The organism is Streptomyces sp. KL109B, from assembly GCF_030766935.1.
In the GTDB taxonomy this organism is placed as follows: Bacteria; Actinomycetota; Actinomycetes; order Streptomycetales; family Streptomycetaceae; genus Streptomyces.
Window position 1 is genome coordinate 115344 of the sequence record NZ_JASERL010000007.1, and the last position, 57671, is coordinate 173014.

Below are 57671 nucleotides of genomic sequence, written 5' to 3' on the forward strand. Positions count from 1 at the left end.
TGACCCGGACTTCGTCCTCGGCATCCACACCTGCGCCGCCCTGCCGAGCAAGCCGAAGGAGGTCGCGCAGACCGACAACGGCATCTGCGACAAGACGTACGACAAGCTCTACAACCAGCAGCTCGCCGATTACGACCCGGCCTCGCGCGCGGACACCGTCAAGAAGATGGAGTCCTGGCTCTACGACTCCGGCTACATGAATGTCATGGCGTACCCGAACGCCGTCGAGGCGTACCGCACGGACCAGATCAAGTCGATCCAGACGATGCCCACCGCGGCCGGCAACATCTATGGCCAGGACGGGTATTGGAGCTGGTGGTCGGCCGAGCCCGCCTCCGCGTCCGACAGCGAGGACAGTGGCTCGTCCAGCTCCACCGGCATCGTGATCGGCATCGTGGTCGCGGCACTCGTCGTCATCGGCGGCGGACTGTTCGTGGCCAGGCGGCGCCGCACGACGGCGGACGAGCGCGAGTAACACCTCCTCGCGGCACACCGCGTACGAGGCACGCCTCGTACGCGGCACACCTGACCTCGCACGGATTGCAGCAACCATGGCAGCTGACAGCACTCCGGCGCTCGTGCGGGACGCGGATGCGCAAGCCGACGGCGACCCGGCTTCGGCCGGGCCGCCGTCGGCCGCCCGCGGCCCACGGGCCCGAAACACCAAGGCGTACGTCCAGTACGCGCTCGCGAAGATCGGCGGCGCGGTCGTCTCCCTCTTCGCCGTCCTCGTCACCAGCTTCTTCCTCTTCCGTCTCATCCCGGCCGACCCGGTCAAGCAGATGACCGGCGGCCGCAAGGTGTCGTCCGAGCAACTGGCGAACCTGCGCCACCAGTACGGCCTCGACCAGCCGATGTGGAAGCAGTTCACGTCGTACATCGGGGACGCGCTCTCCGGTGACTTCGGGAACTCGTTCCAGTTCCACACCCCGGTCATGGGCAAGATCCTCGACGCGCTCCCGGCGACGCTGCTGCTGACCGGCACGGCGTACGTCCTGTACTCGGCGCTCGGCCTCTGGCTCGGCACGCGCACGGCGTGGCGCAACGGCTCGCGCAGCGACCGCTTCAACACGGCCTTCGCGCTGACCCTGTACTCGGTCCCGTCGTTCTGGCTGGGCCTGCTCCTCATCATCATCTTCGCCGTCGGCATCGGGCCGATCCCCGGCATGTTCCCGACGGGCGGGCTCGAATCCGGCGGCGAGACCGGGTTCGCGTACATCATCGATGTCGCGCACCATCTGATCCTGCCCGTCATCACGCTCGTCGCGGTCGGCTACGCGCAGACGCTGCTCGTCATGCGCTCCTCGCTGCTCGACGAGATGGGCAGCGACTATCTGACGACCGCGCGGGCCAAGGGACTTCGGGACGACACCGTGCGCCGCAAGCACGCGGTGCCGAACGCGATGCTGCCGACGTTCACGCTGATGTTCGTGAACCTCGGGCAGGTGGTCGCCGGGCAGATCCTCGTTGAGACGGTCTTCTCGTGGCCGGGGCTCGGCGGGCTCTTCTACCAGGCCCTGTCCGTTCCCGATCTCCCGCTCGTCCAGGGCCTGTTCTTCGTCTTCGCCACCGCGGTGATCCTCGCGAACACCCTCGCCGACATCCTGTATCCGCTGCTCGACCCGAGGGTGGGCCGATGACGACGACCGACACCACCGCGCCCGCGAAGGCGCCCACCGCGCGCTCCCTCGCGCGCGCCCGCAAGCGGCAGTCCCTGGCCCGCTTCTGGAAGTCCTACCGCGCGCACCGCAGCGGCCTGTGGGGGCTCGGGCTGCTGATCCTGATCGCGCTCATCGCGCTGTTCGCGCCGGTTCTGGTCGGCGAGGACTCGCAGAGCGTGACCGACGCGCCCGGCGGCCCGCTCGAAGGGCCCAGCGGCGAATTCCCGCTGGGCACCGACCAGTTCGGCCGCAGCGTCCTCGCCCTCGTGGTGTACGGGGCGCGGGTCTCGCTCACCGTGGGCCTGCTGGCCGCGTTCCTGTGCGTGGCGATCGGCACGGTCATCGGGATCGTCGCCGGCCACTTCCGCGGCTGGTACTCGACCGTGCTGATGCGGATCACCGACTGGTTCCTCGTCATGCCGACGCTGGTCCTCGCCATCGCGCTCGCGACGGTCATGGACCGCTCGATGTGGACGGTCATCATCGCGATCGGCGTCACGACCTGGCCGACCACGGCCCGCCTGGTGCGCGCCCAGACCCTCTCGGTCGAGGCCCGCCCGTACATCGAGCGGGCGCGGGCCCTCGGCGGCAGCCACAGCCACGTCATGACGCGGCACGTGCTGCCGAACGTGATGCCGCTGGTCCTCGCCCAGACCACCATGATCATCTCGTCCGCGATCCTGACCGAGGCGACGCTGGCCTTCCTCGGCCTGTCCGACCCGACGGTCACCTCCTGGGGCGGCATGCTCCAGGACGCGCGCGAGGCGGGCGCGGTCAGCGCGGGCGACTGGTGGTACCTGGCACCGCCCGGCATCGCCATCGCGATCGTCGCGCTCTCCTTCACGCTGTGCGGCCGCGCGGTGGAGTCCGTCCTCAACCCGAAGCTGGGGGCCCGCTCATGACTCAGCCTCAGACATTGCTCGACGTACGGGACCTCACCGTGACGTACGCCGGTGGGGCCGAGGCCGTCCGCGGCGTGAACCTGTCCCTCGAAGCGGGCCAGAAGCTCGGCATCGCGGGCGAGTCCGGCTGCGGAAAGTCGACACTCGCGCTCGCCCTCCTGCGCCTCCTCCCCAAGGACGCCAAGGTCACCGGCGAGATCCTGCTGAACGGCGAGGACGTCCTCGCCATGAAGTGGGGCCGGGTGCGGGCCGTCCGCTGGGCGGGCGCCTCGATCGTCTTCCAGGGCGCGATGCACTCGCTGAACGCGGTGCACCGCGTCGGCGACCAGATCGCCGAGCCGATCCTCCTGCACAAGAAGGCGACGCAGGAGGGCGCGAAGAAGAAGGTCGGCGAGCTCCTCGAACACGTAGGGCTCCCGGCCGCCCGCGCCAACGCCTACCCGCACGAGCTCTCCGGCGGCCAGCGCCAGCGCGTGATGATCGCGATGGCGCTCGCCTGCGAGCCGGACCTGATCATCGCCGACGAGCCGACGACGGCCCTCGACGTGATGATCCAGGCCCAGATCCTGCGCCTGATCGAGCAGTTGGTGGCCGAGGACAACCTCGGCCTCGTCATGATCAGCCACGACCTGGCGGTCCTCTCCGACACCTGCGACCGGCTCGCGGTGATGTACGCGGGCCGCGTCGTCGAGGAGGGCCCGGCCCTCAAGGTGTACGAGGACGCCGAGCACCCCTACGCGAAGGCGCTGTCCGCCGCCTTCCCCACCATCGGCGACCCGGCCTCCCGGTTCGCGCCGCGCGGACTGCCCGGCGACCCGCCGGACCCGTCGGCGCTGCCGTCCGGCTGCACGTTCCACCCGCGCTGCCCGGTGGCGCTCGACGCGTGTGCGAGCGAGGACCAGGTGCTGCGGGTGGCGGGCCCGGAGCGGCGGGCGGCGTGCGTGCACGTGGGCTCAAGTGACGCCTTGGGCAAGGAAGTCGAAGCAAGGAGCACCACGGCATGACGACGGAAACGCTGCACGAGCCCGAGGCACCCCGGACGGCTCGTCCCCTGCTCAGCGCCGACCAACTGCACGTCACGTTCCCCGGCAGGCGCGGCGCGGCGGACGCGCGGGCCGTGGACGGCGTCGACCTGGACATCGCGCCGGGCGAGATCGTGGCGCTCGTCGGCGAGTCCGGCTGCGGCAAGACGAGCCTGGCGCGCACCCTGCTCGGCCTGGAGAAGCCGACGTCGGGGGCGGTCACCTTCGCCGGGAAGCCGCTCGACTACGCCTCCCGCGCCCTCAAGTCGTACCGCAAACGCGTCCAGTTGGTCCTCCAGGACCCGAGCGGCTCCCTCAACCCCCGGCACACCGTGTACGACGCGGTGGCCGAGGGCCTGCGCATCCACGGCTACGCGGGCGACGAACGCGAGGCCGTCACGAACGCCCTCTCCCGCGCGGGACTGCGACCCCCCGAGCGCTTCTTCCTGCGCTACCCGCACGAGCTGTCGGGCGGCCAGCGCCAGCGCGTCGTGATCGCGGGCGCGCTCGTCCTCGACCCCGAACTCATCGTCGCGGACGAGCCGGTGGCGTCCCTGGACGCGTCCGTACGCGGCGAGATCCTCGCCCTGCTGCTGCGCCTGCGCGACGAGTTGGGCCTGTCCGCGCTCGTCGTCACCCACGACCTCGGCCTCGCCTGGAACATCGCGGACCGGGTCGCGGTGATGTACCTGGGCCGGATCGTGGAGACGGGGCGGGTGGAGGACGTCCTGACCGCGCCCCAACACCCGTACACGCAGGCCCTGTTGTCGGTCCTCCCGGAGGCGGAGGGCGATCCGGTGGTCCTCACGGGCGAGCCCCCGGACCCGTCCCGTATCCCGGGCGGCTGCCGCTTCCACGCCCGCTGCCAGGTCCTGGCGGACGGCCGGGCGGAGGAGGCGGGGGTCGCCGACAAGTGCCGGACGGTGGACCTGCCGGTGCTGTCGGGGGCGGCGACGTCACAGGTGGCGTGCCATTGGGCGACGGCCGGGGCGGCGAACTCCGGCCGCGCCCGCTGAGCGATGTGCCAGCTCGGAATCATGTCGCAGTTGTACGTATAACTGCGACACTATTCCGAGCCGGGTCCACGCCTCGACCGCTCAGCCGTACATGCCCGGCACGTAGTCACCGGCGGGCTGCTGGGTCATGACGTTGAACCGGTTGAAGGTGTTGATCATCGCGATGCAGCCGACCAGCGCTCCGAGCTGCGTCTCGTCGTAGTGCTTGGCGGCCTTCTCCCACACCTCGTCGGAGACACCGGCGCTGTCGGCGATCCGGGTGCCGGCCTCGGTCAGCTCCAGGGCGGCCTTCTCGGCCTCCGTGAAGACCTTGGCCTCGCGCCAGGCGGCGACCAGGGCGAGCCGGACGGCCGTCTCACCGGCCGCGGCGGCGTCCTTGACGTGCATGTCGAGGCAGCCCGAGCAGCCGTTGATCTGGCTGGCCCGGATCTTGACCAGCTCCAGGGTCGCGGCCGGCACACCGATGTCCTCCGCGGCCTTCCCCGCGGCGATGACGTGCTTGAGGACCTTGCCGAGGGCCGGGTTGGTGAAGAGGTCGAGTCGCGGTTCCATGAGGGGCTCCTTCGCGCTCCGCGGTAAGTGGTTACACCCCCATGACGGAGCGGCCCGCCCGCGTGTGACAGACCCAGAAGTGACCTGCGTCACCTCTGTGTGGCTCAGGCCCCGGTCGTCTCGACGAGCTCCCGCGCCCGCTTCACGTCGTCCGCGATCGCGGCGACCAGCTCGTCCAGCGACTCGAACTTCGCCATCCCGCGCACGAACGCGAGGAAGTCCACGGCCACGTGCAGCCCGTACAGATCGAGCCCGACGCGGTCGATGGCGTACGCCTCGACGGTCCGCTCGGTCCCGTCGAACTGGGGGTTCGTGCCGACGGAGATCGCGGCGGGCATCGACTCGCCGTTCGCGTGCAGCCACCCGGCGTAGACGCCGTCGGCGGGGACGGCGGTGTGCGGCAGCACCTCCACGTTCGCCGTGGGGAAGCCGAGCTCGCGGCCGCGCTGCGCGCCGCGCACGACGACGCCCTCGACGCGGTGCGGGCGGCCGAGGATCTCGGAGGCGCCCTCGACATCGCCCTCGGCGACGAGATTGCGGGTCAGCGTCGACGAGAACGGGGCGCCGCCACCGGCCTTCCCGCTCACCTTGAGGTCGATGACCTCGACCTCGAAGTCGTACGTGCCGCCCTGCTCGACGAGGAAGTCGACAGTGCCCGCGGCCTTGTGCCCGAAGCGGAAGTTGGGGCCCTCGACGACCACGCGCGCGTGCAGCTTGTCGACGAGCACCTTCGCCACGAACTCGGCGGGCGACAGCTTCGAGAACTCGGTGGTGAACGGCAGGATCAGCACCGCGTCCACGCCGAGCTCGGCCATCAGTTCGGCACGGCGGTGGTGCGGGGCGAGCAGCGGCGGGTGCGAGCCGGGCCGCACGACCTCGCTGGGGTGCGGGTCGAAGGTGACCACGACGGCCGGGATGCCGAGCTCACGCGCCCGCTCCACGGCCCGCCCGATGATCAACTGGTGTCCGCGATGCACCCCGTCGTAGGAGCCGATGGTGACGACGCTGCGCCCCCAGTCCTGGGGGATGTCCTCCAAGCCACGCCAGCGCTGCACGGTGATTGCCCCTCGCAAACCTGTGTACGACCGTTACGTCTCGCTATCGAATACGCAGGTCTAAGAGTGCCATGCCGACCGCCCGCGCTTCGCATCGGGCGGCCCCGTCAGGACGGGACAGGGCCTACGCCGACACCCGCGCCCCGGCCAGGCTCTCGATCATCCGCCGGGAGCTGGGTCCGACCAGCGCGGCCCACTCCCGGGGCGCCGCCGCGAGCCACCGCGCGAGGAGTCCGGCGAACCCCGGCACGGTCCGCGAGAGCTCGACCAGGCCCCGGTCGAAGCGGGCCGCGCCCTCCGGCGTCCGCACGAGCAGCGTGCCCGTGCGGTGCACCAGGTCCCGCGTCCCGGCCTGCCCGCGCCGCACCGCGTCCCGCGCGGCGGCGCACAGCAGCGCGTCCAGCACGCCGGGGTCCCGCTCCTCCTCCAGGAGTACGTCGAGCAGCTCGGCCCGCAGCGCCCGTGAGGCCGCCGTGCCGGGGGCGGCGAGCACCGGCGCGAGCGCGCACCGGACGACCGGTGGCCGCTCCGCCAGCAGCCCCACGACCAGCGGAAACAGCACGGCCCGCGCCCCGTCCCCACGTTCGAGGCCCCGCTCGACGAATTCGGCCACGTGCCCAGCGGCCGCATCCGGCCACTCCTCCGCGAGCCCCCGCACCAGCTCGGCGGCGCGCCTGGCGAGCGGCGGATCGCCCAGCCCGGCGAGGGTCCGCAGGATGTCGCCGAGGCCGGGCCCCGGCTCCCGCAGCCGCGCCTGGAACGCCGCGAACACGGGTTCCGGGTGGGTGGCGAAGGCCGGCGCGAGCGCGCCCGCGGTCACCTGGGCATCGCCCGCCGCGAACCGTTCCAGGGCCCGCACCAGATACCCGGGCCGCGACTCCGGATCCCGTACGAGGAGAGTGAGCGCGGCGCCGTGCACCGCACGGTCCGAGGGCCGCTCCAGCAACGCGAGCGCGGCATACCGCAACAGCTCCCGGTCCGCCGCGCCGCCGACCCGCGGCGCGACCCGCACCCCGTACACGGCGGCGGCCACCCTGCGCCCCGGCCGCTCGTCGTGGGCCCACCGGTCGACGGCCCGGCACAGGGCGCCCGGCTCCTCATCGGCCAACGTGGCGAGCAGTTCGTCGGCGAGCGGGTGCGCACAGTCGACGAGCGCCTCGGTCAGCCCGTCCAGATCCCGGTGCCGATGCGTGTACAGCAAGGCCTGCGCGGCATCGGCGACGGTGGCGTCGGGCAGCGCGGGCAACGCCCGCTCGTCGTCGAACCACCGGGTGAGCCGCCCCTGCACCCGCCGCGGCTCGGCGACCAGCGCCTCGGCGACAACATCCAGACACCGCCCACCCACCTCACCCCCGTCATGCACCACGGCCCGCCGCAACCACTCGAACCGCATGTCGTCATCCACGGCGATCCGCATCCAAAACGCCCCACCAAACCCACCCCACCCCGCCACCCCATCAACCACCCCCGCATACACCCCCACATCCCCCACCCTCACCAACACCCCCCACACCAACTCCCGCGCCCACCACACCGCCTCCGCCACCGGGTGACCACGCCCCTTCAACCCCCTGCCCTCCCCCAGCGGGTAACTGGGGCCTTTCAAGCCCCTGCGGCGATTGAGCAGCGGGGTTTGGGGCAGCGCCCCAACACCCCCGTCGCAGGCCGAACCTTCATCAGGCGCCACCCCCACCCACGGCAACAACTCCCGCAACCACCCCTCCAGCTCGGCGCAGCCACCTTGCCGCTCCACCAACAACAACGCCCGCACCACCGGCCCCACCCGATGCCTCGGCACGGGAACCACACCCGAACCCGCCCCCGACCCCCCGTCCCGCCGAAACACCAACACCTCCAACGCCGCCCCCACGTCCAAGTGCATCCCCTGCACCCAGTCCGCCACCTCCTCGTGCGCGAACCGGTACCCACCCCCCGCCGGCACCAGCACCCCCTCCGCCAGCGCCGCCGACGCCCACCCCGAAACCCCGTCCCGCACCCCCCACGGGAACAGCTCCTCGAACGACTCCCGGTCCAACTCCCCCTGCCCTGGCCCGAGACTGCGCCGCGCCGCCTCGTGCACCTGCCCCGCCACCCGCGCCGCGAGCCTGCGCACCCCACTCCCGCGCACCCCGCTCCCCGCCGCCAACCGCACCGCGACCCGCAGGCACATCAGGTCCAGATACGCCCCGAAGATCTCGTCCCGGTCGGGGCACCCGGCCACACCCCCTGGCAGCGCCGCCCGCACCTCGCTCAGCAGCCGCAACGACAGCGGATGCCCGGCCTCCCGCTCCGCGAGCGCCCCCTCCGGCACCCCGAACCGCTCCCGCGCCCGCCGCGCCGCCTCCCCCACCAGATCCCCGATCCGTACGCACGCGGGGAACGAACCACCCGGCCCGCTCCCACCCGGTCCGCCCACCCGCCCGTACAGAACGCCCTCCCCGAACATCGCCCCCGCCTGCTCCCAGTACCCGCCACGGCACGCCACCACCAGCCGCACCCCGCACGCCGCGAGCCACCTCTCGGTCCCCCGGGACCAGCCCTCAAGGCGGTGCGCGAGCACGGGCGGCATCTCCTCGGGCCCGTCGAGCAACAGCACGAGCGGCCGCCCGGCCTCCCTGGCCACCTCGGCGATCCGCTCGGCGGAGACATCCCCCACGCCACCGCGCCCCTCGCCCCCGGACGCCGCGACGATCCGCCCCGCCCGCTCCAGGGCCCGCCCCACGGCCTGCGCCACCGACGCGTCGTCCTCGCCCAGATCCGCGCCCCGCAACCACAGCGTGGGAGCCGCCCCGTCACCCCTGGCCCGCCGCGCGGCAAACGCGGCCAGCTCCGTGGTCCGACCGCACCCCGGCTCCCCGACCAAGGCCAGCACCCGCGCCGAACCACGCGTAAAGGAGTCCAACTCCCGCACCACATCGGGCCGTTCGACCGGCTCCGGCCACCCCTCACCGCCCGGCCCGTCGCTCCCCACGGAGATCCCGCCCAGCTGCAGCACCCCACCGAGATTCAGCTCGTCCCCGTACGCGGGCACGGTCTCGGCATTGCGCGCCAGCAGCTCGGCCAGCACCTCGCCCCCGCGCCCGCCGGCCGCCGCCACCGCCCGCAGCGGCACCGCGACCCCGGCCGCCCGGTGCCCGGCCCGCAGCGCCGTACCGAGCACCCCCACCACGGCCCCCGTACGCGCGTCGAGCACCGGCCCACCGGCCGCCCCGCCCCCCACACGCAGCGCGTCCGCCCCGTCCGTACCGACGGCCAACTCCAGGGCGCCGTCGAGGAGATGAACGCGGTCCCCGGTCTCGTACGCGACCGGGGACCGCCCCAGCACCCGCGCCTCACGCCACCCGCCCGCCGCGATCCGGACGTACGCCCCGGCCGCCACCACCCCCGACGCCGCCACCGGCAGCGGCACCGCGCCGAGCCCCTGCGCGCACACCAACGCCAGGTCCGCCTCGGGAAGTTCGACGATCGACTCGGGGCCCACCACACATGTCACGCCGCCTGGGCCGTGCACCACCAGGCGTCCGAGCCCGTCCACCGCCTCGTGGCTGGTGACGACCGTCCCGCGGTCGTCCGCGGCGAATCCCGCGCCGCGCGGCCGCCCGGCCAGATCACAGATCCGTACCAGCGGCGGATCCACCATGCCCGGACCCTCCCGCCGCTCTCCACCGCTCCCCGTACCTTCGAAACCCTCGAAGCATCTCTTCGACGCATCTCTTCGACGGTAGGCGCGAGTTGATCAGCGGAACAGCGCCCGAGACGAACGCGCCCCCTTGCGCTCCCCCGATTCACTCCGAGCGCCCGCTCGAAGGGGTGAAGTGAACGGGCGTAATGGATACACCCTTGAGAGGGGGAGGGTGGGGGGAACGTGGAGCGGCGGCCACCCAGAGACCGGAACCCGCCGCTCCACCAAAATCGGCCGAAGACGTCAGCCGAAGACGGCGAGGCTCTTCGCCTTGCCCTTCAACTCCTCGACGAGCGCCAGGAATTGGCCTCCAGGCCCGAACACGGCGACAGGACCGGCCCCCGCGTACTCCTCGGGCATCTCCAGGCGCACGCCGTTGAGCAGCAGCTTCCCGCGCCGCTCGTCGACGTCCCAGCGCGGGAACGCGGCAGCGGCGGCCTCGGCCACCGGCATCACGGTCAGCTCCTCCTGGAGCTGGTCCAGGGTCCGCGCGCTGTCGAGCTTGTACGGGCCGACGCGCGTGCGCCGCAGCGCCGTCAGGTGCCCGCCGACACCCAGCGAGGCGCCCAGGTCACGGGCGAGCGCCCTGATGTACGTACCGGACGAGCAGACCACGGAGACGACCAGGTCGAGAACCGGCGTGCCGTCCTCGGCGACCGCGTCCCTGACGTCGTACACGGCGAAGGACGAGACGGTCACCGGGCGCGCCGGGATCTCGAACTCCTCGCCCTCGCGGGCCCGCTTGTAGCTCCGGACACCATTGATCTTGATGGCGCTGACCTTCGACGGCACCTGCATGATGTCGCCGCTCAGCTCGGCGATGCCCGCGTCGATGGCCTCGCGCTTGACCGCGGACGCGTCGCTGGAGGACGTGATCTCGCCCTCCGCGTCGTCCGTGAGCGTGTTCTGCCCGAGCCGGATCGTGCCCAGGTACTCCTTCTCGGTCAGCGCGAGGTGGCCGAGGAGCTTGGTGGCGCGCTCGACGCCGAGCACGAGGACACCCGTCGCCATCGGGTCGAGGGTGCCCGCGTGGCCGACCTTGCGGGTCTTGGCGATCCCGCGCATCTTGGCCACGACGTCGTGCGAAGTGAAGCCCGACGGCTTGTCGACGATGACAAGTCCGTCGGGCGGTGGGGTGCGGTCGGACATGCTCAGGCGTCGCCGTCCTTCTCGGGAGCGTCGTCTGCCGCGTCCTCGGCGTCCTCGGGCTTCCTGTACGGGTCCGCGCCGCCGGCGAACTCGGCGCCCGCGGACGCCTCCCGCACCTGGGCGTCGGACTGCCGGGCCCGGTCGAGGAGGTCCTCGATGGTGCGGGCGTTCTCCGGCAGGGCGTCCGCGACGAAGGCCAGGGTCGGCGTGAACTTCACGCCGGCCGCCTGACCGACCGCCGAGCGCAGGATGCCCTTGGCGCTCTCCAGGCCGGCGGCCGCGGCCGCCCGCTCCTCGTCGTCCCCGTACACCGTGTAGAAGACGGTCGCCTCCCGCAGGTCCCCCGTGACACGGGTGTCCGTGATGGTGACGTGCGAGCCGAGCCGCGGGTCCTTGATCCCACGCTGCAGCTTCTGCGCCACCACCTCTCGGATGAGGTCCGCCAGCCTCTTGGCGCGCGCGTTGTCGGCCACTGGTCCGTCTCCTTTTAAGTGCCTACTTGCTTGTGCTTCAGTCTTCGTCGCTGTGGAGCCTGCGTCGAACCGAGAGCAGTTCCACCTCGGGCCGCCCGGCGACGAGCCGCTCGCAGCGGTCCAGTACGTCGCTCAGGTGGCCGGTGTCCCCCGAGACCACCGCGAGCCCGATCTCGGCCCTGCGGTGGAGGTTCTGGTTGCCCGTCTCGGCGACGCTCACCGCGTACTTGCGATGCAGCTCGGCCACGATCGGACGGACGAGGGAGCGTTTCTCCTTCAGCGAGTGGACGTCGCCGAGGAGCAGATCGAAGGACAGAGTCCCCACATACATGTGTGTATCCGGATGTCCCGCCGGTCCGGGTTCGTATGGGCGGCCGCTTCCGGCCACCGATACGGGAACGGTACACGCAACGGCCGGGGCCGATCGACGGGAATTCCCAGAGGGAAATGCAGTCCCGTCGACCGGCCCCGATCATTGACGCTCAGGTCAGACGCGCGGCTTCTCGCGCATCTCGTACGTCGCGATGACGTCGTCGACCTTGATGTCGTTGAAGTTGCCGAGGTTGATACCGCCCTCGAACCCTTCGCGGATCTCGGTGACGTCGTCCTTGAAGCGACGCAGGCCCACGATGTTGAGGCTCTCCGCGATGACCTTGCCATCGCGCAGGAGCCGCGCCTTCGTGTTGCGCTTGACCTCGCCGGAGCGGATGAGCACACCCGCGATGTTGCCCAGCTTGGACGACTTGAAGATCTCGCGGATCTCCGCCGTGCCGAGCTCGACCTCCTCGTACTCCGGCTTGAGCATGCCCTTGAGGGCCGCCTCGATCTCCTCGATGGCCTGGTAGATCACCGAGTAGTACCGGACGTCGACACCCTCGCGCTCGGCCATCTGCGCCGCGCGGCCGGCCGCACGGACGTTGAAGCCGATGACGATGGCGTCCGAGCCCATGGCCAGGTCGATGTCCGACTCCGTGACCGCACCGACGCCGCGGTGCAGGACGCGGATGTCGACCTCTTCGCCGACGTCCAGCTGGAGCAGGGAGGACTCGAGGGCCTCGACGGAACCAGAAGCGTCACCCTTGATGATGAGGTTGAGCTGCTGGACCTCGCCGGCCTTGAGCACCTTGTCCAGGTCCTCGAGGGAGACACGGCGCACGCGCTTGGCGAAGGCCGCGTTCCGCTCGCGGGCGGCACGCTTCTCGGCGATCTGACGGGCCGTACGGTCCTCGTCGACCACCAGGAAGTTGTCGCCGGCGCCCGGGACGTTGGTGAGACCGAGCACGAGGACCGGGGTCGAGGGACCCGCCTCCTGCACGTTCTCGCCCTTGTCGTCGAGCAGGGCACGGACACGGCCGTAGGCGTCGCCCGCGACCAGCGTGTCACCGACACGGAGCGTGCCTCGCTGGACGAGGACGGTCGCGACGGCACCGCGGCCCTTGTCGAGGTGGGCCTCGATCGCAATACCCTGCGCGTCCTGCTCGGGGTTGGCCCGCAGGTCGAGCGAGGCGTCCGCGGTCAGGACCACGGCCTCGAGGAGGCTGTCGATGTTCTCGCCCTGCTTGGCCGAGATGTCGACGAACATGGTCTCGCCGCCGTACTCCTCGGCGACCAGGCCGTACTCGGTCAGCTGACCGCGCACCTTGGTCGGGTCGGCACCCTCGACGTCGATCTTGTTGACCGCGACGACGATCGGGACCTCGGCGGCCTTGGCGTGGTTCAGCGCCTCGATCGTCTGCGGCATGACGCCGTCGTTGGCCGCGACCACGAGGATCGCGATGTCCGTCGACTTCGCACCACGGGCACGCATGGCGGTGAACGCCTCGTGACCCGGGGTGTCGATGAAGGTGATCGCGCGCTCTTCACCGTTGACCTCGGTGCCCACCTGGTAGGCGCCGATGTGCTGGGTGATGCCGCCGGCCTCGCCCGCGATGACGTTCGTCTTGCGGATCGCGTCCAGCAGTCGCGTCTTACCGTGGTCGACGTGACCCATGACGGTCACGACCGGCGGACGCGCCATGAGGGCCTCTTCGCCGCCCTCGTCCTCGCCGAACTCGATGTCGAAGGACTCGAGCAGCTCGCGGTCCTCCTCCTCGGGGGAGACGATCTCGACCGCGTAGTTCATCTCGTCACCGAGAAGCTGCAGCGTCTCGTCGGAGACCGACTGCGTGGCCGTGACCATCTCGCCGAGGTTCAGCATGACCGCGACGAGCGACGCCGGGTTGGCGTTGATCTTCTCCGCGAAGTCGGTGAGCGAGGCACCGCGCGACAGACGCACCGTGGCGCCGTTGCCGCGAGGCAGCATCACACCGCCGACCGACGGGGCCTGCATGGCCTCGTACTCCTGGCGCCTCTGCCGCTTCGACTTGCGACCGCGACGCGCCGGACCGCCGGGACGACCGAAGGCGCCCTGCGTGCCACCGCGACCACCCGGACCACCGGGACGGCCACCGAAACCGGGACGACCGCCGAAGCCGGGACGACCGCCACCGCCGCCGCCCGGACCGCCGGGACGACCCGCGAAGCCGCCGCCACCGCCGCCGCCGGGACGACCCGCGAAGCCGGGACGACCGCCACCGCCGCCGCCCGGACGACCGCCGCCGCCGGGACCGCGACCGCCGCCACCGGGACCCGGACGCGGGCCCGCGGCGGGACGCTGCGGCATCATGCCGGGGTTCGGACGGTTGCCGCCGCCGGGACGCGGGCCCGCGGCGCCGCCGCCACCCTGACCCTGCGGACGCGGCATGTTGCCGGGGCTCGGACGGTTGCCGCCCGGAGCCTGCGGACGGGGACCGCCCTGACCGCCCTGCGGACGCGGACCCGCACCCTGGCCGCCCTGGCCACCGCCGGGACGCGGGGCGCCGCCCGGACGGGGCGCCTGCGGGCGCGCCATGCCGGTGGAGCCACCAGAGGTGAAGGGGTTGTTGCCCGGACGCGGGCCCGAGGGACGCGCGCCACCGGGACGCTGGCCCTGGCCACCCTGGCCACCCTGGCCGCCGGGACGCGGGGCGCCCTGACGGTCACCGCGCTGGCCCTGACCCTGGCCACCCTGACCGGGAGCCGGACGGCCACCGGGCTTCGGGGCGCCGGGGCGCGGCCCTGCCTGGCCGGGCTTCGGGGCCGCGGGGGCCTGCGAAGACGCGGCCGGGGCCTGGAACTCCGGGGCGCTCGGCGCCGGGGAAGCGGGCTTCGGGGCCGGCTTCGGACCGGGCGTCGGACGCGGGCCGGGGGTCGGCGCCGCGGGCTTCTCCGCAGCGGGCGCAGCGGGCTTCTCCGCGGCGGGCTTCGGCGCCGGAGCGGCCGGACCCGGGCGCGGGGCGGCCGGCTTGGCGGCCTGCGCGGGAGAGGGGGAGGGGGAAGGCTTGGGGGCCGCCGGCTTGGCAGCCGCCGGAGCAGCCTTCTTGGGCGCGGCCTTCTTGGCGGCGCCATTGGTGCCCTGGTTCAGGGCGTCAGTCAACTTGCGTACTACCGGCGCCTCGATCGTCGAGGACGCCGAACGTACGAATTCACCGAGTTCTTGGAGCTTGGCCATGACGACCTTGCTCTCTACACCGAACTCCTTGGCGAGTTCGTATACCCGGACCTTAGCCACTTCGCTCCTTTTAGGTCCGGGTTACGCCGGACCGTCGCTACTTCATGGGCGTACTCATCGCGTACTCATCGAGTGCTCATCGCAATCTCGACCTACTTCCAACTCGCGAGGTACCAGGGCCGCACGGCTTTTCCGTACGGCGCTTCTTACGGTGTCGCCTGCTCGACGCGGTGGCGCAGGGCCGCCGTGTCGAACGGTCCAGGGGCCCGATAAGCCCTCTGGAACGCCCGGCGGCGGACCGCCAGGTCAAGACAGGCCAGGGCGGGATGCACATACGCACCCCGGCCGGGCAGCGTACCGCGATCATCGGGGACACATTGGCCCTCGATCACAACGATCCGCAGCAGTTCACGCTTGGCCGCTCGCTCCCGGCATCCCACGCAGGTTCGCTCAGGGCATGCGCGGGCATGCGTCCGACCAGACACGCTTAAGTCTACCTCCCCGTACCGACCTCACCCCTTTGGGGGAAAGATCGAACGGCTGGTTCGTCACTGTCTTCGTCACATACTGTCGTGATCCAAGCGCTGAGCGCTCGGATTTATTCCCCGTCGGGAGAACCCTCGTGGGAACCCTCGCCGGCGCCGCCCTGATCGGTGTCCGGGCGGATGTCGATGCGCCAGCCGGTGAGCCGGGCCGCGAGCCGGGCGTTCTGCCCTTCCTTGCCGATGGCGAGGGAGAGCTGGTAGTCCGGCACCGTCACGCGGGCCGAGCGGGCGGTGAGGTCCACGATCTCGACCTTGGAGACGCGGGCCGGGGACAGCGCGTTGGCCACCATCTCGGCCGGGTCCTCGGACCAGTCGACGATGTCGATCTTCTCGCCGTTCAGCTCACCCATGACATTGCGCACACGCCCGCCCATGGGGCCGATGCAGGCTCCCTTGGCGTTGAGCCCGCTGCGCGTCGAGCGCACCGCGATCTTCGTACGGTGTCCCGCCTCGCGGGCGATGGCGGAGATCTCGACGGAGCCGTCGGCGATCTCCGGCACCTCCAGCGCGAAGAGCTTCTTCACGAGGTTCGGGTGCGTACGGGAGAGGGTCACGGAGGGGCCGCGGACGCCCTTGGCGACGCGCACGACGTACGAGCGCAGGCGCAGGCCGTGCGGGTACTCCTCGCCCGGGACCTGCTCCTGCACCGGCAGGATGGCCTCGAGCTTGCCGATGTCGACCAGCACGTTCTTCGGGTCGCGGCCCTGCTGGACCTGGCCCATCACGATGTCGCCCTCGCGGCCCGCGTACTCGCCGAGCGTCGCGTCGTCCTCGGCGTCGCGCAGCCGCTGCAGGATGACCTGCTTCGCGGTGGTCGCGGCGATCCGGCCGAAGTCGGAGGGCGTGTCGTCGAACTCGCGGGCCTCCTGGCCCTCTTCGAGGTCCGACGGGTCCTCCTTCGCCCAGACCGTGACGTGGCCGCTGTCGCGGTCGAGGCGCACGCGCGCGTGGCGGAAGCTTCCGTCGGTGCGGTGGTAGGCGATGAGGAGGGCCGATTCGATCGCCTCGACCAGCAGATCGAAGGAGATCTCCTTCTCCCGGACCAGACCCCGCAGGGCACTCATGTCGATGTCCACGGCTACGCCTCCTCTTCGTTGTCGTTGCTGTCGTTCTTGCTCTTGCGGTTGAACTCGACCTGGACGCGCGCCTTGGCGATGTCGGCGAATTCGATCCTGCGGGCGGTGGCCTTGCGGCCCTTCACGCCCGGCACTTCGAGGTCGAGACCCTCGTCGTCGACCTTGAGGATGCGCGCGACGAGCTCGCTGTCGTCGTTCAGCGTGAACTTCACGAGGCGGTCCGTGGCGCGGACGTAGTGGCGGTGCTCGCTCAGCGGCCGCTCGGCGCCGGGCGTTCCGACCTCCAGCTCGTACTCGCCCTCGCCCATGGCGTCGGCTTCGTCGAGCTTCGCCGAGAGCGCGCGGCTCACATCGGCGATCGCGTCCAGGTCCGCGCCCTCGTCGGAGTCGACGACGACGCGCAGCACACGCTTGCGTCCGACCGAGGCCACTTCGATCTCTTCGAGTTCGAGCCCCTGTGAGGTGACGAGCGGTTCCAGTAGTTCCCGCAGCCTCTCGTTCTGGGTGGTGCTCATCCGGGTGACTCCTCGGCCGCGTGTGCTGTTGTGGTTACTGACTTGTCTTTGCGCGTCAGGTCAAAGGGTATCCGGTCCAGGGGGGTGTTGCCGTCCACCCGTGCGAGGGCGACGGTACGGTGATCACGGCCACTCCCCCTTGATCGGTTCCGATCAGGATGCCGCCATCTCCGAAAGTCCGAAAGCTCTCTCACTCCTGCCTCTTGAGGACGCCCGTCGTGCCGCTGCCCCCTCTCGCCCGCTCCGGGCCACGCCGTAGGACCCTGCTCGCCTCGCTGGCCGGGGCCGCGCTGCTCACCGGCTGCTCGGGCGCCGCCGACAGCGCCGACGGCGGCAGCGGGGCGCCCGCCGCGGCGCTGGAGAAGCGGCTGCGGGAGCGGGCGGCGCGCGAGAGCGAAGACCTGCTCGCCCAGTACGACAGGGCGCTCGCGGCCCGTCCCGCGCTCGCGGCGCGGCTGAACCCGTTGCGGGCCGAGGTCGAGCGGCACGTGAAGGCGTTCGGCGGGAAGAGCCGCCGGGCGTCGGGGGCCGCGGCGCCTCCTGGCAAGGGCTCGGCTCCCGGCAAGGGCTCGGCCGCCGCTCCCGCCGCCGAGAAGGACATCCTCAAGGCGCTCTCGGTGGCCGAACAGCAGCTCTCGGACCGCCGTACGACGGCGCTCGTGGACGCGCCCGGGGAGCTGGCGCGGCTGCTGGCGTCGGTGGCGGCGGCCGGGGCGGCACACGCGTATCTGCTCTCGAAGGACAATCAGAAGTGAGCGAGAACGAACTGCTCGCGGCGGTGCAGGCGGCGCTGCGCGCCGAGCACGCGGCGGTGTACGGGTACGGGGTCGTCGGCGGCCGGATCGGTGAGGACCGCAGGTCCGAGGCGCGCGACGGGTACGACGCGCATCGCGCGCGCCGCGACGAACTGCGGCGCACGGTGCGCGATCTGGGCGGCAACCCCGAGGAGTCGGCGGGCGCCTACGCGCTGCCGTTCCCGGTGCCCGACGCCTCGGCCGCGGCGCGGCTCGCCGCGGACATCGAGAGCCGGGTCGCGGGCGCGTACTCGGATCTCGTGCGGGCGGCGAGCGGTTCGCGGCGGCGGAGCGCGGCCGACGCGCTGCGCGAGGCGGCGGTCCGTGCCGTGCGCTGGGGCGGCGGCAGCGTAGCCTTCCCTGGGCTCTCCGAACGGGCCGCGGCGCCGGCGGCATCGTCGTCGGCGGCCTCGCCATCGGAGCGGCCCAGCACGTAGGCAGAACTTGGGAAGGGAATCCCCGCGCATGGCATCCCCGCGCATGGCTTTCGAACCGCCGAAGCGGCTTGTGAACGCGCTCGGCGAGGTGCGCGACGAGGGGGCCTCGGCGTGGCTCGACCGCGTCGACACGCTGCTCGACGAGGCGGCGGCGGCGCGCGATGTGACGGTGGAGCGGGTGCACGTGCCCGGCGGACGCAGCAGTCTGGTCGCGCATGTCCGCAGGTCGGACGGGTCCCCGGCGATCCTCAAGCTGGCGCCCGAGCGCTTTCGCCCGGAGGCCGAGCGGGCGGCGCTCACGCAGTGGGACGGCTTCGGAGCGGTGCGGCTGCTCGATCCGGGGATGAACGACGGTGCGCTGCTCCTGGAGCGGCTGCATCCGGAGATCTCCGTGCGTACGTTGCCGGAGGCGAAGGCGTTGCTGGAGGCGGCGGGTACGTTGCGTCGCCTGTGGGTGGAGCCGCCGGCGGGGCGCAATTGCGAGACCGTGCCGGAGCGTACGGGGCGGCAGGCGGTGGCGATGCGGGCGACGGTGGAGTCGTTCCCGGAGGTGGCTCCGCTGATCGACGCGGCGCTTGAGACCCGGGAGTCGTTGGTGGCCGCGCCGCCCGAACTCCGTTTGCTGCACGGGACGTTCCGGCAGTCGAAGGTGTTGTCCGGGGAGCGGATGCCGTGGCTGGCGGTGGGGCCCGATCCGGTTGTCGGCGAGACGGCGTTCGACCTGTCGCGGCTGGTGCGGGACCGGGTCGAGGACCTCATCGGGTCACCGTCGGGTCCTGCGATTACGCGGCGGCGGGTGAAGCGGTTGGCGGAGTCGCTCGAGGTGGATCAGGAGCGGTTGCGGGGGTGGACGTTGTTCCGGGCGGTGGAGTCCGGGGCGAGGGCACTGCGCGTGGGGCGGCACCGGGATGGCGAGAACCTGTTGGAGTTCGCCGGGTGGCTGTAACCGGCCCCGTGGCCGACCCCCGGGGCTCCGCCCCGGACCCCGCTGCTCAATCGCCGCAGGGGCTTGAATTGCCCGGCCGTCTTGGATCGGCGCAGAAGCTCGAATCGCCCGCCCGTCTTGCATCGGCGCAGAAGCTCGAATTACCCGCCAGTGGTGGTCGGGTGGCTGCCTCGGTCGTCTCCCACCGCCCGCCCCCTCCGGGGGCGTCGGCCCGACGGGGGCCGGCCCTGGAAGGGCCATTCGCCGCCAACCACGGCTCCCCGCCCGTGGCGGTCGGCGTCACGCGCCTTGGGCACCCTGCCGCCTTGGGCACCCTGCCGCCTTGGGCGGCAGGGTGGGCAAGGCGGCGCCCGGTGCCGCGTGCCGACGCCTTGGGGCTCCGCCCCGGACGGGGCGTGAATTACGGGCACCACGCCCACGCCACGGGGCTCCGCCCCGGACCCCGCTGCTCAATCGCCGCAGGGGCTTGAATTGGCTCACCCGCCACCCGGGCCGAGTAGGCCCCGACCCGCCCAGGGGCTGAGTAGGGCCTGGCCCGCCCGGGGACCGAGCAGGCCCCGGACCGACCGGGGGCCGAGTAGGGACCAGTCCGACCGGGGGCCGAGGAGGCCCCGACCCGACCGGGGACCGAGCAGGGTTCGGCCCCCGGGGGTGTGGCGTCAGGGGGTGAGGCGGGATACCGCCTCGGCGACCGTGAGTTCTTCGCGGTCGCCGGTGCGGCGGTCCTTGAGTTCTACGATGCCGTCGGCGCTGCGGCGGCCCGCGACCAGGATCTTCGGGACGCCGATCAACTCGGAGTCGGTGAACTTCACGCCGGGGGAGATGCCCGGGCGGTCGTCGACCAGGACGCGGACACCTGCCGCCGCCAGCTTGTCGGAGACTTCGAGGGCCAGCTCCGTCTGGAGGGCCTTGCCGGCCGCCACCACGTGGACGTCCGCCGGGGCGATCTCGTCCGGCCAGACCAGGCCCTTGTCGTCGGCGTGCTGCTCGGCGAGGGCCGCGACGGCGCGCGAGACCCCGATGCCGTACGAGCCCATCGTGACGCGCACCGGCTTGCCGTTCTGGCCGAGGACGTCGAGCTGGAAGGCGTCGGCGTACTTGCGGCCGAGCTGGAAGATGTGGCCGATCTCGATGGCGCGGTCGAGCTTGAGGCCGGTGCCGCAGGCGGGGCAGGGGTCGCCTTCCTGGACCACGACCACGTCGACGTACTCCGAGACCTCGAAGTCACGGCCCGCGACGACGTTCCTCGCGTGCACGCCGTCCTTGTTGGCGCCGGTGATCCACGCGGTGCCGGGGGCGACCCGCGGGTCGGCGATGTACGTGACCTTCTCCAGGCCCTGCGGTCCGACGTAGCCGCGGACCAGGTCCTCGCGGCCCTCGAAGTCCTCGGCGGTGACCAGCTCGACGGCGGCCGGGGCGAAGTGCGCCTCGACCTTGTCCATGTCGACCTCGCGGTCGCCGGGTACGCCGACCGCGACGATCTCGCCGTCGACCTTGACGAGGAGGTTCTTGAGGGTCGCCGAGGCCGGGACCTCCATGTACGCGGCGAGCGTCTCGATGGTCGGGGTGTCCGGGGTCGGGACCTCCACCAGGGCCGGAACACCCTCTGCGTCGACCGGCTGTACCGCGAAGCCGACCGCCTCGGTGTTCGCCGCGTAGTCGCAGTTCGGGCAGTCCGCGAAGGTGTCCTCGCCGGCCGCGGCCGGGGCCAGGAACTCCTCCGACTTCGAGCCGCCCATCGCGCCCGCGGTCGCCGCGCAGATCCGGTAGTCGAGGCCGAGGCGCTCGAAGATGCGCTGGTACGCGGCCCGGTGCAGCGCGTACGACTCGCCGAGGCCCTCGTCGGAGAGGTCGAAGGAGTACGAGTCCTTCATCTGGAACTCGCGGCCGCGCAGGATCCCGGCGCGGGGGCGGGCCTCGTCGCGGTACTTGGTCTGGATCTGGTAGAGGATCACCGGCAGGTCCTTGTAGGACGTGCACTGGTCCTTGACCAGCTGGGTGAAGATCTCTTCGTGGGTCGGGCCCAGCAGGTAGTCGCCGCCCTTGCGGTCCTTGAGGCGGAACAGCTCGGCGCCGTACTCCTCCCAGCGCCCGGTCGCCTCGTACGGCTCCTTCGGAAGCAGAGCGGGGAGCAGGACCTCCTGGCCGCCGATGGCGTCCATCTCCTCGCGGATGACGCGCTCCACATTGGCGTAGACCCGTCGGCCGAGCGGCAGCCAGGACCAGACACCGGCGGCGGTGCGGCGCACGAAACCGGCGCGGACCAGCAGCTTGTGGCTGAGGACTTCGGCGTCCGCCGGGTCGTCGCGCAGTGTCTTCACCATCAATCGGGACATGCGCTGGACCTGGACCTTGGCCATGATTCTTGACTCCTGCGACGAAAGGGTGATGTCAGGAGGTTAGCCGGGCGGCGGGTGCGGCCGGAAATCGGTTCCGGGTCAGCGGATCGCCGGGCGCCGCAGCGGGAGTGGCGCGCCCATCACCGCGTACGGGCGCGGGGCGCTCGGGAACAGCACGTGCCGGGCCAGGTCCTCGTAGCCGAGCGAGCGGTAGAGGCCGCGGGCCGGGCTGTCGAAGTCGATCGCGGAGAGGATCGAGCGGGGCTGGGCGGCGCCGTCGGTGATCGAGGTGATGAGGGTGCGGCCGATGCCGCGGTTCTGGTAGCCGGGGTGGACGTGCAGCTCGGTGATGACGAAGGAGTCGTCGAGCCAGTGGTCCTCGCCGCGGGCGCGCAGGTACGGCTCGACGACGGTGGACCACCAGTGGGCGCGGTCGTTCGGCATGCCGTACACGAAGCCGACGAGGCGCCCTGTGTCGGTGGTGGCGCCGAGGGAACGGGCGCCGGGGTACGTGATGTGCCGCAGCACGATCTGGCGGCGTACGGCGATCTCGTCGTCGGTGAGCCCGAACGCGTAGGCCTGCACGGCGAGCGCCTCGTCGACACGGCTGCGCAGGTCCAGGGGGCCGATGGTGACGGCGCGGTCGTCCGTACGGTTCCGATGCGGCATGCCCGGAGGGTATCGCGGTGGCCGGAGACCCGGGACCGGCATGGTCATCCGTGATCGCCGCCGCGCCACCGGCGCAGGGTCCGCTCGGCGACGCGCGTGTCCTCGTCGTCGGGGCCCAGGACCCCGCGCATGTCCGCGGCGGTCTGCTTCAGGAGCCGGGCGGCGCGGGTCCTGGCGCCCGTCTCCCAGAGGCACATGGCGAGCTTGCCGGCGGCGAGGAGGGTGTCGCGGTGCTCCGGGCCGAGGCGGGCCGTGTCGTCCGCCAGGACGCGCTCCTGCCAGTTCCTGGCCTCCTCGTACCGTCCGGCCTCCCAGAGGCAGTTGACGAGGTGGTCGAGGGAGTCGATGAAGAGAGGGTGGTGCGCGCCGAGCAGTCGTTCGTTGTCGGTGGCCGCGCGTTCCAGGAGCGGGAGCGCCGCTTCGGCGCCACGCGTGTACCAGTAGCTGAGGGCCAGCGAGGTGCGCGCGTGCAGGGTCTGCGCGTTCGACTCGCCGAGATGGCGCTCGCTGTCCGCCAGGACCCGCTCCCGCAGCGGGACGGCCTTGTCGATCATGCCGTTTTCCAGGTAGCAGGCGGCCAGGTTGTGATGGGCGAGGATCGTGTCCGGGTCCCCGGCCCCGACGTGGCGTCGGTAGTCGGCCGCCACCCGCTCCTGCAGGCCGAGGGCGTCGGAGGCGTACGCCGGGCCTGCGCTTCGATACAGGGCCACCAGCTCCTGCTGGGCCTCCAGGGTGCGTTCGTGCTTGCGTCCGTAGGAACGGACGCAAGCGGCCACGGTGCGCTTCTGAAGTGCGATGCCCTCCGTCGTACGACCGGTCTTCACATAGCAGTCGGCGAGACTGGACCGGAGCGCGAAGCGGCGGGCTCGACCGGCGCCCGGGGTTTCCCTCGCGTCGGTCAGCGCCTGCTCGAGGACCGCGATGGCCTCGTCCACGCGGTCGGTCACCCGGTACGCGTCGGCGAGGAACGAACGCGCCCCCAACGTGGCGAGGTGGGTGTCGCCCAGGCAGGCCCGCCCCCGCCGTACGAGGCCTTCCCAATATGCGGTCGCCGTCCCGAACATGCCGCGGTTGAGCCAGCTCGCACCGGCCGTGAACATCAGCTCGTGCCCGTCGGGCAGCCAGAGGTGATCTCCGCCGTGCTCGGTCAACGCCTCCGTGTTGGTCCGCAGTACGGAGGCGAGGGCGGGGTCGTCGGTGTCGTCCTCCGGCCAGATCTCCAGCAGGGCGTCGGCCGCCGCCCGGACGACGGCGCCCGCCTCCTGCTCGGGCACCGACTCGCGTACGGCGCGCGCGGTGAGGGCGTGGATGCGGACGCCCTGTGCCGGGTCGCCGGTCTGGTGGGTGAGGAGCGCGTAGCGGTGCAGCAGCCGCATGGCCGATCTCGCCTCGGCCGCGTCCCGCCCGTCGAGGAAGTCGGTCACGGCCCGCGTCTCCCAGAACGCCTCGGGGTGACCGGTCGGCGACAGATACGCGGCGAGCCGGGCGGCGGGCTCGGCGAGGCCCACCGGGCGGGCCCGCTGGGCCGCTTCGAGGGAGAGCGTGAGGGCGGCGGCGACCTCCCGGCCGTAGCCCTCGCCGTCGCCGCCGTCGCGCGGCAGCGCCTCGTCGAGGCGGGTGCGCCGGTCGGCGAGACGGGTGAGGTAACTGCCGCACGGCAGGCCCTCGTTGATCATGTAGGCGGCGGCGTAGCCGAGGGCCAGGGGGAGGTGCCCGAGTGCCTCGCACAGCTGCCCGGCCGCCTCGTCCGTCCCGTCCGTCCCGTCCGTCTCGTCCGTCTCGTCGAGGAGTCGCGGCTCCTCGGCCTCGTCGAAGCGGGCGCGCAGGTAGTCGACGCTTTCCGACGCGTCGTAGGGGTCGACTTCGAGGACGGCGCGACCGCCGCCGCGCAGTGCGGCGTCGCGGCGGCGGGTGGTGGCGAGGACCCGTCCCCGTGCCGCGCCCGCGGCCGGTGGCCACCAGCCGTCGAGGGCCGCGGGTTCGGCGATGTCGTCGAGGACCACCAGCCAGGAACGGCGGCTGGTGGCGAGCCAGTCGAGGAAGGCGCGGGCATCGGCCTCGGTGCTCTCCCCCACGGCCCGCGACGCCCGGACCGCGCGGGCCGCGTCCGCGTACTGGGGCAGCAGCCGGTCGGGGCGGGAGGCGTCCAGCCATACGACGAGGTCGGTGCCGGCGGACAGTGCGTGGCGGGCGCGTTCGGCGACCAGTTGGGTCTTGCCGACGCCGCCGCCTCCGGTGAGCACCGCGGTGTGCGCGGAGCCGCCGATACGTCGCCGGAGCGCGGCTCGGGGCTGGAAGGCGGTGGCCTCGTCGGGTACGGCGCCGATGCGCAGCGGCCAGGTCAGGGGTTCGCGGGGCGACGGCAGGACGAGGGTGCCGATGGATCCCGCTTGGAACAGTCCGCCGTGCACGTCGCCTCCGGAGAAGCTGTTGTGCGTTTCGTGCGCTTCGTGCGTTTCATGCGTCTCATGCCTGTCGACCATGTCTCCCCCTCACAGTCCCGCGGCCCGCCCCGGCCCGGTCCGGTCGCCGGGCCGCCGCTCAGAACAGCACGCTCATGAACGCCCCGACCTCCTCGAAGCCGACGCGCCGGTACGCGGCTCGGGCCGGGGTGTTGAAGTCGTTGACGTAGAGGCTGACGACGGGCGCGACGTCGGCGAGGGCGTAGCGCAGGACGGCCGCCATGCCGGGGGCGGCGTAGCCGCGGCCGCGGTACTCGGGGGCCACCCAGACGCCCTGGATCTGGCAGGCCTGATCGGTGGCGGCGCCGATCTCGGCCTTGAAGACGACCTTGCCGTGCTCGTCGATGCGGGCGAAGGAGCGTCCTGAGCCGACGAGTTCGGCCACGCGCGCCTGGTAGAGCAGGCCGCCGTCGCCCGCGAGCGGGGAGACGCCGACCTCCTCGGTGAACATCGCCACGCACGCGGGCATGATCGTGTCCATCTCGTCCTTGCGGATGCGGCGGACGTACGGGTCCGGGGCGATGTCGGCGGGCATCCGGTCGGTGACCATCAGCGGCTGGTGGGAGCGGATCTCGCGGGCCGGGCCCCAGCCGGGTTCGAGGAGTTGCCACAGGCGGGCGGTGGGTTCCGCCGGGCCGACGATCGAGGAGCAGCGGCGTCCTGCGCGGCGGGCGCGGTCGGCGAAGCCGCGGACGGCGCGGTCGGTGGCGCAGATCGGGACGAGGTTGGCGCCCGCGTAGCAGAGCGACTCCAGCATGCCGTCCTCGTACCAGCCCCACATCTCGCCGCCGAGCCGCCACGGGTCGAGGCCCGCGACGCGGACGCGGGCCGTGACGAAGGCGTTGGCGACGGGCTCGCGGTCGAGGACGGCGAGCGCGGCGTCGAGGTCGCTCGGTTCGAGGACCCGGGTGGTGGTCTGAGTCAACACGTGCGGAGGGGCCTCACCAGATGGGCTACTGATCTCCGCACTGTACCTGGCGCTCCGCGGGTGTGGCGGGTTACCGGGAGCCGGGGCCGCCCTGACCGTTGGCGCGCCTGCGACGTGGCTGGGCGCGCAGTTCCCCGCGCCCCTGAAAGGGGCGCGGGGAACTGCGCGAACGGGACCATCGGCGCGACCGGCAGCCGCCGACGCAACGCCCCCGCGGGCACCCACGCAAAAGGCCCGCCGCCCCGGAGGGAACGGCGGGCCTCAGCCGCACACGGTTCAGCCGGCGACGGACACCGACGGTTCGCCGGAGGCGATGCCGTCCTTCTCCATCTGCTCGGCGATCTTCATCGCCTCGTCGATCAGCGTCTCGACGATCTTCGACTCGGGCACGGTCTTGATGACCTCGCCCTTGACGAAGATCTGGCCCTTGCCGTTGCCGGAGGCGACGCCGAGGTCGGCCTCGCGGGCCTCGCCGGGACCGTTCACGACGCAGCCCATGACGGCGACACGGAGCGGGACCTCCATGCCGTCGAGGCCGGCCGTGACCTCTTCCGCGAGCTTGTAGACGTCGACCTGGGCGCGGCCGCAGGACGGGCAGGAGACGATCTCCAGGCGGCGCGGCTTGAGGTTGAGGGACTCCAGGATCGCGTTGCCGACCTTGATCTCCTCGACGGGGGGAGCGCTCAAGGACACCCGGATCGTGTCACCGATGCCCTCGGCGAGCAGCGCGCCGAAGGCGACGGACGACTTGATCGTGCCCTGGAAGGCGGGACCGGCCTCGGTCACACCCAGGTGCAGCGGGTAGTCGCACTGCGCGGCGAGCTGCCGGTACGCGTTGACCATGACCACGGGGTCGTTGTGCTTCACCGAGATCTTGATGTCGCGGAAGCCGTGCTCCTCGAAGAGGGAGGCCTCCCAGAGGGCCGACTCGGCGAGGGCCTCGGGCGTCGCCTTGCCGTACTTCTGGAGGAGGCGCTTGTCGAGGGAGCCCGCGTTGACGCCGATGCGGATCGGCGTGCCGTGGTCCTTCGCAGCCTGCGCGATCTCCTTGACCTTGTCGTCGAACTGCTTGATGTTGCCCGGGTTCACGCGGACCGCGGCGCAGCCGGCCTCGATGGCCGCGAAGACGTACTTCGGCTGGAAGTGGATGTCGGCGATGACCGGGATCTGCGACTTGCGCGCGATGACGGGCAGCGCGTCGGCGTCGTCCTGCGTGGGGCAGGCCACGCGGACGATCTGGCAGCCGGAGGCGGTGAGCTCGGCGATCTGCTGCAGCGTGGCGCCGATGTCGGACGTGCGCGTCGTCGTCATCGACTGGACGGACACCGGGGCGTCCCCGCCGACCGCCACGGTGCCGACCTGGATCTGGCGGCTCTTGCGCCGCTCGGCGAGCTTGGTCGGTACCGACGGAATGCCGAGAGAAATCGCAGTCATCTGCTGTGCAACCCCAAGGAGTGGATCGAGTCCAGAGGCTTCCGAGATTACGTCACCGGCGCACGGCCCAGCACATCGCGCCCCGGCAAACCCCCTCAACGAGGGACGGCCCGGCACCAAGGGTGCCGGGCCGTCCCGAACAACGTACGAACACCCCGTGTCCGGGGCCTGATCAGGAGATTTTCACCGGGTTCACGACGTCCGCGATCATCACGAGGAGCGTGAAGCAGACGAAGACACCGGCCACCACATACGCCACCGGCATGAGCTTCGCCACGTCGAACGGGCCCGGGTCCGGGCGCCGGAAGACGCGTGCCACGTTCCGTCGCAGCGACTCCCACAGGGCGCCCGCGATGTGCCCGCCGTCGAGCGGCAGCAGCGGGAGCATGTTGAAGAGGAACAGCGACAGGTTGAAGCCCGCGACCAGCATCAGCGCCATCGCGAGCTGCTGCGTGGCCGGGATGTCCATGGTGAAGATCTCGCCGCCGACCCGGGCCGCGCCCACGACGCCCATCGGGGAGTCCTGCTCGCGGGGGCCGTCGCCGAACGCCGCGTCCCACAGGGCGGGGATCTTGGCGGGCAGCGCGATGATCGAGTCGACCGCGTCGCCGACCCGGTCGGTCATCCAGGTCACGGAGTCGCCGAAGTCCTGCCGTACGACGCCGGTGGCGGCGGTGAAGCCGAGGAAGCCGGCGTTGACGTAGCCGTCGGTGATCTGGCCCCGGGAGTCCTTCTTCGGCACCTGGTTGGTGGCGATCTTGGCGTTGAGGGTCTGCTGGTGGCCGTCGCGCTCCACGACGATCGGCACCGTCTCGCCCGCGCTCTTGCGGATCTCGTCGGACAGGACGTTCCACTCGTCCGTAGTGACGCCGTTGAAGGAGACGATCTTGTCCTTCGGCTGCAGGCCCGCCGCCTTCGCCGGGGACTCGGGATCGGAGGCCTTGCAGGTGTCGCGGTTGGCGCTGGCCTGGATGACGCAGGAGGAGACGGACGAGACGACGTTCGTCTGCTGGGTGACGCCGAAGCCCATCAGGACCGTCAGGAAGAGCCCGATCGCGAGGATCAGGTTCATGAACGGGCCCGCGAACATGACGATGACGCGCTTCCACGGCTTGCGCGTGTAGAAGAGGCGGTCCTCGTCGCCGGGCTGAAGCTCTTCGAAGGCCGCCGCCCGCGCGTCCTCCACCATCGAGCGGAAGGGGGAGGTCGAGCGGGACTCGATGCGGCCGTCGGCGCCGGGCGGGAACATGCCGATCATGCGGATGTAGCCGCCGAGCGGGATGGCCTTGACGCCGTATTCGGTCTCGCCCTTGTGCCGGGAGAAGATCGTGGGGCCGAAGCCGACCATGTACTGGGGCACGCGGATGCCGAACAGCTTGGCCGTCGACAGGTGGCCCAGCTCGTGCCAGGCGATGGAGACGAGCAGACCCACGGCGAAGATCACTATGCCGAGGATCATCATCAAGGTCGTCATGCACGAGCCTCCGCGGCTGCCTTGTCCGTCTTGTCCGCAGTCTTCTTGACCGTGGTCTTCGTCAGTTCACGGGCCCGGGCGCGGGCCCAGGTCTCCGCATCGAGGACGTCCGCGACGGTGAGCGAAGTTCCCGATTCGGATGTGCCACGCTTCTCAGCGATGCAGTCGTTCACGACCTTCGTCACAGTTTCCATGATCCCGTTGAACGGCAGGGCGCCCTTCAGGAACGCGTCCACGCACTCCTCGTTGGCGGCATTGAACACCGCCGGAGCCGTGCCCGCGAGCTCCCCCACGTGTCGGGCGAGCCCCACGGCCGGGAACGCCTCGTTGTCGAGCGGGAAGAACTCCCAGCTGGACGCCTTGGACCAGTCGAAGGCGGGCGCCGCGTCGGGGACCCGCTCGGGCCAGCCGATGCCGAGCGCGATCGGGCCGCGCATGTCGGGCGGGGTGGCCTGGGCGAGCGTCGAGCCGTCGACGAACTCGACCATGGAGTGGACGTACGACTGGGGGTGCACGACGACTTCGATGCGGTCGAAGGGGATGTCGTACAGCAGGTGCGCCTCGATGACCTCAAGGCCCTTGTTGACCAGCGTCGCGGAGTTGATCGTGATGACCGGGCCCATCGCCCACGTGGGGTGCGCGAGGGCGTCGTCCACGGTGACATTCGCGAGGTCCGCCTTCGTACGTCCCCGGAAGGGGCCGCCGGAGGCGGTGACGACGAGCTTGCGGACGTCGGCGCGGGTGCCGCCGGCGAGGGCCTGGAAGAGGGCGGCGTGCTCGGAGTCGACCGGGATGATCTGGCCGGGCTTGGCGAGGCGCTTGACGATCGGGCCGCCGACGATCAGCGACTCCTTGTTGGCGAGCGCGAGGGTGCGGCCCGCTTCGAGGGCGGCGAGCGTCGGGGCGAGGCCGATGGAGCCGGTGATGCCGTTGAGCACGGTGTGGCAGTCGCCACGCCCCGCGATCTCGGTGGCGGCGTCCGGCCCGGCGAGGATCTCCGGCAGCGCCTCCCCCGCCCCGTACTGCGCGGCCAGCGCCTCGCGCAGCGCGGGCACGACGTCCTCGCGGGCCACGGCCACGGTGCGTACGCGCAGCTGCCGCGCCTGCTCGGCGAGCAGTTCCACGCGGCCGCCCGCGGCGCTGAGCGCGGTGACGCGGAACCGGTCGGGATGGCGCAGCACGAGGTCGACGGCCTGCGTGCCGATGGATCCCGTGGAGCCGAGCACGGCGACGTCACGGGGGGCGTCGGCCGGGGCCGGGTCGAAGAGGAGGTGCGGGTCCGCGAGGGGGGCTGGGCTGTCGCTCATGCCCCTATTCTTGCGTGCCTTTCCTGTGTGGCTGACAGGGCGGGTTCAACGAGTCGTCGAACGGATGAAATGAGCGAGGTTCGCGCTCACCACCGCGCGGACGTACAGGGCCGCTCCCCTGACCGCGAAGGGGACGGAGAGCGCGAGGACGCCGAGCGGCCGGTGCCGGATCGTCCCGGTACCGCGTTTCCCTCCGCACGTCGTCGCTCGTCGAGTCCCCCCGGTCCGTCGTGACGGATTCGCCGGAGTTCAGGGCCTGGCGGCTCCCGGGTGGGCCGGGGCGGCGAAGTAGTGGTTCTCCAGGTCCGTGAGGAGGGGTGCGCCGGTGGGGTGCCAGTCGAGGGTCGTGCGGGTGTGGTCGCTGCGGGCCTGCACGCCGTATCCGGCGAATCCCGCCAACCAGCCGTAGTGGTCGGCCGCCTGACGGGGCGTGAGGTGTGTCACCGGGACGTCGAGGCGGCGGGCGATGACGTCGGCGATGTCGCGCAGCATCACTCCCTCCTCGGCCACGCCGTGCAGCCGGGTGCCCGCCGGGGCGGACTCCAGGGCGAGGCGGTAGAGGCGGGCGGCGTCCGAACGGTGCACGGCGGGCCAGGTGTTGGCGCCGTCGCCGACCACCGCCACGGCGCCCTTCTCGCGGGCCACGGCGACGAGCCGGGCCACGAATCCGGGGTCGCCCGCGCCGTGCACGGACGCGGCGAGGCGCAGCACCGAGGCGCGGACGCCGCGTTCGGCGAGGGCGAGCGCGGCGTTCTCCGAGGCGACGCGGACCCCGCCGGGCGAGGCCGTGCTGCCGGGGTCGTCCTCGGTGCCGTGGTGGCCGTGCTCGAAGAGCAGGCCGGAGGTGGCGACGAGGGGTTTTCCGGTATCGGCGAGGGCCGTGCCCATCGCCTCGATCGCCCGCAGGTCGGCGGCGCCCGCGCCCGCGTGGTCGGTGAAGGTGTGGTCGAAGGCGAGGTGGAGGACGCCGTCGGCGTCCTTGGCCGCGGCGGCGAGACCGTCGGGGTCGTCGAGCGAGCCGCGGTACGGGGTGGCGCCGGCCGCCGTCAGTGCGGTGCGGGCTCGCTCCGAGCGGGCCAGGCCGACGACCTCGTGGCCGTGGTCGATCAGCTCGCGGGTGACGGCGGAGCCGACCCAGCCGGTGGCTCCGGTGACGAATACGCGCATGGGTGTGCTCCCTGTGGGCGAGGTGAGTGGGTGCGGGGCGAGGTGCCGGATTCCAGCCTCCGGCCGGGGCCCCGCGCGCGTCCAAAGCCTGTTCCGCATGGGGCCATACGCCCCGCGCATCACCACAGGTCGGCCCGGACGCTCCAGTACTCTGGCGGCATGTCCGAGCTCTCGCCCGAGGCCTTTCTCGATCTACGGCTCGTGCGTTACTTCACCGCCGTCGCCGAGCACCGGAACTTCGGCCGGGCCGCCGAAGCCCTGCACACCACCCAGCCGTCCCTGAGCCGCCAGATCCGCCGCCTGGAACGGCAGTTGGGGGCGCGCCTCCTGGACCGTACGCCGCAGGGGTCGCGGCTGACCGAGGCCGGTGCGGTGTTCCTGCCGCGGGCGGAGGCGCTGTTGCGGGATGCCGCGCGGGCCGCGGCGCAGGTCAGGGCGGCGGCCAGGCCGGCGCGGTGCACCGTCGGGTTCACGCCTGGGCTGATCGTCACGCCCGCCGTGCACGCCCTGCGCCGCCGCCGTCCGGACGCCGAGATCCAGGCCACGCACGTGTCCTGGAAGGAGGCCCGGGACGCCCTGGTGGGCCATCGGGTGGACGCGTTGGTGACCCGGCTCCCGTTTCCCGCCGACGGGCTGGAGGTGACGGTGCTGTACGACGAGCCGCGCTCCGTCCTCGTACCTGCGGAGCACCGGCTCGCCGGGAAGGAGTCGGTCACCTTGGACGACATCGCGGGCGAGCCGCTGCCGCGGATGGCGGGTGATCCGTCGTGGGACGCGTTCTGGCGGTTCGATCCGCGTCCGGACGGCAGCCGGGCGCCGGACGGGCCGGTCATCGAGGCGATCGAGGACAAGGTCGAACTCGTCGCGGACGGGCGTGCGTTGGCCATCTCGGTGGCGGGCCTGCGGTCGCACGCGCTGCGGTCGGACATCGCCGAGGTCGCGCTGGAGGGCGTCGAGCCGTGCCAGGTGGCGCTCGTGACGCGGGTCGGCGACCGGGGTCGGCTCGTCGCGGACTTCAAGGAGGTGGCCCGGGACCGGCTCACCGGTCCCGGGCGGTAGGAGCGTTCGGCCGCAGGCGGGTCAGCGGATCGGGCGGTGGACGTTCTCCCGTTTGCTGGGGCCGGGGGTCGCGTCGGCGATCCAGGGGCCGTCGCCGCTGGGGTCGACGACGCCCTGCTCCAGCCACGTGTACGTACCGCCAATGACGCCCTTGACGACCTTGCGGTCGATGTCGTCGGTGTTGGTCCACAGGCGGTCGAAGAGTTCGTCGACGCGGATGCGGGACTGGCGGCAGAAGGCGTCGGCGAGCTGGTAGGCCTCGCGGCCGTGCGGCTCGGTGGTGCGCAGGAGTTCGGCGCGTACGCAGGAGGCGCTCATGGCGAAGAGTTCGGCGCCGATGTCGACGATCCGGCCGAGGAAGCCCTGCTTCGTCTCCATGCGGCCCTGCCAGCGGGACATGGCGTAGAAGGTGGAGCGGGCGAGCTTGCGGGCGGAGCGCTCTACGTAGCGGAGGTGGGTGGAGAGGTCCGGGTGGCCGGAAGGGTGAAACTCGGCGTAGGTACGCGGGAGTTGGCCAGGCCCCGCCACCAGCTTCGGCAGCCACTTCGCGTAGAAGCCGCCTGCCTTCGCGCCCGCCTTCGCCTTGTCCGTCAGGGACTTCTCGGGGGCGATGAGATCGCCCGCGACCGAGAGATGCGCGTCGACGGCCTCGCGCGCGATCAGCAGGTGCATGATCTCGGTCGAGCCCTCGAAGATGCGGTTGATGCGCAGGTCGCGCAGGACCTGTTCGGCGGGGACGGCGCGTTCGCCGCGCGCGGCCAGCGACTCGGCGGTCTCGAAGCCGCGGCCGCCGCGGATCTGGACCAGTTCGTCGGCCATCAGGCAGCCCATCTCGGAGCCGTACAGCTTGGCGAGGGCGGCCTCGATGCGGATGTCGTTGCGGTCCTCGTCGGCCATCTGGGACGACAGGTCAAGGACCGCCTCCAGGGCGAAGGAGGTCGCCGCGATGAAGGAGATCTTCGCGCCGACGGCCTCGTGGAACGCGACCTGCCTGCCCCACTGTTCGCGCTCCGCCGACCACTCGCGGGCGATCTTGAGACACCACTTGCCGGCGCCGACGCACATCGCGGGGAGGGAGAGGCGGCCGGTGTTGAGGGTGGTGAGCGCGATCTTGAGCCCGGCGCCCTCGGGACCGATGCGGTTGGCCGCCGGGACGCGGACCTGGTGGAAGCGGGTGACGCCGTTCTCGATGCCGCGCAGGCCCATGAAGGCGTTGCGGTTCTCGACGGTGATGCCCTCGTCGGCCGCCTCGACGACGAACGCCGTGATGCCGCCCTTGTGCCCCTCCGACTTCGGTACGCGGGCCATGACGACGAGGAGGTCGGCGACGACGCCGTTCGTCGTCCACAGCTTCACGCCGTCCAGGACGTACGTGTCGTCGCCGTCGGGGACGGCCGTGGTGGCGAGGCGGGCCGGGTCCGAGCCGACGTCGGGCTCGGTGAGCAGGAACGCCGAGATGTCGGTGCGGGCGCAGCGCGGCAGGAACGTGTCCTTCTGCTCCTGCGTGCCGAAGATCTTCAACGGCTGGGGTACGCCGATGGATTGATGGGCCGAGAGCAGCGCGCCGATGGCGGGCGAGGCCGAGCCGACGAGCGCGAGCGACTTGTTGTAGTAGACCTGCGTGAGGCCGAGGCCGCCGTACTTCGTGTCGATCTTCATCCCGAAGGCGCCGAGCTCCTTGAGCCCGTTGATCGTCTCGTCGGGGATCTGCGACTCGCGCTCGATGCGCGCCGAGTCGATCTTCGTCTCGCAGAAGTCGCGCAGCTTGGCGAGGAACTCCTCGCCGCGCTGCGCGTCCTCGTCGGCGGGCAGCGGGTGCGGGTGGATGAGGTCGAGCCGGAACCGGCCGAGGAACAGCTCCTTGGCGAAGCTGGGCTTGCGCCAGTCCTGTTCGCGGGCCGCCTCCGCTACTTCGCGTGCTTCTCGTTCCGAGACCTTGGGCCGGGATGTTGCGGACATGAGGTTCACCTCGCCGCGCGTCGGGTCCACCGCCCGGTTCGTTACCGACCGGTGCTACTGGATCGTATGTACCCGATAGCGGGCATCTCGACCAGTCCTCGCGCGCACCGTTCACCGCCGGGAGCGGTGGTGCCCGTGATACCGGCACCCACAGGCGACCAGGGCACCACGCGCCATTCACGACAAGGCCATCGGGCACACCCACGGGACCGACGAGAGTTCGCTGCCGCCCCTGGGAGGCGACCTTGAGACGCTCGGGGACTGGGCGACCGTGGCCGCCACACTGCACAGAAGGCTCTATCTGACAGCCGCGGTGGATCCGTCCTCCGCCGAGTACGCCGGCACCGCTTTCGCCAGATTCCGCTACCTCTTTTCGACCAGCCCGTTCTGGGACATCCAGTTCAAGGTCGTGACGCACGAGGTAAAGGTCGGAGACGCGAAATACCGCCCCTTCAGCAGGGCACTGCACGCGTTCTGCGAGAGTTCTCGGATTTCTCCGGAAATCAGCGGCGCCATGCTGGACCGGTTCGGGGCGATGCTCCATCTCGCACTCCGCCAGGACGGGCCATCGGAAAAGCGAAGCCTGCTGCTGAATTCGACCATCGCGGCCACCGAGGGCGAGGTGCACGTCGTACTCGCCTACGCGCTGGCAGAGCTGAGCATGCCGCGCCTGCGTGATGTCTACCGGATTCCCGACCAGGGGATACAGGTGGTGTTCGGCGACGGCGTACTCGACTACGAGTTCTGCCAACGCCACGCGAACAGCATCCGCACCTACGAGGCGACACCGATAAACGACTGGGAAAACCTGGCCTCCGCCAATCACGAAGAAGAGAGCGTGTGCGAGGACACCGCGTAGCAGACGCCCGAAGCCAGGACACCCGGAACAGCCGACGGCCGGAGCCCCCGCACAGTGGGCTCCGGCCGTCGTGGGCGGCGCGCGGTACAGGCGCGCGCCGGGTCCTGAAACAGGCGGGTCGGGTCAGAGGGCGAGGCCCGTCAGGACGAGGACACGCTCGTACGTGTAGTCGTCCATGGCGAACTTGACGCCCTCGCGGCCGACGCCGGACTGCTTGGCGCCGCCGTACGGCATCTGGTCGGCGCGGTAGGACGGGGCGTCGCCGATGACCACGCCGCCGACCTCGAGGGCGCGGTGGGCGCGGAACGCGGTCTGCAGGTCGTGGGTGAACACGCCTGCCTGGAGGCCGTACTTGGAGTCGTTGACGGTGGCGAAGGCCTCGGCCTCGCCGTCCACCTTCTTCACCGTGAGGACCGGTCCGAAGACCTCCTCGCAGGCGATCGTGACATCGGCCGGTACGTCGGCGAGGACGGTCGGCGCGTAGGTGGCACCGTCGCGCTTGCCGCCGGCGAGGAGGCTCGCCCCCGCCTGTACGGCCTCGTCGACCCAGGACTCGACGCGCTTCGCGGCGTCCTCGCTGACCAGCGGGCCCACGTCGGTGGCGGCGTCGGCCGGGTCGCCGGTGACCTGGGCCTCGACGGCCGCGACGACCTTCGGCAGGAGCCGGTCGTACACGGCGGCGTCGGCGATGACGCGCTGCACCGAGATGCAGGACTGGCCGCCCTGGTAGTTGGAGAACGTGGCGATGCGGCTCGCCGCCCAGTCCAGGTCGGCCTCGGAGGCGTAGTCGGCGAGGACGACGGCCGCGCCGTTGCCGCCGAGCTCCAGGGTGCAGTGCTTGCGCGGGACGCTGTCCATGATCGCGTAGCCGACGGGGCCGGAACCGGTGAAGGAGATGACCGGGAGGCGCTCGTCCTGTACGAGGGCGGGCATGCGGTCGTTGGGGACCGTGAGGACCGACCAGGAACCGGCCGGGAGGTCCGTCTCCGCGAGCAGCTCGCCCAGGATGAGCGAGGAGATCGGGGTGGCCGGGGCCGGCTTGAGGATGATGGGCGCGCCCACCGCGATGGCCGGGGCGACCTTGTGGGCGCTCAGGTTCAGCGGGAAGTTGAAGGGCGCGATGCCGAGGACGACGCCCTTCGGGATGCGGCGGGTGATGGCCATGCGGCCGGTGCCGCCGGCGTCGGTGTCGAGGCGCTGGGCCTCGCCGCTGTTCCAGCGGCGGGCCTCCTCGGCGGAGAAGCGGAACACGGAGACGGCGCGGCCGACCTCGCCGCGGGCCCACTTGATCGGCTTGCCGTTCTCCGCGGAGATCAGCTGGGCGATCTCCTCGGTGCGCTCGATCAGGCGGTCGGCGACGTGGTTCAGGGCCTTGGCCCGTACGTGCGCCGGGGTCGCGGCGAACTCGTCCACCACGGAGTGGGCGGCGGCGACGGCCTCTTCCACCTGGGCCTCGGTGGGCTCGGCGACGGTGCCGACGAGGCGGCCGTCGTAGGAGTTGTGCACGTCGAACGTCGTGTCACCGGTGGCCTGGCGGCCGGCGAGCCAGAAGGCGTGGGTGTCGGTCATGGGTGTGTGTACCGGCCTCTCCGTGGGGTTTGCGGTGGGTGTGACCACGGTAGGGCGGGTGGCGGGGGTGGGCGTTTCGCCGCCGCGGAGTGGTCCCCACGCCCAACTTCGCCATTTCGGCACAACGGCGTTGCGGCCTCGGGGCTCTGCCCCGGACCCCGCGCCTCAAACGCCGGCGGGGCTGGATATAACGCCGGTGAGGCTGGCTGCGGGGGTGGGGAGATCAAGCCCCTGCGGCGATTGAGCAGCGGGGTCCGGGGCGGAGCCCCGGGCGTCGGCGTCAGGTGCCGGTGGCCTTGAGGGCCAGCCAGAGCTCCATGCGGACGTCCGGGTCGTCCAGGGAGCGGCCGAGGATTTCCTCGACGCGGCGCATGCGGTAGCGGAGGGTGTGGCGGTGGACGCCCAGGTCCGCCGCCGCGGCGTCCCACTGACCGTGCCGCGAGAGCCACGCCCGCAACGACCGGACCAGGTCCCCGCGCCCCGTCGCGTCGTGGTCGCGCAGCGCCCGCAGGAGTCCGTCCGCGAACGCGCGGACCGCGTCGTCGCCGAGGAGGGGGAGGACGGAGCCCGTCGCGACGTCCTCGTGCTCCACCAGAACCCGCCCCCGCCGCCGCGCGACGGACAGCGCCTGTTCGGCCTGCTTGTACGCGGACACCGCCGCGATCGGCCCGGCCGGCGCCGAGAACCCGATGACAAGGCCCTCCTCGGAGGAGGACGCGCCCTCGCCGCGCGTGGCCTCCAACGCCTCCGCGTACTGGAGGCACGCCTCCGCCGCCGCCCCGCCGTCGACGGCGAGCAGCACGAGCCGCTGGCCGTCGGGGACGACGAGCAGCGCCTCACCGGAACGCGCCGCCGCCGACTCCACCACGTCCGCGAGCACCGGCAACGGCCCCGCCCCCGGCCCCCCGGCCCCGGTCACCGCCTCCGCGAGCAGCGCCGCGGTCCCGGCCGGCTGCGCACCGGTACCGGTCGACTGCGCCAGCGCCGTCCCGCCCGACGGCGACGAGGCGGCGTCCGCGATCACCATCCGGAACGGCGCGTCGAGCAGCGCCCCGTACAGGTCTCCGGCGACGGCGCGCGCGTGGTCGGGTTCGCCCGCGAGGAGCATCCGCAGGACGGCCGCGCCGATCCGCTGCTCGGCGGCGTACAGGGCGCGGGAGCGTTCGGTGGTGAGGGTGAGGAGGGCGATCGCCGAGTGGAGGGCGTACCGCTCGGCCGTGCCGAGGGTCGCGGCCGTGCCGACCGCGAGCGCCGCGCGGGGGCGCCGCCCTGTGCCGATGGAGTGGAGTTCGACGCGGTCGTCGGAGCCGGACTCCACCACCGCGCTGGCGGGTGCGGGGCGTTCCCGGAGCCGTTCGACCTCGCCCGTGAGGCGGGCGGCGCGGCGGCCCGCCCACTCCGGGGCGGTGGCGACGACCGCGCCGGACGCGTCGTACAGCGCGGCCCACCCGTCGATCTGCGCGGCGAGCACGGCGAGCACGCCCTCGGGGCCCGCGTTCAGCGCCTGCTTGGTCAGCTCGCGCTGCGCGGCGAAGCCGGAGGTGACCGCCTTGTACTGTTCGGCGGCGATCGCGGCCGAGACCGCCTTGCTGATCGCGATGAAGGGGGTGCGGGGCGGCACCGCGAGCAGCGGCAGGCCCTCGTCCTTCGCCGCCTTCACCAGGGCTTCCGGTACGTCGTCGTAGTTGACGCCGACGGCGAAGCCGAGGCCGACGACCCCGGCGTCGACGAGCCGCTTCACGTAGCGGCTCATGGCCTCGGGGTCCTCGGCGTCCAGCTTGAGCGCGGTGATGAGGAGGAGTTCGCCGCCCTCCATGTACGGGACGGGGTCGGCGAGTTCGCTCACGTGCGCCCAGCGGACCGGGGTGTCCAGATGCTGCTCGCCCGCGCGCACGCCGAGCTTGAGCGCCGAGTGGTGGACGAGCGAGGCGAGCGTGGGCGGCATGGGCCAGGCCTTCGGTGAGCTGGGCGGGACGTACGTACGCGTGGATCGGTGGTCGGGGATCCGGTTGTCAGGGGATCCGGTTCTCGTGGATCTTGTGAAGCTTTTGGCCGGTCCGTATGAACGACCAGTGCCGATTCTGCCTCACCGTACGTACCACTGGGGCCCTGCCCCCGGGAAGCTCAGTGAACCTTCAGGTGCCCTCAGGCCGTTCTCAGGCCCGGTTCTCAGCCCCGCAGGTCCACGAGCAGCGGCGGAGCGTGCTCACCGCGCACGGTGGTGACAGAGAGCACAGCGTGACCGGGCGGCACCGCGTGCGCCAGGTCGGAGGCCGACCAGCGTTCGCGCTCGACCTTGCGGACGGTGACCGCGTCCCTGGTGACGGCCTTCCCGGTCACCATCTGGCGCGCCTTGTACAGCGCGCGGGTCAGCGGCTGCTGAGCGAACACCGCGTGCTGGGCGACCTCCTCGGTCTCCACCCACTCGGTGCCCCACGCCTCGGCGAACCGCCTGCCGTCCCACGTGGTGACCCCGGAGAACGCCATGCGGCAGCCCACGGCCGCGTACAGCGGACCCTGCAAGGGCTCGGCGACCTCGCCGATGGTGCGCAGGCCGAGCACGACGCCCGCGTGCGTGGACCGCAGGCGCTGGATGCCGCGGACCGTCTCGGCGGTCACGGTGCGCGCCGCGTCGTCGAGGACCAGGCACGCGAAGTGGGAGCGCCGCTCCCGGCCGCGTACGACGGAGGTGAACTGGGCGAGGAGGAGCCGGGCGAGGAGCCGGGACGCCTCTTCGTGGCCCTGCTCGGGCAGGTCGACGCGGACCCGCAGGGGGTGGTGGGCGAGGGCGCGTACGGAGAACGGGCGGGCGGCGGCCGGGTCGAAGAAGCCGGAGAAGACGGGGCGGTCGAGGAGCGCGAGGCGGTCGGCGAGCAGTGGGCCCGGGTCGCTCGCGGTGCCGAACTGGCGCTGGCGGGCGTCGAGTTCGCGGCGCATCGGGGATTCGGCGAGGAGCCGTCCCTTGAGGTCGGCGAGGGCCTCGGGGTCGCCCTCCAGGAGTTCGCGGAGCACCGGTACGGAGGGGAACGTGCCGTGCGCCTCGCGGTAGGGGCCGAGGAGTTGGGCGAGCGCGGTGGCGGCGCGCCGGGTGACGCCTTGTTCATCGGCGGACAGGTCGCCGACCAGGCCCTCGGCGAGGAAGCCCGCGGCCTCGTCGGCGTCGGTGGCGTCCGCGTACAGGTCGAGGTCGTGCACCGAGGACCGGTCGCCCGGCCTGACCACCACGTCGTACGCGTCGTCGGGGCCGAGCGGGGTGCCCGCAGCGCAGACCGCGAGGACGGCGCAGCTTCCGGTGAGCGCCTGGAGGGCGAGCGATTCGACGACGGGGCGTACGACACCGGCCGTCTTGCCGGCACCGGAGGGGCCCACCGCAAGCAGCGAGGTGCCAAGGAGGCTCGGGTCGAGGGCGACGCCCGCGCCCCGCAGCACGTACGGATTGCGCTCGTCGCGCGCGTAGGAGCCGATCCGCACCTGGCCGACGAGCAGGTCGTGGGCCGCCGCACGGGCCGGGAGGTCGCGCTGCCCCGAGGGGTGCGTCCAGGCGCCCGCGCCCTGCTTGAGGACGGTGTCGGCGAAGGTGGCGGGGGCCGTGGAGGTGCGCCAGGCGTGGGTGACGCGCGCGCAGTCGACGTCGTTCATGCGCCCGCTCGCGACCTCTGCGGTGAGCACGTCGGCGGCCTGGTCCTGGCCCGCCTCGCGCAGGTGCTCCCAACTCGCGCGCGGGGGTGGCGCGGTGGGCCGGGGCGGCGCCTTGCGGGCCTTCTTGCGCCGCGCCGACCAGACGTCGAGCCAGCCCCCGATCCGGGCGAACGGCCACAGCATCGCCAGGGCGATCAGGGTGTACACCAGATTGCCGATGACCGGGGTGTCGAAGAGACCGAATCCGCCGGTGAGGAGCGCGATGAGGGAGAGGACCGGGTCGACGATCGGCAGCGGCCGCCAGTCGAGCCCCAGCTCCTGGGGCCAGGAGAGGATCAGTACGCCGACGGCGGCGATCGCGGCGACGACGGCGCGGGCCGGTTGCGGGCGGCGGACGACGAAGTGCCGGATCCCTTCCCCCCAGGCGCCGAAGCGCCCCACGAGGAAGACGATGGCGCCGAAGGCGACTCCCTGGTATACGACCTGCGCCTGGAACGCCTTGGTGTCGCGGGGGGACGTGGTTCCCGGCCACCACCAGCCGTCCGGCGTGAAGATCTTCAGCGGGACCCACTGGTACGGCAGCGTGCCGCGCCGCCACAGGCTCCACAGCAACACGCCGACCAGGAACGACACCGCCATCCACGCGAGCAGCTTGCGCCCGATGGCCGTCGTGTCCCGCTCGGGGGGCCGGGGCACGTACTCGTACCGCCACACGCCCGGTTGGGCCTTGGGGCGGCGCGCGGCGAGCCACTCGGCGACCGAGCCGCGGGGCGCGCCCGGCGCCTGCCGGGGCATCGGCGGGGCGGCCGGGCGGGGCGGCCGCGCGGGACGCGGCACGGGTGCGGCCTGCCGCGGCTCGCCGCCCGCTCCCTGCGTCTCCTGCGTGCCGCCGTCGCTGTCCCTCACCTGGGCCCCCTGACCTGCCGGTGTGTCCGTGCCATGTGCGTCGATCGCGCCTCAATCTAATGCCCGCGCCAGGGGAGTTCACCGCTTACGCGCCCCGCCGCCCCGAAGAGGCGACCTGTCCAAGACGGACAACACCCGGCCCCGACCCCGCCCCGATGGAGCATGACCACCCCGCTCCCCCGCCCCTAACCTGCGAGAACCCCCCGAAAACAGCCCCGGCGGCACCGAGCCCGGGAGCCGGATCCGGCCCACCAGAAACAAAAAGGAGCCCCGCATGAGCGACATCCCGCAGGAGCGCCGCGTCGTCACCGCCATCCCCGGCCCGAAGTCGCAGGAGCTGCAGGCCCGCCGCAGCGCGGTCGTCGCCGCGGGCGTGGGCTCCACGCTGCCGGTGTTCACCGCCAAGGTGGACCGCGGCATCATCGAGGACGTCGACGGCAACCGCCTCATCGACTTCGGTTCCGGCATCGCCGTGACCTCGGTCGGCGCCTCCGCCGAGGCCGTGGTCCGCCGCGCCTCCGCCCAGCTGCAGGACTTCACGCACACCTGCTTCATGGTCACGCCGTACGAGAGCTACGTCGCGGTCGCCGAGGCGCTCGCCGAGCTGACGCCGGGCGACCACGAGAAGAAGTCGGCCCTGTTCAACTCGGGCGCCGAGGCCGTCGAGAACGCCGTCAAGATCGCCCGCGCCTACACCAAGCGCCAGGCGGTCGTCGTCTTCGACCACGGCTACCACGGCCGTACGAACCTGACGATGGCGCTGACCGCGAAGAACATGCCGTACAAGCACGGCTTCGGCCCGTTCGCCCCCGAGGTCTACCGCGCCCCGCTGGCGTACGGCTACCGCTGGCCGACCGGCGCCGAGAACGCCGGTCCTGAGGCCGCGAAGCAGGCCATCGACCAGATCTCCAAGCAGGTCGGCGCGGACAACGTCGCCGCGATCATCATCGAGCCGGTGCTCGGCGAGGGTGGCTTCATCGAGCCGGCCAAGGGCTTCCTCCCGGCGATCCGCCAGTACGCCGCCGACAACGGCATCGTCTTCGTCGCGGACGAGATCCAGTCCGGCTTCTGCCGTACGGGCCAGTGGTTCGCGTGCGAGGACGAGGGCATCGTCCCGGACCTGATCACGACCGCCAAGGGCATCGCGGGCGGCCTCCCGCTCGCCGCCGTGACCGGCAAGGCCGAGATCATGGACGCCGCGCACGCGGGCGGCCTCGGCGGCACCTACGGCGGCAACCCGGTGGCCTGCGCCGGTGCGCTTGGCGCCATCGAGACGATGAAGGAGCTCGACCTCAACGCCAAGGCGAAGGAGATCGAGACGACGATGAAGTCGCGCCTGTCGGCGATGCAGGAGAAGTTCCCGGTCATCGGCGACATCCGCGGCCGCGGCGGCATGATCGCCGTCGAGCTGGTCAAGGACCCGGCCACCAAGGAGCCGAACCCGGAGGCCACCGCCGCGCTCGCCAAGGCCTGCCACGCCGAGGGCCTGCTCGTCCTCACCTGCGGCACCTACGGCAACGTGCTCCGCTTCCTGCCGCCGCTCGTGATCGGCCAGGACCTCCTCAACGAGGGCCTGGACATCATCGAGAACGCGCTCGCGGCGCTCTGAGCCACGCCTCTGCCACGCCCCGAGGTGCCTCCCGCAACGGGAGGCACCCGGCTCAATCGTGACGGCACACACCGTCACACGTCCGTGACCTGCGACGACGGTCGGGGCGTGTGAAGAAGGTGTGCGAGGCCGATGGGATGTTGCCGAACCGGCTGTCGCACCCTCAGCCCCTGCCGTACGGTTTCTGCAGATGAGAGAAACACCCCGCTCGCAGGAGACTGCGGGCGAAACCGGGTCGGGGCCTCCCCAGCTTCGCCCTGGTCGTGCCCTCGCGCACACACCCGGAGCTTCCGGCTCCGGAACTCCTCACCGGTCGGACGGTCGCCCGCCCCAAACCCCCCGGGGCGCGCGGCACGCCGGCCAGTTCGGGCGCCTCGGAGCTACCCCCCCTGCTCTGAGGCGCCCGGCCATTTTTCTGGCCGCCGCACTTCTCTTCGCGCTCCTCACCTGGCAGGTCGCCGCCGAGGGCGCGCTCCTCGCGTACGACGAACGCCTCGGCGACGCGATCCGCACCAGCGCGATCCCCTCGGGCCCCGCCGAGTTCTTCGCCGATCTCGGCAACATGGCGGTCGCGCTCCCCGTCCTCGCGCTCACCCTCGCGTACGTCACGTGGCGCACCCGCGAGCGCTTCGCGCCGGTCGTCGCCGTCGTGACGATGGCGCTGGTTCCCGCCCTGGTGGCGCCGCTCCAGTCGCTCGTCGCCCGCCCAGGACCGCCGCCGATGGCCCCGGCCACGGGCTTCTACCCGTCGGGTCACGCGGCGACGGCGGCGGTGGCGTACGGCCTGTGCGTGCTGCTGTCGCCGCGCTCACGAACGCCCCGTGCACGCGAACTGGCCTACGGCTGCGTCCTGTTGAACGCGGCCGTAGGCCTGGGGCTCGTACGACAGGGGTATCACTGGCCGGTCGATGTGGTCGGCAGTTGGTGTCTGTCGGTCGTGCTGCTGTGTGCGGCGGCGTACGTGATCGGCCGGGGCGCGGTCAGCCGAAGTAGGCGTCGAAGTTCTTCTGGAACTGCCAGTTGTTGAAGCGGTCCCAGTTGATCGACCACGTCATCAGGCCGCGCAGCGCGGGCCAGGTGCCATGGGTCGCGTACGAGCCGCAGTTCGTCTTCTTCGTCAGGCAGTCGAGGGCCTTGTTGGTCTCGGCCGGGGAGACGTAGCCGTTGCCCGCCTGGGTGGAGGCCGGCATGCCGATGGCGACCTGGTCGGGGCGCAGCGGCGGGAAGACGTTGTTCGCGTCGCCCGCGACCGGGAAGCCGGTGAGCAGCATGTCGGTCATCGCGATGTGGAAGTCGGCGCCGCCCATGGAGTGGTACTGGTTGTCGAGGCCCATGATGGAGCCGGAGTTGTAGTCCTGGACGTGGAGCAGGGTGAGGTCGTCGCGCAGGGCGTGGATGACCGGGAGGTACGCGCCCGCGCGCGGGTCCTGGCCGCCCCATTTGCCGGTGCCGTAGTACTGGTAGCCGAGCTGGACGAAGAACGTCTCCGGGGCCATGGTCAGGACGAATCCGGAGCCGTATTTGGCCTTGAGGGTCTTTACCGCCGAGATGAGGTTCACGATCACCGGGGTCTTCGGGTTCTTGAAGTCGGTGTCGTCGGCGTTGAGGGAGAGGGAGTGGCCCTCGAAGTCGATGTCGAGGCCGTCGAGGCCGTACTCGTCGATGATCTTCGAGACGGAGGAGACGAAGGTGTCGCGGGCGGCTGCCGTGGTGAGTTGGACCTGGCCGTTCTGGCCGCCGATGGAGATCAGGACCTTCTTGCCGGCCGCCTGCTTCGCTTTGATCGCGGCCTTGAAGTCGGCGTCCGATTCGACGCCCGGGCACTCGGTGACCGGGCAGCGGTCGAAGCGGATGTCGCCCGAGGTCGTCGAGGTGGGTTCGCCGAAGGCGAGGTCGATGACGTCCCAGCTGTCGGGGACGTCGGCGAGGCGGGTGTAGCCGGCGCCGTTGGCGAAGCTGGCGTGGAGGTAGCCGACGAGGGCGTGCGGCGGGAGGTCGCTGCCTTCGTCGCCGGGGACCTTGCCGGTCGTCGCGGTGACCGCCGCCGACTTCGCGGACTCGCCCGCGTCGTTCACGGCCGCGACCTGGAAGCTGTACGCGGTCTCGGGCGTGAGGCCCGCGACCGTGGTGGAAGTGCCGGTCACCGTCTGGGACTTGGTGCCGTTGCGGTACACCGCGTAGCTCGTGGCGCCGGGCACCGCGGACCAGGACAGGCCGACGGTCGTGGCGGTGACCGTGCCGGTCTTGAGGCCGGTGGGCGCGGCGGGCGGCACGGGGGCCTCGGTGCCGGGGCCGAGGAGGGTGAGGTCGTCGGCGGTGTAGGCGGGGCTGCCGTACCAGCCGTGGGTGTAGATCGTGACCTTCGTGGTGGCCGGGCCCGTGCGGAAGGTGGTCTTGAGCTGCTGCCAGTCGGACGCCGACGGGGTCCAGGTCGACACGTCCGTGGTGCCGGTGCCGCTGGCACCGAGGTAGACGTAGCTGCCGCGGACGTAGCCGGACAGCGTGTACGTGGAGTCGGGCTTGACCGTGACGGTCTGGGCGCAGCGGGCGTTGTCGGCTCCGGCCGGGGTGGCCTGGAGCGCCGAAGTGCCGCTGTGCACAGGCGAGTTGACGGTCTTCCCGGTGTTTGCCGAGCAGGTCCAGCCGTCCATGCCGGACTCGAATCCGCCGTTGCGGGCGAGGTCGACGTCGGCGGCGCGGGCGGTGGCGGCGGACATGGCGGTGAGGCCGGTCGCGGCGAGCGCGGCGGCCGTGAGGGTGGTCAGGAGTCTGCGGGGTCTGGAGCGCGTCGCGGCGCGGATCATGGCTGCCTCCGGGCATGGCGGGGAAACGAGCACGGTGGGGCGCGCCCAACTTGGTCCAGACCAATTGAGTTGTCAAGGGTGTTGTCAAAGGGTTCGGTACCGGGTCCGCCCCGGATCGGAACCCGTCTACTCCCCCGCCTCCCTTGCCAGTTGGGCCGCCGCCTCGTGCATCGCGAGTTCCAGGAGCGCCGGGTCCGTGAGCGTGCCCGCCGCGTCCGGCGGCACCAGCCAGCGCAGGGTGCCGCCCGCGAGCCGGCCCGGATACGGCACCACGATCCACGTGCCGTGCCCGGCGCCGCGCACCCCGGTGCCGATCCAGCGGGCGGCCGTGCCCGCGGGCACGAAGAAGCCCATGCGGGCGGCGCCGAAGTCGGCGAGTACCGGTCCTGGCCGGTCCAGCACCCGGCGCAGCACGTCGAGCGTCGGATGGCCCAGCTCCCCCGGCAGGATCAGCACGTCCCACCGCTTGCCCGCGGGCAGCAGCGCCACCCCGTGCGGATTTCGTTCCCACTCCCAGCGGCAGGCGTCCGGATCCGGTGCCACGGACACCAGCCACTCGACCGCTGCCTTGTCCCCCGAGCCATTCATGACGGGGCCCTCCTCGTTCACATCGACGCTGATCGTCACGGAGGAGAGGAGGTAGTGGCCCGAGCATTACGCGACTTCGGTTACCTGGAGGCAGTGAATTTCCTGGGGCGTGTGCGACACGGCGTACGCCGGGGCGGTCTCAGAAGTCCTCAGGGGGCCTCGGGCAGCAGGGTGCTGACGAAGGCGTCCGAGGCGGAGTTGGTGTCGTCAGGGACGAGATCGGTGTCGGTGGAATCGAAGGCGACCATGCTGTTGTCGTCGGTGATCGACACCCGTCCGGCATGGCCGAGGGCCGGGCTGCCGTCCAACGCGGCGGCCACCGCGCGCACTTCACCGGTCTCCAGATCGCGCCTGACGAGCGCCTGCTGAGGGGTGTCCGGGCCGCCGACGCGCGTCACGTAGACCGCGAAGCGGCCGTCGGGGCTGAGCTTTCCGTAGTCGGCGCCGGTCTCGGTCGCCGTGGCCGGGATCGGCCGGGTCGTACCGGTGTCCAGGTCCCGGACGAACACGTTCGAGCCCTGGTCGTCCGCCGTCACCGGGCTCGCGTCGGAGCGGTTGAAGAGCACCCGCCCGCCGTCCGCGCTCAACGACAGGGTGCCCAGGCTCCGTTCGGGCGTCGGCCCGCTCTGCGAGACGTCCAGCAGCTGCCGATCCCCGGTGCGCCGGTCGAAGAGGTAGGCGTTGCCCGTCTCCCGACCCGAGCTGTACCGGGTGTTGACGTACGCGACGCGCTGCCCGTCGTCGCTGATGGCGGCCCTGCCCGCGGAGTACTCCTCGCTCGCGGTGTTCGGCCCGCTCACCCACTGCGTCGTGCCCTCCCGCAGGTCGCGCACGTAGACCCGGGATCCCTCGCGCGCCGTCGAAGTCCCAGGGCGGGTCTGCGTGAACACGACGTAGCGGCCGTCGCCGCTGATCCGGCCGTCGTACGCGCCGCCGCCCGCGTAGTCGCCTAGTTCGACGTCGACCCGCTCGATGTCGGTGCTCGTCAGATCGCGCACGTACAGGCCGCCGCGCGAGGAGCGGAACAGCATCTCGTTCCCCGAGGCGCTGAAGTCGTACACCGTCTCGGCGGCGCCGTCGTAGTTCACCCGCGCAAGCGATCCGTCGCGCAGGTCGCGCACGTACATCCAGTTCACCCCGCCGCCGGGCGGGGCCTGATAGGGCGGTGCGAGATTCGTCGCCAGCGAGACGAAGGCGACGTAGCGGCCGTTGCGGCTGAGCACCGGACCGTACGAATTCCTGTTGCCCTGCGTCCCGTCGGAGTCCACGCTGACCCGCTCGATCACCGCGTCCCCGCTGCCGGGGCCGGCGCTCGCCGCCCCCACCGGCAGCAGCGCCGCCGCCAGCAGACCGGTCCCCAACGCACCCGTCACCGCGGGTAGCAGCCTCCGCATGTCTCCCCCTGAACATTCGTGGCCCCAACCCCCTGTCGAGGCACGCGGCGATACAACCGCGCCACGCACGACAGGGGCAATCCGTCCGGTTACGTACAACCTTGGACGGGCTTCGGACGTCGGGGGCAGGGGGTATGTCCAGCTCAGGTCCCTAGGGCCCTAGCTGTCGAAGCCCAGGCCCACCGAGTCCATCGCCTTCAGCCACAGATTGCGGCGGCCGCCGTTCGCGTCGGCGCGCGCGAGGGACCACTTCGTGAGCGCGATCCCGGTGGCGGCGAACGGCTCCGGCGGGAACGGGAGCGGCTTCTTGCGGACCATCTCCAACTCCGTACGTTCCGTGGGCCCGCCCGCGAGGAGGTCGAGCATCACGTCCGCGCCGAACCGGGTCGCGCCCACGCCGAGGCCCGTGTACCCGGCGGCGTACGCCACCCGGCCCCCGTGCGCCGTGCCGAAGAACGCCGAGAAGCGGGAGCAGGTGTCGATGGCGCCGCCCCACGCGTGCGTGAAGCGCAGGCCCTCCAACTGCGGGAAGCACGTGAAGAAGTGGCCGGCCAGCTTCGCGTACGTCTCCGGGCGGTCGTCGTGCTCGGCCCGCACCCGGCCGCCGTACGGGTAGATCGCGTCGTAGCCGCCCCACAGGATCCGATTGTCGGCGGAGAGCCGGAAGTAGTGGAACTGGTTGGCGGAGTCGCCGAGGCCCTGGCGGTTCTTCCAGCCGATCGCGGCCAGTTGGTCGGCGGTCAGCGGCTCCGTCATCAGCGCGTAGTCGTAGACCGGGACGGTGTACGCGCGCGTGCGCTTCACCAGGGACGGGAAGACGTTGGTGCCGAGCGCCGTGTGCCGGGCGAAGATCCGGCCGTACGGGGTGCGGACCGCGACCTCCGCGCCGTTCGAGGCCAGCTCCGTGGCCGGGGTGTGCTCGTAAATCCGGACGCCGAGGTCGAGGCAGGCCCGCTTGAGGCCCCACGCCAGCTTCGCCGGGTTGAGCATGGCCACGCCGTGCCGGTCGTACATCGCGCCGAGGAAGGTGGGCGACGCGACCTGCTCGCGGGTCTGCTCCGCGTCGAGGAGTTCGACGCCGTCCGCGAGCCCGGCCTCGCCCAACTCCTCGTAGAACTCGCGCAATTCGGCGACCTGGTGCGGCTGGGTCGCCACGTCCAGCTCGCCGGTGCGCTCGAAGTCGCAGTCGATGGAGTAGCGGGCGACCGCCGCCTCGATGGCGTCGAGGTTGGCGGCGCCGAGCTCCTCCAGCTTCTTGATCTCCTTGGGCCAGCGGGCGAGCCCGTTGGCCGTGCCGTGCGTGAGGGAGGCGGCGCAGAATCCACCGTTGCGCCCGGAGGCGGCCCAGCCGATCTCCTTGCCCTCGACGAGGACCACGTCGCGGCCGGGGTCGCGCTCCTTGGCGAGGAGCGCGGTCCACAGTCCGCTGTAACCGCCGCCGACGACCAGGAGGTCGCAGCGTTCGTCGCCGGTGAGGGCGGGGCGGGGCTCGGGGCGGCCGGGGTCGTCGAGCCAGTAGGAGACCGGCTTGGCGTCGGCGAGTGAACTCAGCGAATTCGTCCAGCGATTCATGGCGCGTGCGGCCATGATTCCAACTCCCTCAGAAATTCAGCCGCTTGAAATCAAGCGGATTTGTTCTTGCGCTTACCTATGGTCATTGCGGCCAGCACACACAGTACGGCGACCAGGAACATGGCCGTACCGATGACATTGATCTGAACGGGCGTTCCGCGCTGCGCCGAGCCCCAGACGAACATGGGGAACGTGACGGTCGAGCCCGCGTTGAAATTGGTGATGATGAAGTCGTCGAAGGACAGCGCGAAGGCGAGCAGCGCGCCCGCCGCGATACCGGGCGCCGCGATCGGCAGGGTGACCCGGAGGAAGGTCTGCACCGGGCCCGCGTACAGGTCCTGCGCGGCCTGTTCCAGGCGCGGGTCCATCGACATGACACGGGCCTTCACCGCGGTCACCACGAAGCTGAGGCAGAACATGATGTGAGCGATGAGGATCGTCCAGAAGCCCAGCTGGGCGCCCATGTTGAGGAAGAGCGTGAGCAGCGAGGCCGCCATCACGACCTCCGGCATCGCCATCGGCAGGAAGATCAGCGAGTTGATCGCGCCGCGCGCCCGGAACCGGTAGCGGACGAGCGCGAAGGCGATCATCGTGCCGAGGACGGTCGCGCCGATCGTGGCCCACAGGGCGATCTGGAGGCTCAGCGAGAGCGAGCCGCACATGTCGGCGACGCCGCACGGGTTCTTCCAGGCGTCCGTCGAGAACGCCTGCCACTCGTAATTGAAGCGGCCCTTCGGTTTGTTGAAGGAGAAGACCGTGACGACGATGTTCGGGAGGAGGAGATAGCCGAGGGTGATGAGCCCGGCTATCACGACGAGATTCTTTCGCAGCCAGCGCACGGGCGTGGGCGTGGACATGGACATGGACATCAGACGAGGTCCTCCGTCCCGGAACGGCGGATATAGAAGGTGACCATGAAGAGAATGGCCGCCATGAGGATGAAGGAGAGCGCCGCCGCCGTCGGATAGTCGAGGATGCGCAGGAACTGCGTCTGGATGACGTTTCCGACCATGCGGGTGTCGGTGGAGCCGAGCAGGTCCGCGTTGACGTAGTCGCCGGCCGCCGGGATGAAGGTGAGCAGCGTCCCGGAGACGACGCCCGGCATCGACAGCGGGAACGTCACCTTGCGGAACGTCGTCACCGGCGAGGCGTACAGGTCACCCGCCGCCTCGTGCAGGCGGCCGTCGATCCGCTCCAGGGAGGTGTACAGCGGCAGGATCATGAACGGCAGGAAGTTGTACGTGAGTCCGCACACCACCGCGAGCGGTGTCGCGAGGACTCTGCTGCCGTCGGTCATGCCGAGCCAGCTCGTGACGTCGAGGATGTGCAGCGAGTTGAGCGCGCCCACGACGGGGCCGCCGTCCGCGAGGATCGTCTTCCACGCGAGCGTACGGATCAGGAAGCTGGTGAAGAACGGGGCGATCACCAGGATCATGATGAAGTTGCGCCAGCGGCCCGCGCGGAACGCGATGAGGTACGCGAGCGGGTAGCCGAGCAGCAGACACAGGATCGTGGCGAGGCCCGCGTACAGGACCGAGCGCAGGAACTGCGGGTAGTACTCGGACAGCGCGTCCCAGTACGTCGCGAAGTGCCAGGTGACCTTGAAGCCGTCCTCAAGTGACCCCTGCTGTACGGAAGTCGAGGCCTGGTAGACCATCGGCAGGGCGAAGAAGACGACCAGCCACAGGATGCCGGGCAGCAGCAGCCAGTACGGGACGAGGCGGCCGCGCTTGCGGGTCTTGCGCGGCGGGGGTGGTTCCTCGGACGGGGTGGGCGCCATCGGTGGCGCGTCAGTGACAGCGCTCATGAGCGAAGCTCATTCCTTGGAAGGGTGGTGGCGGGCGACGGGCGGGCGCTCATGCGGCGGCGTCCTCCGAGACCTTGGCCGCGCCCGCGTCGACATCCTGGGCGGCGTCGAGCCCGAAGGTGTGCGCCGGGTTCCAGTGCAGGACGACCTCGGCGCCGGGGGCGAGGCGGGAGTCGCGCTCGATGTTCTGCGCGTAGACCTCGAAGGCGTCGCACAGCGGGCTGTCGATGACGTACTGCGTGGAGACGCCGATGAAACTGCTGTCGGCGATCTTCCCGGTTATCCGGTTACGGCCGTCCGGTATCTCGCCCGCGTCGTCGGCGTGCGTGAGCGAGATCTTCTCGGGGCGCACGCCGAGGAGCAGCTTGTCGCCGTTCGCGGTGGTGGCGGAGGAGTTGCGGGCGGAGGGCAGGACGAGCTTTCCGTCGCCCGCCTTGAGGGTGAGGTCGTCGCCTGACCGGCCCGCGATCTCGGCCTCGATGAAGTTCGAGGTGCCGAGGAAGTTCGCGACGAACGTCGAGCCCGGGTTCTCGTACAGGTCGGTGGGGGCGCCGAGTTGTTCGACCGTGCCCTGGTTCATCACGGCGACCGTGTCGGCCATCGTCATGGCCTCCTCCTGGTCGTGCGTGACGTGCACGAAGGTGATGCCGACCTCGGTCTGGATGCGCTTGAGCTCCAGCTGCATCTGGCGGCGCAGCTTGAGGTCGAGGGCGCCGAGCGGCTCGTCGAGAAGGAGCACCTTGGGGTGGTTGATGAGCGCGCGGGCGACGGCGACGCGCTGCTGCTGGCCGCCGGAGAGCTGCTGCGGCTTCTTGCGGATGTGCTCACCGAGCTGCACCAGGTCGAGCATCTCCTCGACCTGCTTCTTCACCGACTTGATGCCGCGGCGGCGCAGGCCGAAGGCGACGTTCTCGTAGATGTCGAGGTGCGGGAAGAGCGCGTACGACTGGAAGACGGTGTTCACCGGGCGCTTGTACGGGGGCAGGGACGTCACGTCCTGGTCGCCGAGGTGCACGGTGCCGGTCGTCGGGTCCTCAAGTCCCGCGATCATGCGCAGGGTTGTGGTCTTCCCGCAGCCGGAGGCGCCGAGCAGCGCGAAGAAGGAGCCCTGCGGGACGGTGAGGTCGAGCGGGTGGACGGCGGTGAAGCCGTTGTCGTACGTCTTGCTGATACCGGAGAGCCGGACGTCGCCGCCGGTCTCCGGCGTCGTGAGGGTCGTCATGGTGAGTCCAGGGAGTCGTGAGGGCAGGGACACGGACGCGGTCGGGGGCGGGTCCGGCCGGGGACGGGCCGCCAGTGCGTTTGCCGGTGCGTCTGAGGACGGCTCGGCCGCCGGTGTGCAGGAAGGCGATGCGGCCGCCGGTGTGCCGAGGGTGGCTCGTCGGCGGGTGTGCCGGGGAGCGTTGGTCGGCGGGGCGCCGGGGGACGGCTCAACCGCCTGTGAGCTGGGCGAACTTCTGCTCGAACGCCGTCTCTTCCTTGGCGGTCAGGGAGCGGAAGCCGTGCGCCTTGGCCGACATCTCCTTGTCGGGGACGATCAGCGGATCGTTCGCCACGTCCTTGTCGATCTTGGCGAGTTCGGGCCTGACGATGCTGGTCTCCAGCGGCGACACGTAGTTGATCCACGCGGCCAGTTCGGCGCCGACGGCCGGCTCGTAGTAGTAGTCCATGAGCTTCTCGGCGTTCGTCTTGTGACGCGCCTTGTTCGGCACCAGCATGTTGTCGGTCGACGAGATGTAACCGGCGTCCGGGATCGCGAACTTGACGTGCGGGTTGTCCGCCTGGAGCTGCACGACGTCACCGGCCCAGGCCAGACACGCGGCCAGGTCGCCCTTGGAGAGGTCGGATATGTAGTCGTTGCCGGTGAAGCGGCGCACCTGCTTGCTGTCGACGGCCTTCTGCACGCGCGCGACGGCGGCGTCGAAGTCGTCGGCCTTGAAGGTGCGCGGGTCCTTGCCCATGTCGATCAGCGTCATGCCGATCGTGTCGCGCATCTCCGAGAGCAGTCCGACCTTGCCCTTGAGCTTGGGGTCCTCCAGGAGCTGGGTGACCGAGGTGACCTCTTTGCCGCCGGTGGCCTTGGTGTTGTACGCGATGACCGTCGCGATGCCCTGCCAGGGGTAGGAGTAGGCGCGGCCCGGGTCCCAGTCCGGGTTGCGGAACTGGCTGGCCAGGTTGGAGTACGCGTGCGGCAGGTGGGCCGGGTCGAGCTTCTGCACCCAGCCGTAGCGGATCAGCCGGGCGGCGAGCCAGTCGGTGAGCACGATGATGTCGCGCCCGGTGTCCTGGCCCGCGGCCAGCTGGGGCTTGATCTTCCCGAAGAACTCGACGTTGTCGTTGATGTCCTCGGTGTACTTGACCTTGATTCCGGTGCGCTTGGTGAAGGCATCGAGCGACGGGCGGTGCTTCTCGTCGTCGCTCATGTCGATGTACTCGGTCCAGTTGGAGAAGTTGACGACCTTCTCCTTGGCCGAGTGGTCCTCGGACGAGATGCCGCCCGAGGACTTGCTCGCCGCGGGGATGCCGCAGCCGGTGAGGCCGGCGAGCCCGCCGACGGCGAGCACACCGCCTGCCGAGGCGCGCATCAGACTGCGGCGGGACATCGCTGCCCTGCCGTTTCTGAAACTGCGGTGCATGGCGGCCAGTTGGGCCGGGGCGAGGGGGTCCCTCCCTGCTCGATCGAAGTTGAGAGCTTGGGGGAGGTCGGGCTCGTACTGCTCCATGCGCGTGGTTGCCCTTTCGGGAGGCTGGCGGCCGTGTGGTCGGTACGGCCTGGTGGTTATCGGTCCCCGAAGATCGTGCGGTGCCAGTCCTTGCGCACCACCGCGGTGTTGTCGAACATGACGTGCTTGATCTGCGTGTACTCCTCGAAGGAGTACACGGACATGTCCTTGCCGAAGCCGGACGCCTTGTAGCCGCCGTGCGGCATCTCGCTGAGGATCGGGATGTGGTCGTTGACCCACACACAGCCCGCCTTGATCTCGCGGGTGGCGCGGTTCGCGCGGAACACATTGGTGGACCAGGCGGAGGCGGCGAGCCCGTACGGGGTGTCGTTCGCGAGCCGGATCCCGTCGTCGTCGCTGTCGAAGGGCAGCACCACGAGCACCGGGCCGAAGATCTCGGACTGCACGGCCTCGCTGTCCTGCGCGGCGTCCGCGATGAGGGTGGGCCGGTAGTACGCGCCGTCGGCGAGGTCGCCGCCGGGGGCCTCGCCACCGGTCACCACGCGCGCGTAGCCGCGCGCACGGTCGACGAAGGCGGCGACGCGGTCGCGCTGGGCGTGCGAGATGAGCGGCCCGAGGTCGGTGTCGGCGGCGAACGGGTCACCGAGCCGCACGGTCTCCATGAGAGCCGCGGTCTTCTCCACGAAGGCGTCGTAGAGCGGGCGTTGGACGTACGCGCGCGTGGCGGCGGTGCAGTCCTGGCCGGTGTTGATGAGGGCGCCCGCGACCGCGCCGTGCACGGCGGCGTCGAGATCGGCGTCGTCGAACACGACGAACGGCGCCTTGCCGCCCAGCTCCAGGTGGATCCGCTTGACGGTGGCGGTGGCGATCTCGGCGACCCGCTTGCCGACGCCCGTGGAGCCGGTGAAGGAGGTCATCGCGACGTCCGGGTGCCCGACGAGGTGCTCACCGGCGTCCTTGCCGCCGCCGCTGACGACGTTGACGACGCCGTCCGGGAGGCCGGCCTCGGTGGCGGCCTGCGCGAAGAGCAGCGAGGTGAAGGGGGTGAGCTCGGCGGGCTTGAGCACGATCGTGTTGCCCGCGGCGATGGCGGGCAGCACCTTCCAGGCGGCCATCTGCAACGGGTAGTTCCACGGCGCGATGGAGCCGACGACGCCGATGGGCTCACGGCGTACGTACGAGGTGTGGTCCCCGCTGTACTCGCCCGCGGACTGCCCCTGCAGATGCCGGGCGGCACCGGCGAAGAACGCGGCGTTGTCCACCGACCCCGGCACGTCGAACTCGCGGCTCAGCTTGAGCGGCTTGCCGCACTGCAAGGACTCGAGGCGGGCGAACTCCTCCGCCTTCTCGCCGAGCACGGCGGCGAACCGGTGCATGGCGTCGGAGCGCTCGCCCGGCGTCGCGCCCGCCCAGCCGGGGAAGGCCTCGCGGGCGGCGGCGACGGCGGCGTCCACGTCGGCGGTGCCCGCCAGTTCGTACGTGTAGATCTCCTCGCCGGTGGCCGGGTCGACGACGGCGTGGGTGCGGCCCGATGTGCCCTTCACGAGGCGTCCGCCGATGAAGTTCGCGCCGTCCGCGAAGCGTTCCTGTGCCAGCGCGGCGACGTTCTTCGCCGAGGCGGGGTGATCCGAGGTGGGGTGGTGCATGAGTGCTCGCTCTCGCTTCTCCTGCGTCGGCGCTGCGTCCCGAGGGCTTCCCGAGGGCCGACGTAGCTCCAGCCGTAGCTCCAGCTCGATTTGAGTGACGATCCTGACAGAGGACCACGACCCCAACAAGTGATTCCGTTGTTGCCTTTTGGTTACGCGACGGAATCTGTCGACCAGGTGTCGAGTCCGCCTGGAAAACCCAGGACGGATTGTCAGTGGCGGGTGCCAGACTCGCGTGTATGGAGATCAATAGCAGGGATTCGCTGGTGGCGACCCTGGAGGCGGGGGAAGAGACGGGCGAGGGCATCAAATATCTGCACTTCTGGGGACACGCGCCGCGTAAGGACGGCTCGCTCGGGGCGAGTTGCCTCAGCCAGTGGTGGCCTTCGCCGTTCACGGTGGACGGCGTGGAGTACGCGACGGCGGAGCACTGGATGATGGCGGAGAAGGCGCGCCTTTTCGGTGACGCCGACGCGGAGCGCCGCGCGATAGCGGCCGGCCACCCTTCGCAGGCCAAGAAGGCGGGGCGGCTCGTGCGCGGTTTCGACGACGCGGTGTGGGAGCGGGAGCGGTTCGGCGTGGTCGTCGAGGGCAGCGTCCACAAGTTCGCCTCGGATCCGGCTTTGCGGGAGTTCCTGGTCGGGACGGGTGAGCGGGTGCTGGTGGAGGCGAGCCCGATGGACCGGGTGTGGGGCATCGGCCTGGCGGCGGACGACGAGGCGGCGCGGGACCCGAGACGGTGGCGGGGTTCGAACCTGCTCGGGTTCGCGTTGATGGCGGCGCGGAAGCGGTTGCGCTCGCGCTGAGCGGGGGGGGGTGGGGGCCGGGTTCAGCCCAGGACGGCGATCGCGACACCGACCGCCGACAGCAGCCCGCCCACTCCGCAGATCAGCCCGGCGAGGGCCTGCCCGCCGTTGCTCGCGGCGCCCCGCCCGGCCCGCCGCCGGCCGACCGTGCCGAAGACGACGGCGAGCACCCCCGTCACGATCGCCACCGGCCACGCCAGGAAGCCGACCGCGGTGACGATGCCGAGGACGAGGGCGGCGACACCGAGGCCGTTGCGGGGCGGGGCGATGGGGGCGGGCCCGTACCCGTACGGCTGCCCGTATCCGTACGGCCCGTATCCGTACGCCGGGTGCGGCGGGAGCGGGCCCGGGCCCTCGGGGCCGACCGGCGGTGGCGGCACGGGCTCGTCGGGGGCCGCGTACGGATTGACGTACCCGTACGAGGAGGGCGCGGGCGGGAGCCGCCACGGGTCGTCGCGCTCGGTCATCCGACCATGCTAGGCACCCGGCGTGCCCCCGATCTCGCCCGCATACGATGACGAGCGACCCCGATCAGCCGATCACCCAAGTTCCTGGGGAGGAATCCGTGAACGAGCCGAACAACCAGAGCCAGAACCCGGGCCTGCAGTCCTTCATCGCCGGACTGCCGAAGGCGGAACTGCACGTCCACCACGTGGGCTCGGCCTCCCCCAGGATCGTCTCGGCGCTCGCCGCCCGGCACCCCGACTCCAAGGTCCCGACGGACCCCGAGGCGCTGGCCGACTTCTTCACGTTCACGGACTTCGCGCACTTCATCCAGGTCTACCTGTCCGTGGTCGACCTGATCCGCACCCCGGAGGACGTCCGCCTCCTCACGTACGAGATCGCCCGCGACATGGCCCGGCAGAACGTGCGGTACGCGGAGCTGACCATCACCCCGTTCTCCTCCACGCGCCGCGGCATCGACGCCCGCGCCTTCATGGACGCCATCGAGGACGCCCGCAAGTCGGCGGAGGCCGAGTTCGGCACGGTGCTGCGCTGGTGCTTCGACATCCCCGGCGAGGCGGGCCTGGAGTCGGCGGAGGAGACGGCGCGGCTCGCCACGGACGACGCACTGCGCCCGGAGGGCCTGGTGTCCTTCGGCCTCGGCGGGCCCGAAGTGGGCGTGCCGCGCCCGCAGTTCAAGCCGTACTTCGACCGGGCGCGGGCGGCGGGCCTGCGCAGCGTCCCGCACGCGGGCGAGACGACGGGTCCCGAGACGGTGTGGGACGCGCTCACCTACCTGGGCGCCGAGCGCATCGGCCACGGCACGTCGTCCGCCACCGACCCGAAGCTCCTCGCGCACCTGGCCGAGCACGGCATCCCGCTGGAGGTGTGCCCGACGTCGAACATCGCGACGCGCGCGGTCCGCACGCTGGACGAGCACCCGTTGCGGACGTTCGTCGACGCGGGCGTCCCGGTCAGCATCAACTCGGACGACCCGCCCATGTTCTCCACGGACCTCAACACCGAGTACGCGGTGGCCGCCCGCCTCCTCGACCTCGACGAACACGGCATCGCCGACCTCGCCAAGAACGCGGTCCACGCCTCCTTCCTCGACGAGATCGGCAAGGCCCGCCTCATGACGGAGATCGACACGTACACGACCAACTGGCCTCAATAGACCTCCTCCAGCGAC

46 protein-coding genes (1 of these 46 only partly in view) are annotated in these 57671 nt (G+C 71.4%); 14 read left to right on the forward strand and 32 right to left on the reverse strand.

The window, feature by feature from the left end; genetic code table 11:
- From RBJ65_RS24175 to RBJ65_RS24195, 5 genes are all read left to right on the forward strand, one after another.
- Positions 1-475 carry the end of an ABC transporter substrate-binding protein gene (locus RBJ65_RS24175; RefSeq protein ID WP_306324220.1) on the forward strand. 1475 nt of this gene lie to the left of the window's left edge, so only the last 475 of its 1950 coding nucleotides appear in the window; its start codon lies beyond the left edge, outside the window; its stop codon occupies positions 473-475.
- 76 nt (positions 476-551) lie between these two features.
- Complete coding sequence (locus RBJ65_RS24180) at positions 552-1640, forward strand: ABC transporter permease (protein ID WP_306324221.1); 1089 nt, start codon at positions 552-554, stop codon at positions 1638-1640.
- Entirely contained in the window at positions 1637-2563 is a 927-nt protein-coding gene (locus RBJ65_RS24185) for an ABC transporter permease (RefSeq protein WP_306324222.1), read from the forward strand. The genes RBJ65_RS24180 and RBJ65_RS24185 overlap by 4 nt, the downstream gene beginning before the upstream one ends.
- Positions 2560-3567, forward strand: a complete 1008-nt coding sequence (locus RBJ65_RS24190; protein ID WP_306324223.1) for an ABC transporter ATP-binding protein — start codon at positions 2560-2562, stop codon at positions 3565-3567. Before RBJ65_RS24185 ends, RBJ65_RS24190 begins: the two co-directional genes overlap by 4 nt.
- Positions 3564-4601 carry an ABC transporter ATP-binding protein gene (locus RBJ65_RS24195; protein WP_306324224.1) on the forward strand — a complete coding sequence of 346 codons (1038 nt, stop codon included), beginning with the start codon at positions 3564-3566 and terminating at the stop codon, positions 4599-4601. Before RBJ65_RS24190 ends, RBJ65_RS24195 begins: the two co-directional genes overlap by 4 nt.
- Positions 4602-4682: 81 nt before the next feature.
- Here RBJ65_RS24195 and RBJ65_RS24200 read toward each other — a convergent pair whose 3' ends face one another.
- From RBJ65_RS24200 to rimP, 10 genes are all read right to left on the reverse strand, one after another.
- On the reverse strand, positions 4683-5153 hold the full coding sequence (locus RBJ65_RS24200) for a carboxymuconolactone decarboxylase family protein (RefSeq protein WP_306324225.1): 471 nt from the start codon (positions 5151-5153) through the stop codon (positions 4683-4685).
- A gap of 104 nt (positions 5154-5257) precedes the next feature.
- On the reverse strand, positions 5258-6208 hold the full coding sequence (locus RBJ65_RS24205) for a bifunctional riboflavin kinase/FAD synthetase (RefSeq protein ID WP_306324226.1): 951 nt from the start codon (positions 6206-6208) through the stop codon (positions 5258-5260).
- 124 nt (positions 6209-6332) lie between these two features.
- Positions 6333-9848 carry a serine protease gene (locus RBJ65_RS24210; protein WP_306324227.1) on the reverse strand — a complete coding sequence of 1172 codons (3516 nt, stop codon included), beginning with the start codon at positions 9846-9848 and terminating at the stop codon, positions 6333-6335.
- Between the two features lie 285 nt (positions 9849-10133).
- Positions 10134-11039 carry a tRNA pseudouridine(55) synthase TruB gene (gene truB, locus RBJ65_RS24215; protein ID WP_306324228.1) on the reverse strand — a complete coding sequence of 302 codons (906 nt, stop codon included), beginning with the start codon at positions 11037-11039 and terminating at the stop codon, positions 10134-10136.
- Between the two features lie 2 nt (positions 11040-11041).
- Positions 11042-11512, reverse strand: coding sequence for a 30S ribosome-binding factor RbfA (gene rbfA / locus RBJ65_RS24220; protein WP_306324229.1), 471 nt, complete (start codon positions 11510-11512; stop codon positions 11042-11044).
- Positions 11513-11549: 37 nt separating this feature from the next.
- Positions 11550-11843: a DUF503 domain-containing protein gene (locus RBJ65_RS24225; RefSeq protein WP_306324230.1), complete on the reverse strand. Its 294-nt coding sequence runs from the start codon at positions 11841-11843 to the stop codon at positions 11550-11552.
- A gap of 156 nt (positions 11844-11999) precedes the next feature.
- Positions 12000-15101 carry a translation initiation factor IF-2 gene (infB, locus tag RBJ65_RS24230; RefSeq protein WP_306332170.1) on the reverse strand — a complete coding sequence of 1034 codons (3102 nt, stop codon included), beginning with the start codon at positions 15099-15101 and terminating at the stop codon, positions 12000-12002.
- A gap of 146 nt (positions 15102-15247) precedes the next feature.
- Positions 15248-15526 (reverse strand): YlxR family protein, encoded by a 279-nt coding sequence (locus tag RBJ65_RS24235; RefSeq protein WP_306318655.1) that lies wholly within the window; start codon positions 15524-15526, stop codon positions 15248-15250.
- A 113-nt stretch (positions 15527-15639) separates the two neighbouring features.
- The gene (gene nusA / locus RBJ65_RS24240) at positions 15640-16662 is read right to left on the reverse strand and encodes a transcription termination factor NusA (RefSeq protein WP_306318656.1); all 1023 of its coding nucleotides are present in this window, start codon (positions 16660-16662) and stop codon (positions 15640-15642) included.
- A 2-nt stretch (positions 16663-16664) separates the two neighbouring features.
- Positions 16665-17177: a ribosome maturation factor RimP gene (gene rimP, locus RBJ65_RS24245; RefSeq protein WP_306318657.1), complete on the reverse strand. Its 513-nt coding sequence runs from the start codon at positions 17175-17177 to the stop codon at positions 16665-16667.
- 218 nt (positions 17178-17395) lie between these two features.
- On the opposite strand from rimP, the gene RBJ65_RS24250 reads away from it, so the two are divergent.
- The 3 genes from RBJ65_RS24250 to RBJ65_RS24260 are packed head-to-tail and all read left to right on the forward strand — an operon-like array spanning position 17396 to position 19354.
- Positions 17396-17932, forward strand: a complete 537-nt coding sequence (locus RBJ65_RS24250; protein ID WP_306318658.1) for a hypothetical protein — start codon at positions 17396-17398, stop codon at positions 17930-17932.
- Positions 17929-18408 carry a ferritin-like domain-containing protein gene (locus RBJ65_RS24255; protein ID WP_306318659.1) on the forward strand — a complete coding sequence of 160 codons (480 nt, stop codon included), beginning with the start codon at positions 17929-17931 and terminating at the stop codon, positions 18406-18408. The genes RBJ65_RS24250 and RBJ65_RS24255 overlap by 4 nt, the downstream gene beginning before the upstream one ends.
- Positions 18409-18451: 43 nt before the next feature.
- Complete coding sequence (locus tag RBJ65_RS24260; RefSeq protein WP_306318660.1) at positions 18452-19354, forward strand: aminoglycoside phosphotransferase family protein; 903 nt, start codon at positions 18452-18454, stop codon at positions 19352-19354.
- A gap of 659 nt (positions 19355-20013) precedes the next feature.
- On the opposite strand, the gene RBJ65_RS24265 is transcribed toward RBJ65_RS24260, so the two are convergent.
- From RBJ65_RS24265 to RBJ65_RS24300, 8 genes are all read right to left on the reverse strand, one after another.
- The gene (locus tag RBJ65_RS24265; protein WP_306318661.1) at positions 20014-21714 is read right to left on the reverse strand and encodes a proline--tRNA ligase; all 1701 of its coding nucleotides are present in this window, start codon (positions 21712-21714) and stop codon (positions 20014-20016) included.
- 78 nt (positions 21715-21792) lie between these two features.
- The gene (locus RBJ65_RS24270) at positions 21793-22362 is read right to left on the reverse strand and encodes a GNAT family N-acetyltransferase (protein ID WP_306318662.1); all 570 of its coding nucleotides are present in this window, start codon (positions 22360-22362) and stop codon (positions 21793-21795) included.
- A gap of 44 nt (positions 22363-22406) precedes the next feature.
- The gene (locus RBJ65_RS24275; protein WP_306318663.1) at positions 22407-24845 is read right to left on the reverse strand and encodes a tetratricopeptide repeat protein; all 2439 of its coding nucleotides are present in this window, start codon (positions 24843-24845) and stop codon (positions 22407-22409) included.
- Positions 24846-24903: 58 nt separating this feature from the next.
- A complete protein-coding gene (locus tag RBJ65_RS24280) occupies positions 24904-25752 on the reverse strand; it encodes a GNAT family N-acetyltransferase (protein ID WP_306318664.1) in 849 nt (282 codons plus the stop codon).
- Positions 25753-26028: 276 nt separating this feature from the next.
- A complete protein-coding gene (ispG, locus tag RBJ65_RS24285) occupies positions 26029-27186 on the reverse strand; it encodes a flavodoxin-dependent (E)-4-hydroxy-3-methylbut-2-enyl-diphosphate synthase (protein ID WP_306318665.1) in 1158 nt (385 codons plus the stop codon).
- Positions 27187-27358: 172 nt separating this feature from the next.
- Positions 27359-28660, reverse strand: a complete 1302-nt coding sequence (locus RBJ65_RS24290; RefSeq protein WP_306318666.1) for an RIP metalloprotease — start codon at positions 28658-28660, stop codon at positions 27359-27361.
- Positions 28657-29967, reverse strand: coding sequence for a 1-deoxy-D-xylulose-5-phosphate reductoisomerase (gene dxr / locus RBJ65_RS24295; RefSeq protein ID WP_306318667.1), 1311 nt, complete (start codon positions 29965-29967; stop codon positions 28657-28659). Before dxr ends, RBJ65_RS24290 begins: the two co-directional genes overlap by 4 nt.
- 249 nt (positions 29968-30216) lie before the next feature.
- Positions 30217-31134 carry an SDR family oxidoreductase gene (locus RBJ65_RS24300; protein WP_306318668.1) on the reverse strand — a complete coding sequence of 306 codons (918 nt, stop codon included), beginning with the start codon at positions 31132-31134 and terminating at the stop codon, positions 30217-30219.
- A gap of 159 nt (positions 31135-31293) precedes the next feature.
- On the opposite strand from RBJ65_RS24300, the gene RBJ65_RS24305 reads away from it, so the two are divergent.
- On the forward strand, positions 31294-32193 hold the full coding sequence (locus RBJ65_RS24305; protein WP_306318669.1) for a LysR family transcriptional regulator: 900 nt from the start codon (positions 31294-31296) through the stop codon (positions 32191-32193).
- 21 nt (positions 32194-32214) lie between these two features.
- On the opposite strand, the gene RBJ65_RS24310 is transcribed toward RBJ65_RS24305, so the two are convergent.
- Positions 32215-34152: an acyl-CoA dehydrogenase family protein gene (locus RBJ65_RS24310; RefSeq protein WP_306318670.1), complete on the reverse strand. Its 1938-nt coding sequence runs from the start codon at positions 34150-34152 to the stop codon at positions 32215-32217.
- Positions 34153-34423: 271 nt separating this feature from the next.
- Between RBJ65_RS24310 and RBJ65_RS24315 the strand changes: the two genes are divergently transcribed.
- Positions 34424-35011 (forward strand): hypothetical protein, encoded by a 588-nt coding sequence (locus RBJ65_RS24315; RefSeq protein WP_306318671.1) that lies wholly within the window; start codon positions 34424-34426, stop codon positions 35009-35011.
- A 123-nt stretch (positions 35012-35134) separates the two neighbouring features.
- Here the strand turns inward: RBJ65_RS24315 and RBJ65_RS24320 are convergent, their stop codons facing one another.
- The 3 genes from RBJ65_RS24320 to RBJ65_RS24330 all read right to left on the reverse strand — a co-directional run bounded on the left by RBJ65_RS24320 (position 35135) and on the right by RBJ65_RS24330 (position 41014).
- Positions 35135-36580 (reverse strand): aldehyde dehydrogenase family protein, encoded by a 1446-nt coding sequence (locus RBJ65_RS24320; RefSeq protein WP_306318672.1) that lies wholly within the window; start codon positions 36578-36580, stop codon positions 35135-35137.
- A 280-nt stretch (positions 36581-36860) separates the two neighbouring features.
- A complete protein-coding gene (locus RBJ65_RS24325) occupies positions 36861-38525 on the reverse strand; it encodes a PucR family transcriptional regulator (protein ID WP_306318673.1) in 1665 nt (554 codons plus the stop codon).
- Positions 38526-38749: 224 nt separating this feature from the next.
- Positions 38750-41014, reverse strand: a complete 2265-nt coding sequence (locus RBJ65_RS24330; protein ID WP_306318906.1) for an ATP/GTP-binding protein — start codon at positions 41012-41014, stop codon at positions 38750-38752.
- Positions 41015-41399: 385 nt separating this feature from the next.
- Between RBJ65_RS24330 and gabT the strand changes: the two genes are divergently transcribed.
- Both gabT and RBJ65_RS24340 read left to right on the forward strand, forming a co-directional pair.
- Positions 41400-42734, forward strand: coding sequence for a 4-aminobutyrate--2-oxoglutarate transaminase (gabT, locus tag RBJ65_RS24335; protein WP_306318674.1), 1335 nt, complete (start codon positions 41400-41402; stop codon positions 42732-42734).
- Between the two features lie 190 nt (positions 42735-42924).
- Positions 42925-43761, forward strand: coding sequence for a phosphatase PAP2 family protein (locus RBJ65_RS24340; RefSeq protein WP_306318675.1), 837 nt, complete (start codon positions 42925-42927; stop codon positions 43759-43761).
- On the opposite strand, the gene RBJ65_RS24345 is transcribed toward RBJ65_RS24340, so the two are convergent.
- From RBJ65_RS24345 to RBJ65_RS24385, 9 genes are all read right to left on the reverse strand, one after another.
- Positions 43715-45538 (reverse strand): chitinase, encoded by a 1824-nt coding sequence (locus RBJ65_RS24345; RefSeq protein WP_306318676.1) that lies wholly within the window; start codon positions 45536-45538, stop codon positions 43715-43717. The two genes, RBJ65_RS24340 and RBJ65_RS24345, sit on opposite strands and share 47 nt — an antisense overlap.
- A 126-nt stretch (positions 45539-45664) precedes the next feature.
- Positions 45665-46126: a hypothetical protein gene (locus RBJ65_RS24350; RefSeq protein WP_306318907.1), complete on the reverse strand. Its 462-nt coding sequence runs from the start codon at positions 46124-46126 to the stop codon at positions 45665-45667.
- Positions 46127-46275: 149 nt separating this feature from the next.
- Positions 46276-47520 carry a hypothetical protein gene (locus tag RBJ65_RS24355; RefSeq protein WP_306318677.1) on the reverse strand — a complete coding sequence of 415 codons (1245 nt, stop codon included), beginning with the start codon at positions 47518-47520 and terminating at the stop codon, positions 46276-46278.
- 159 nt (positions 47521-47679) lie between these two features.
- Positions 47680-49107, reverse strand: a complete 1428-nt coding sequence (locus RBJ65_RS24360; protein WP_306318678.1) for an FAD-binding oxidoreductase — start codon at positions 49105-49107, stop codon at positions 47680-47682.
- A 35-nt stretch (positions 49108-49142) separates the two neighbouring features.
- Positions 49143-49961 (reverse strand): ABC transporter permease, encoded by an 819-nt coding sequence (locus RBJ65_RS24365; protein ID WP_306318679.1) that lies wholly within the window; start codon positions 49959-49961, stop codon positions 49143-49145.
- Positions 49961-50899 carry an ABC transporter permease gene (locus RBJ65_RS24370; protein WP_306318680.1) on the reverse strand — a complete coding sequence of 313 codons (939 nt, stop codon included), beginning with the start codon at positions 50897-50899 and terminating at the stop codon, positions 49961-49963. The genes RBJ65_RS24365 and RBJ65_RS24370 overlap by 1 nt, the downstream gene beginning before the upstream one ends.
- A gap of 49 nt (positions 50900-50948) precedes the next feature.
- Positions 50949-52121, reverse strand: a complete 1173-nt coding sequence (locus RBJ65_RS24375; RefSeq protein ID WP_306318681.1) for an ABC transporter ATP-binding protein — start codon at positions 52119-52121, stop codon at positions 50949-50951.
- Positions 52122-52329: 208 nt separating this feature from the next.
- Positions 52330-53622 (reverse strand): spermidine/putrescine ABC transporter substrate-binding protein, encoded by a 1293-nt coding sequence (locus RBJ65_RS24380; RefSeq protein WP_372341251.1) that lies wholly within the window; start codon positions 53620-53622, stop codon positions 52330-52332.
- Between the two features lie 56 nt (positions 53623-53678).
- Positions 53679-55229 (reverse strand): gamma-aminobutyraldehyde dehydrogenase, encoded by a 1551-nt coding sequence (locus RBJ65_RS24385; protein ID WP_306318682.1) that lies wholly within the window; start codon positions 55227-55229, stop codon positions 53679-53681.
- 239 nt (positions 55230-55468) lie between these two features.
- Between RBJ65_RS24385 and RBJ65_RS24390 the strand changes: the two genes are divergently transcribed.
- The gene (locus RBJ65_RS24390; RefSeq protein ID WP_306318683.1) at positions 55469-56035 is read left to right on the forward strand and encodes an NADAR family protein; all 567 of its coding nucleotides are present in this window, start codon (positions 55469-55471) and stop codon (positions 56033-56035) included.
- Positions 56036-56058: 23 nt separating this feature from the next.
- On the opposite strand, the gene RBJ65_RS24395 is transcribed toward RBJ65_RS24390, so the two are convergent.
- Entirely contained in the window at positions 56059-56502 is a 444-nt protein-coding gene (locus RBJ65_RS24395; RefSeq protein WP_306318684.1) for a DUF4190 domain-containing protein, read from the reverse strand.
- A gap of 98 nt (positions 56503-56600) precedes the next feature.
- On the opposite strand from RBJ65_RS24395, the gene RBJ65_RS24400 reads away from it, so the two are divergent.
- On the forward strand, positions 56601-57656 hold the full coding sequence (locus RBJ65_RS24400; RefSeq protein ID WP_372341252.1) for an adenosine deaminase: 1056 nt from the start codon (positions 56601-56603) through the stop codon (positions 57654-57656).
- Positions 57657-57671: the final 15 nt, after the last annotated feature.

What these genes read in the sequence shown, in the direction of transcription:
- RBJ65_RS24180 (WP_306324221.1), top strand. Translation starts at nt 552, where the DNA reads ATGGCAGCTGACAGCACTCCGGCGCTCGTGCGGGACGCGGATGCGCAA.
- RBJ65_RS24185 (WP_306324222.1), top strand. Translation starts at nt 1,637, where the DNA reads ATGACGACGACCGACACCACCGCGCCCGCGAAGGCGCCCACCGCGCGC.
- RBJ65_RS24190 (WP_306324223.1), top strand. Translation starts at nt 2,560, where the DNA reads ATGACTCAGCCTCAGACATTGCTCGACGTACGGGACCTCACCGTGACG.
- RBJ65_RS24195 (WP_306324224.1), top strand. Translation starts at nt 3,564, where the DNA reads ATGACGACGGAAACGCTGCACGAGCCCGAGGCACCCCGGACGGCTCGT.
- RBJ65_RS24200 (WP_306324225.1), bottom strand. Translation starts at nt 5,153, where the DNA reads ATGGAACCGCGACTCGACCTCTTCACCAACCCGGCCCTCGGCAAGGTC.
- RBJ65_RS24210 (WP_306324227.1), bottom strand. Translation starts at nt 9,848, where the DNA reads ATGGTGGATCCGCCGCTGGTACGGATCTGTGATCTGGCCGGGCGGCCG.
- truB (WP_306324228.1), bottom strand. Translation starts at nt 11,039, where the DNA reads ATGTCCGACCGCACCCCACCGCCCGACGGACTTGTCATCGTCGACAAG.
- RBJ65_RS24225 (WP_306324230.1), bottom strand. Translation starts at nt 11,843, where the DNA reads ATGTATGTGGGGACTCTGTCCTTCGATCTGCTCCTCGGCGACGTCCAC.
- rimP (WP_306318657.1), bottom strand. Translation starts at nt 17,177, where the DNA reads ATGAGCACCACCCAGAACGAGAGGCTGCGGGAACTACTGGAACCGCTC.
- RBJ65_RS24260 (WP_306318660.1), top strand. Translation starts at nt 18,452, where the DNA reads ATGGCTTTCGAACCGCCGAAGCGGCTTGTGAACGCGCTCGGCGAGGTG.
- RBJ65_RS24265 (WP_306318661.1), bottom strand. Translation starts at nt 21,714, where the DNA reads ATGGCCAAGGTCCAGGTCCAGCGCATGTCCCGATTGATGGTGAAGACA.
- RBJ65_RS24270 (WP_306318662.1), bottom strand. Translation starts at nt 22,362, where the DNA reads ATGCCGCATCGGAACCGTACGGACGACCGCGCCGTCACCATCGGCCCC.
- RBJ65_RS24275 (WP_306318663.1), bottom strand. Translation starts at nt 24,845, where the DNA reads ATGGTCGACAGGCATGAGACGCATGAAACGCACGAAGCGCACGAAACG.
- ispG (WP_306318665.1), bottom strand. Translation starts at nt 27,186, where the DNA reads ATGACTGCGATTTCTCTCGGCATTCCGTCGGTACCGACCAAGCTCGCC.
- RBJ65_RS24290 (WP_306318666.1), bottom strand. Translation starts at nt 28,660, where the DNA reads ATGACGACCTTGATGATGATCCTCGGCATAGTGATCTTCGCCGTGGGT.
- dxr (WP_306318667.1), bottom strand. Translation starts at nt 29,967, where the DNA reads ATGAGCGACAGCCCAGCCCCCCTCGCGGACCCGCACCTCCTCTTCGAC.
- RBJ65_RS24300 (WP_306318668.1), bottom strand. Translation starts at nt 31,134, where the DNA reads ATGCGCGTATTCGTCACCGGAGCCACCGGCTGGGTCGGCTCCGCCGTC.
- RBJ65_RS24305 (WP_306318669.1), top strand. Translation starts at nt 31,294, where the DNA reads ATGTCCGAGCTCTCGCCCGAGGCCTTTCTCGATCTACGGCTCGTGCGT.
- RBJ65_RS24310 (WP_306318670.1), bottom strand. Translation starts at nt 34,152, where the DNA reads ATGTCCGCAACATCCCGGCCCAAGGTCTCGGAACGAGAAGCACGCGAA.
- RBJ65_RS24320 (WP_306318672.1), bottom strand. Translation starts at nt 36,580, where the DNA reads ATGACCGACACCCACGCCTTCTGGCTCGCCGGCCGCCAGGCCACCGGT.
- RBJ65_RS24325 (WP_306318673.1), bottom strand. Translation starts at nt 38,525, where the DNA reads ATGCCGCCCACGCTCGCCTCGCTCGTCCACCACTCGGCGCTCAAGCTC.
- RBJ65_RS24330 (WP_306318906.1), bottom strand. Translation starts at nt 41,014, where the DNA reads ATGCCCCGGCAGGCGCCGGGCGCGCCCCGCGGCTCGGTCGCCGAGTGG.
- gabT (WP_306318674.1), top strand. Translation starts at nt 41,400, where the DNA reads ATGAGCGACATCCCGCAGGAGCGCCGCGTCGTCACCGCCATCCCCGGC.
- RBJ65_RS24340 (WP_306318675.1), top strand. Translation starts at nt 42,925, where the DNA reads ATGAGAGAAACACCCCGCTCGCAGGAGACTGCGGGCGAAACCGGGTCG.
- RBJ65_RS24345 (WP_306318676.1), bottom strand. Translation starts at nt 45,538, where the DNA reads ATGATCCGCGCCGCGACGCGCTCCAGACCCCGCAGACTCCTGACCACC.
- RBJ65_RS24350 (WP_306318907.1), bottom strand. Translation starts at nt 46,126, where the DNA reads ATGAATGGCTCGGGGGACAAGGCAGCGGTCGAGTGGCTGGTGTCCGTG.
- RBJ65_RS24355 (WP_306318677.1), bottom strand. Translation starts at nt 47,520, where the DNA reads ATGCGGAGGCTGCTACCCGCGGTGACGGGTGCGTTGGGGACCGGTCTG.
- RBJ65_RS24360 (WP_306318678.1), bottom strand. Translation starts at nt 49,107, where the DNA reads ATGGCCGCACGCGCCATGAATCGCTGGACGAATTCGCTGAGTTCACTC.
- RBJ65_RS24365 (WP_306318679.1), bottom strand. Translation starts at nt 49,961, where the DNA reads ATGTCCATGTCCATGTCCACGCCCACGCCCGTGCGCTGGCTGCGAAAG.
- RBJ65_RS24370 (WP_306318680.1), bottom strand. Translation starts at nt 50,899, where the DNA reads ATGAGCGCTGTCACTGACGCGCCACCGATGGCGCCCACCCCGTCCGAG.
- RBJ65_RS24375 (WP_306318681.1), bottom strand. Translation starts at nt 52,121, where the DNA reads ATGACGACCCTCACGACGCCGGAGACCGGCGGCGACGTCCGGCTCTCC.
- RBJ65_RS24380 (WP_372341251.1), bottom strand. Translation starts at nt 53,622, where the DNA reads ATGGAGCAGTACGAGCCCGACCTCCCCCAAGCTCTCAACTTCGATCGA.
- RBJ65_RS24385 (WP_306318682.1), bottom strand. Translation starts at nt 55,229, where the DNA reads ATGCACCACCCCACCTCGGATCACCCCGCCTCGGCGAAGAACGTCGCC.
- RBJ65_RS24390 (WP_306318683.1), top strand. Translation starts at nt 55,469, where the DNA reads ATGGAGATCAATAGCAGGGATTCGCTGGTGGCGACCCTGGAGGCGGGG.
- RBJ65_RS24395 (WP_306318684.1), bottom strand. Translation starts at nt 56,502, where the DNA reads ATGACCGAGCGCGACGACCCGTGGCGGCTCCCGCCCGCGCCCTCCTCG.